General features: G+C 67.4%; 56 protein-coding genes and 1 tRNA gene (2 of these 57 only partly in view). 36 read left to right on the top strand and 21 right to left on the bottom strand.

Going from position 1 to position 56,564, the window contains the following annotated elements; translation table 11 throughout:
• Window positions 1–1,714 carry the 3' portion of a translation elongation factor 4 gene (gene lepA, locus OG921_RS06130; protein ID WP_266111461.1) on the top strand. The gene continues 143 nt to the left of window position 1, outside the view, so the window shows 1,714 of its 1,857 coding nt (coding positions 144–1,857); the start codon falls outside the window, past its left edge; its stop codon occupies window positions 1,712–1,714.
• A gap of 224 nt (window positions 1,715–1,938) precedes the next feature.
• Window positions 1,939–2,871 (top strand): nitronate monooxygenase family protein, encoded by a 933-nt coding sequence (locus OG921_RS06125; RefSeq protein ID WP_266111460.1) that lies wholly within the window; start codon window positions 1,939–1,941, stop codon window positions 2,869–2,871.
• Between the two features lie 27 nt (window positions 2,872–2,898).
• Here OG921_RS06125 and OG921_RS06120 read toward each other — a convergent pair whose 3' ends face one another.
• Window positions 2,899–4,950, bottom strand: coding sequence for a glycoside hydrolase family 15 protein (locus OG921_RS06120; protein WP_266111641.1), 2,052 nt, complete (start codon window positions 4,948–4,950; stop codon window positions 2,899–2,901).
• 79 nt (window positions 4,951–5,029) lie between these two features.
• Between OG921_RS06120 and OG921_RS06115 the strand changes: the two genes are divergently transcribed.
• The 10 genes from OG921_RS06115 to cysC all read left to right on the top strand — a co-directional run bounded on the left by OG921_RS06115 (window position 5,030) and on the right by cysC (window position 14,518).
• Window positions 5,030–5,236, top strand: coding sequence for a hypothetical protein (locus OG921_RS06115; protein WP_266111459.1), 207 nt, complete (start codon window positions 5,030–5,032; stop codon window positions 5,234–5,236).
• Window positions 5,237–5,381: 145 nt separating this feature from the next.
• Entirely contained in the window at window positions 5,382–5,471 is a 90-nt protein-coding gene (locus OG921_RS26605; RefSeq protein ID WP_323182700.1) for an Ms4533A family Cys-rich leader peptide, read from the top strand.
• A 134-nt stretch (window positions 5,472–5,605) separates the two neighbouring features.
• The gene (locus OG921_RS06110; protein WP_266111458.1) at window positions 5,606–6,637 is read left to right on the top strand and encodes a sulfate ABC transporter substrate-binding protein; all 1,032 of its coding nucleotides are present in this window, start codon (window positions 5,606–5,608) and stop codon (window positions 6,635–6,637) included.
• A gap of 122 nt (window positions 6,638–6,759) precedes the next feature.
• Window positions 6,760–7,554 carry a sulfate ABC transporter permease subunit CysT gene (gene cysT / locus OG921_RS06105; protein WP_266111457.1) on the top strand — a complete coding sequence of 265 codons (795 nt, stop codon included), beginning with the start codon at window positions 6,760–6,762 and terminating at the stop codon, window positions 7,552–7,554.
• Window positions 7,551–8,357: a sulfate ABC transporter permease subunit CysW gene (gene cysW, locus OG921_RS06100; RefSeq protein ID WP_266111456.1), complete on the top strand. Its 807-nt coding sequence runs from the start codon at window positions 7,551–7,553 to the stop codon at window positions 8,355–8,357. The genes cysT and cysW overlap by 4 nt, the downstream gene beginning before the upstream one ends.
• Window positions 8,354–9,388, top strand: coding sequence for a sulfate/molybdate ABC transporter ATP-binding protein (locus OG921_RS06095; protein WP_266111455.1), 1,035 nt, complete (start codon window positions 8,354–8,356; stop codon window positions 9,386–9,388). The genes cysW and OG921_RS06095 overlap by 4 nt, the downstream gene beginning before the upstream one ends.
• 2 nt (window positions 9,389–9,390) lie before the next feature.
• Window positions 9,391–10,752, top strand: a complete 1,362-nt coding sequence (locus OG921_RS06090) for a sulfatase (protein ID WP_266111640.1) — start codon at window positions 9,391–9,393, stop codon at window positions 10,750–10,752.
• A gap of 84 nt (window positions 10,753–10,836) precedes the next feature.
• On the top strand, window positions 10,837–11,640 hold the full coding sequence (locus tag OG921_RS06085; RefSeq protein ID WP_266111454.1) for a Stf0 family sulfotransferase: 804 nt from the start codon (window positions 10,837–10,839) through the stop codon (window positions 11,638–11,640).
• Window positions 11,637–12,560, top strand: coding sequence for a sulfate adenylyltransferase subunit CysD (gene cysD / locus OG921_RS06080; protein WP_266111453.1), 924 nt, complete (start codon window positions 11,637–11,639; stop codon window positions 12,558–12,560). Before OG921_RS06085 ends, cysD (OG921_RS06080) begins: the two co-directional genes overlap by 4 nt.
• Window positions 12,560–14,518, top strand: coding sequence for an adenylyl-sulfate kinase (cysC, locus tag OG921_RS06075; RefSeq protein WP_266111452.1), 1,959 nt, complete (start codon window positions 12,560–12,562; stop codon window positions 14,516–14,518). Before cysD (OG921_RS06080) ends, cysC begins: the two co-directional genes overlap by 1 nt.
• A 25-nt stretch (window positions 14,519–14,543) precedes the next feature.
• Here cysC and OG921_RS06070 read toward each other — a convergent pair whose 3' ends face one another.
• The 7 genes from OG921_RS06070 to OG921_RS26675 all read right to left on the bottom strand — a co-directional run bounded on the left by OG921_RS06070 (window position 14,544) and on the right by OG921_RS26675 (window position 21,289).
• Window positions 14,544–15,443, bottom strand: a complete 900-nt coding sequence (locus OG921_RS06070; RefSeq protein WP_266111451.1) for a universal stress protein — start codon at window positions 15,441–15,443, stop codon at window positions 14,544–14,546.
• Window positions 15,444–15,530: 87 nt separating this feature from the next.
• A complete protein-coding gene (locus OG921_RS06065; protein ID WP_266111450.1) occupies window positions 15,531–16,319 on the bottom strand; it encodes a sirohydrochlorin chelatase in 789 nt (262 codons plus the stop codon).
• A gap of 2 nt (window positions 16,320–16,321) precedes the next feature.
• Window positions 16,322–17,650 (bottom strand): sulfate adenylyltransferase subunit 1, encoded by a 1,329-nt coding sequence (locus tag OG921_RS06060; protein WP_266111449.1) that lies wholly within the window; start codon window positions 17,648–17,650, stop codon window positions 16,322–16,324.
• Between the two features lie 2 nt (window positions 17,651–17,652).
• Window positions 17,653–18,573, bottom strand: a complete 921-nt coding sequence (cysD, locus tag OG921_RS06055) for a sulfate adenylyltransferase subunit CysD (RefSeq protein WP_266111448.1) — start codon at window positions 18,571–18,573, stop codon at window positions 17,653–17,655.
• Window positions 18,570–19,307, bottom strand: a complete 738-nt coding sequence (locus tag OG921_RS06050) for a phosphoadenylyl-sulfate reductase (RefSeq protein WP_266111447.1) — start codon at window positions 19,305–19,307, stop codon at window positions 18,570–18,572. Before OG921_RS06050 ends, cysD (OG921_RS06055) begins: the two co-directional genes overlap by 4 nt.
• Complete coding sequence (locus OG921_RS06045; RefSeq protein ID WP_266111446.1) at window positions 19,304–21,064, bottom strand: nitrite/sulfite reductase; 1,761 nt, start codon at window positions 21,062–21,064, stop codon at window positions 19,304–19,306. The genes OG921_RS06050 and OG921_RS06045 overlap by 4 nt, the downstream gene beginning before the upstream one ends.
• A 111-nt stretch (window positions 21,065–21,175) precedes the next feature.
• Window positions 21,176–21,289 carry an Ms4527A family Cys-rich leader peptide gene (locus OG921_RS26675; RefSeq protein WP_353962092.1) on the bottom strand — a complete coding sequence of 38 codons (114 nt, stop codon included), beginning with the start codon at window positions 21,287–21,289 and terminating at the stop codon, window positions 21,176–21,178.
• A gap of 148 nt (window positions 21,290–21,437) precedes the next feature.
• On the opposite strand from OG921_RS26675, the gene hemW reads away from it, so the two are divergent.
• Window positions 21,438–22,682 (top strand): radical SAM family heme chaperone HemW, encoded by a 1,245-nt coding sequence (gene hemW / locus OG921_RS06040; RefSeq protein WP_266111445.1) that lies wholly within the window; start codon window positions 21,438–21,440, stop codon window positions 22,680–22,682.
• A gap of 18 nt (window positions 22,683–22,700) precedes the next feature.
• Here the strand turns inward: hemW and OG921_RS06035 are convergent, their stop codons facing one another.
• Window positions 22,701–23,033 (bottom strand): type II toxin-antitoxin system VapB family antitoxin, encoded by a 333-nt coding sequence (locus tag OG921_RS06035; protein ID WP_266111639.1) that lies wholly within the window; start codon window positions 23,031–23,033, stop codon window positions 22,701–22,703.
• Window positions 23,034–23,239: 206 nt separating this feature from the next.
• On the opposite strand from OG921_RS06035, the gene hrcA reads away from it, so the two are divergent.
• The 3 genes from hrcA to OG921_RS06020 all read left to right on the top strand — a co-directional run bounded on the left by hrcA (window position 23,240) and on the right by OG921_RS06020 (window position 26,368).
• On the top strand, window positions 23,240–24,280 hold the full coding sequence (hrcA, locus tag OG921_RS06030; RefSeq protein ID WP_266111444.1) for a heat-inducible transcriptional repressor HrcA: 1,041 nt from the start codon (window positions 23,240–23,242) through the stop codon (window positions 24,278–24,280).
• Window positions 24,281–24,436: 156 nt separating this feature from the next.
• Window positions 24,437–25,591, top strand: a complete 1,155-nt coding sequence (dnaJ, locus tag OG921_RS06025; protein ID WP_266111443.1) for a molecular chaperone DnaJ — start codon at window positions 24,437–24,439, stop codon at window positions 25,589–25,591.
• Window positions 25,592–25,606: 15 nt separating this feature from the next.
• On the top strand, window positions 25,607–26,368 hold the full coding sequence (locus OG921_RS06020) for a 16S rRNA (uracil(1498)-N(3))-methyltransferase (RefSeq protein WP_266111442.1): 762 nt from the start codon (window positions 25,607–25,609) through the stop codon (window positions 26,366–26,368).
• Window positions 26,369–26,390: 22 nt separating this feature from the next.
• Here the strand turns inward: OG921_RS06020 and OG921_RS06015 are convergent, their stop codons facing one another.
• The gene (locus OG921_RS06015; protein ID WP_266111441.1) at window positions 26,391–26,771 is read right to left on the bottom strand and encodes a hypothetical protein; all 381 of its coding nucleotides are present in this window, start codon (window positions 26,769–26,771) and stop codon (window positions 26,391–26,393) included.
• Window positions 26,772–26,959: 188 nt separating this feature from the next.
• On the opposite strand from OG921_RS06015, the gene OG921_RS06010 reads away from it, so the two are divergent.
• The 5 genes from OG921_RS06010 to era all read left to right on the top strand — a co-directional run bounded on the left by OG921_RS06010 (window position 26,960) and on the right by era (window position 31,319).
• Window positions 26,960–28,030: a PhoH family protein gene (locus OG921_RS06010; protein ID WP_266111638.1), complete on the top strand. Its 1,071-nt coding sequence runs from the start codon at window positions 26,960–26,962 to the stop codon at window positions 28,028–28,030.
• A 63-nt stretch (window positions 28,031–28,093) separates the two neighbouring features.
• A complete protein-coding gene (gene ybeY, locus OG921_RS06005; protein WP_266111440.1) occupies window positions 28,094–28,639 on the top strand; it encodes an rRNA maturation RNase YbeY in 546 nt (181 codons plus the stop codon).
• Window positions 28,636–30,075, top strand: coding sequence for a hemolysin family protein (locus OG921_RS06000; protein WP_266111439.1), 1,440 nt, complete (start codon window positions 28,636–28,638; stop codon window positions 30,073–30,075). The genes ybeY and OG921_RS06000 overlap by 4 nt, the downstream gene beginning before the upstream one ends.
• Window positions 30,068–30,400 carry a cytidine deaminase gene (locus OG921_RS05995; RefSeq protein ID WP_266111438.1) on the top strand — a complete coding sequence of 111 codons (333 nt, stop codon included), beginning with the start codon at window positions 30,068–30,070 and terminating at the stop codon, window positions 30,398–30,400. The genes OG921_RS06000 and OG921_RS05995 overlap by 8 nt, the downstream gene beginning before the upstream one ends.
• Window positions 30,393–31,319, top strand: coding sequence for a GTPase Era (gene era, locus OG921_RS05990; protein WP_266111437.1), 927 nt, complete (start codon window positions 30,393–30,395; stop codon window positions 31,317–31,319). The genes OG921_RS05995 and era overlap by 8 nt, the downstream gene beginning before the upstream one ends.
• A 15-nt stretch (window positions 31,320–31,334) precedes the next feature.
• Here the strand turns inward: era and OG921_RS05985 are convergent, their stop codons facing one another.
• Window positions 31,335–31,961, bottom strand: coding sequence for a TetR/AcrR family transcriptional regulator (locus tag OG921_RS05985; protein ID WP_266111436.1), 627 nt, complete (start codon window positions 31,959–31,961; stop codon window positions 31,335–31,337).
• 154 nt (window positions 31,962–32,115) lie between these two features.
• Here OG921_RS05985 and OG921_RS05980 point away from each other — a divergent pair, with 154 nt between their 5' ends.
• On the top strand, window positions 32,116–33,489 hold the full coding sequence (locus OG921_RS05980; RefSeq protein WP_266111435.1) for a cytochrome P450: 1,374 nt from the start codon (window positions 32,116–32,118) through the stop codon (window positions 33,487–33,489).
• Here OG921_RS05980 and OG921_RS05975 read toward each other — a convergent pair.
• A complete protein-coding gene (locus OG921_RS05975) occupies window positions 33,486–34,070 on the bottom strand; it encodes a TetR/AcrR family transcriptional regulator (RefSeq protein WP_266111434.1) in 585 nt (194 codons plus the stop codon). The two genes, OG921_RS05980 and OG921_RS05975, sit on opposite strands and share 4 nt — an antisense overlap.
• Window positions 34,052–35,482, bottom strand: coding sequence for an amidase (locus OG921_RS05970; protein WP_266111433.1), 1,431 nt, complete (start codon window positions 35,480–35,482; stop codon window positions 34,052–34,054). Before OG921_RS05970 ends, OG921_RS05975 begins: the two co-directional genes overlap by 19 nt.
• Window positions 35,483–35,668: 186 nt before the next feature.
• On the opposite strand from OG921_RS05970, the gene recO reads away from it, so the two are divergent.
• From recO to OG921_RS05940, 6 genes are all read left to right on the top strand, one after another.
• Window positions 35,669–36,412, top strand: coding sequence for a DNA repair protein RecO (gene recO, locus OG921_RS05965; protein WP_266111432.1), 744 nt, complete (start codon window positions 35,669–35,671; stop codon window positions 36,410–36,412).
• Between the two features lie 298 nt (window positions 36,413–36,710).
• Window positions 36,711–37,742, top strand: a complete 1,032-nt coding sequence (locus OG921_RS05960; protein ID WP_266111431.1) for a hypothetical protein — start codon at window positions 36,711–36,713, stop codon at window positions 37,740–37,742.
• Window positions 37,743–37,921: 179 nt separating this feature from the next.
• Window positions 37,922–38,770 (top strand): SMP-30/gluconolactonase/LRE family protein, encoded by an 849-nt coding sequence (locus OG921_RS05955; protein WP_266111430.1) that lies wholly within the window; start codon window positions 37,922–37,924, stop codon window positions 38,768–38,770.
• A gap of 72 nt (window positions 38,771–38,842) precedes the next feature.
• Window positions 38,843–41,488 (top strand): adenylate/guanylate cyclase domain-containing protein, encoded by a 2,646-nt coding sequence (locus OG921_RS05950; protein ID WP_266111429.1) that lies wholly within the window; start codon window positions 38,843–38,845, stop codon window positions 41,486–41,488.
• Between the two features lie 85 nt (window positions 41,489–41,573).
• Window positions 41,574–42,389, top strand: a complete 816-nt coding sequence (locus OG921_RS05945) for an isoprenyl transferase (RefSeq protein ID WP_266111428.1) — start codon at window positions 41,574–41,576, stop codon at window positions 42,387–42,389.
• A 10-nt stretch (window positions 42,390–42,399) separates the two neighbouring features.
• Window positions 42,400–42,807 (top strand): YbjN domain-containing protein, encoded by a 408-nt coding sequence (locus OG921_RS05940; RefSeq protein WP_266111427.1) that lies wholly within the window; start codon window positions 42,400–42,402, stop codon window positions 42,805–42,807.
• Between the two features lie 15 nt (window positions 42,808–42,822).
• Here OG921_RS05940 and OG921_RS05935 read toward each other — a convergent pair whose 3' ends face one another.
• Window positions 42,823–43,434, bottom strand: a complete 612-nt coding sequence (locus OG921_RS05935) for a TetR/AcrR family transcriptional regulator (RefSeq protein ID WP_266111426.1) — start codon at window positions 43,432–43,434, stop codon at window positions 42,823–42,825.
• Between the two features lie 102 nt (window positions 43,435–43,536).
• Between OG921_RS05935 and OG921_RS05930 the strand changes: the two genes are divergently transcribed.
• On the top strand, window positions 43,537–44,514 hold the full coding sequence (locus tag OG921_RS05930; RefSeq protein WP_266111425.1) for a hypothetical protein: 978 nt from the start codon (window positions 43,537–43,539) through the stop codon (window positions 44,512–44,514).
• A 10-nt stretch (window positions 44,515–44,524) separates the two neighbouring features.
• On the opposite strand, the gene OG921_RS05925 is transcribed toward OG921_RS05930, so the two are convergent.
• Together OG921_RS05925 and OG921_RS05920 are read right to left on the bottom strand one after the other, a co-directional pair.
• Window positions 44,525–44,941: a Fur family transcriptional regulator gene (locus tag OG921_RS05925; RefSeq protein ID WP_266111424.1), complete on the bottom strand. Its 417-nt coding sequence runs from the start codon at window positions 44,939–44,941 to the stop codon at window positions 44,525–44,527.
• Entirely contained in the window at window positions 44,925–45,311 is a 387-nt protein-coding gene (locus tag OG921_RS05920; protein ID WP_266111423.1) for a helix-turn-helix transcriptional regulator, read from the bottom strand. The genes OG921_RS05925 and OG921_RS05920 overlap by 17 nt, the downstream gene beginning before the upstream one ends.
• Before the next feature lie 166 nt (window positions 45,312–45,477).
• On the opposite strand from OG921_RS05920, the gene OG921_RS05915 reads away from it, so the two are divergent.
• On the top strand, window positions 45,478–46,869 hold the full coding sequence (locus OG921_RS05915) for a glycine--tRNA ligase (RefSeq protein ID WP_266111422.1): 1,392 nt from the start codon (window positions 45,478–45,480) through the stop codon (window positions 46,867–46,869).
• 1 nt (window position 46,870) lies between these two features.
• On the opposite strand, the gene OG921_RS05910 is transcribed toward OG921_RS05915, so the two are convergent.
• Window positions 46,871–47,344 (bottom strand): nitroreductase family deazaflavin-dependent oxidoreductase, encoded by a 474-nt coding sequence (locus OG921_RS05910; RefSeq protein WP_266111421.1) that lies wholly within the window; start codon window positions 47,342–47,344, stop codon window positions 46,871–46,873.
• Window positions 47,344–49,362, bottom strand: coding sequence for a TPM domain-containing protein (locus tag OG921_RS05905; protein WP_266111420.1), 2,019 nt, complete (start codon window positions 49,360–49,362; stop codon window positions 47,344–47,346). The genes OG921_RS05910 and OG921_RS05905 overlap by 1 nt, the downstream gene beginning before the upstream one ends.
• A gap of 177 nt (window positions 49,363–49,539) precedes the next feature.
• Here OG921_RS05905 and OG921_RS05900 point away from each other — a divergent pair, with 177 nt between their 5' ends.
• The gene (locus OG921_RS05900) at window positions 49,540–50,136 is read left to right on the top strand and encodes a YdcF family protein (protein WP_266111637.1); all 597 of its coding nucleotides are present in this window, start codon (window positions 49,540–49,542) and stop codon (window positions 50,134–50,136) included.
• Window positions 50,133–51,401, top strand: coding sequence for a deoxyguanosinetriphosphate triphosphohydrolase (locus tag OG921_RS05895; protein WP_266111419.1), 1,269 nt, complete (start codon window positions 50,133–50,135; stop codon window positions 51,399–51,401). Before OG921_RS05900 ends, OG921_RS05895 begins: the two co-directional genes overlap by 4 nt.
• A 1-nt stretch (window position 51,402) precedes the next feature.
• On the opposite strand, the gene OG921_RS05890 is transcribed toward OG921_RS05895, so the two are convergent.
• On the bottom strand, window positions 51,403–51,906 hold the full coding sequence (locus tag OG921_RS05890; protein ID WP_266111418.1) for a MarR family winged helix-turn-helix transcriptional regulator: 504 nt from the start codon (window positions 51,904–51,906) through the stop codon (window positions 51,403–51,405).
• Window positions 51,907–51,983: 77 nt separating this feature from the next.
• Here OG921_RS05890 and OG921_RS05885 point away from each other — a divergent pair, with 77 nt between their 5' ends.
• Window positions 51,984–52,328 carry a rhodanese-like domain-containing protein gene (locus OG921_RS05885; protein WP_266111417.1) on the top strand — a complete coding sequence of 115 codons (345 nt, stop codon included), beginning with the start codon at window positions 51,984–51,986 and terminating at the stop codon, window positions 52,326–52,328.
• A 100-nt stretch (window positions 52,329–52,428) separates the two neighbouring features.
• Window positions 52,429–54,330, top strand: coding sequence for a DNA primase (dnaG, locus tag OG921_RS05880; protein WP_266111416.1), 1,902 nt, complete (start codon window positions 52,429–52,431; stop codon window positions 54,328–54,330).
• Between the two features lie 18 nt (window positions 54,331–54,348).
• Here the strand turns inward: dnaG and OG921_RS05875 are convergent, their stop codons facing one another.
• The gene (locus OG921_RS05875; RefSeq protein ID WP_266111415.1) at window positions 54,349–54,594 is read right to left on the bottom strand and encodes a hypothetical protein; all 246 of its coding nucleotides are present in this window, start codon (window positions 54,592–54,594) and stop codon (window positions 54,349–54,351) included.
• Window positions 54,595–54,759: 165 nt separating this feature from the next.
• On the opposite strand from OG921_RS05875, the gene OG921_RS05870 reads away from it, so the two are divergent.
• Window positions 54,760–54,832: transfer RNA gene (locus OG921_RS05870), tRNA-Asn, on the top strand.
• Window positions 54,833–55,226: 394 nt separating this feature from the next.
• Here the strand turns inward: OG921_RS05870 and OG921_RS05865 are convergent.
• Window positions 55,227–56,174 carry a transposase gene (locus OG921_RS05865; protein WP_266111414.1) on the bottom strand — a complete coding sequence of 316 codons (948 nt, stop codon included), beginning with the start codon at window positions 56,172–56,174 and terminating at the stop codon, window positions 55,227–55,229.
• A gap of 347 nt (window positions 56,175–56,521) precedes the next feature.
• Here OG921_RS05865 and OG921_RS05860 point away from each other — a divergent pair, with 347 nt between their 5' ends.
• On the top strand, window positions 56,522–56,564 hold the start of the coding sequence (locus OG921_RS05860; RefSeq protein ID WP_266111413.1) for an IS110 family transposase. Its footprint extends 1,049 nt past the window's final position; only the first 43 of its 1,092 coding nucleotides appear in the window; the start codon lies at window positions 56,522–56,524; its stop codon lies off the right edge, out of view.

Raw genomic sequence — 56,564 nt, 5'->3', positions numbered from 1 at the left:
CGCTCAGTACCTCGACCGGATGGACATCGAGCGTGAGCGCGGCATCACCATCAAGGCCCAGAATGTGCGCCTGCCCTGGACGCCGCGGATCGGTGATGCGGCCGGCGAGGAAATCGTCCTGCACCTGATCGACACGCCCGGCCACGTCGACTTCACCTACGAGGTGTCGCGTGCGCTCGAGGCCTGCGAGGGTGCCGTGCTGCTCGTCGATGCGGCGCAGGGCATCGAGGCGCAGACGTTGGCAAACCTCTATCTCGCGCTCGACAAGGATCTGACGATCATCCCGGTGCTGAACAAGATCGATCTGCCTGCGGCCGATCCGGACCGCTACGCCGCGGAGATCGCACACATCATCGGCTGCGAACCCGCCGACGTGCTCCGCGTCTCGGGCAAGACCGGTGTGGGTGTGCCGGAACTGCTCGACGAGGTGGTCCGCCTCGTACCGCCGCCGCAGGGCGTCGCCGACGGACCGGCGCGCGCGATGATCTTCGACTCGGTGTACGACACGTACCGCGGTGTGGTCACCTACGTGCGAGTGGTGGACGGCCGGATCGTGCCCCGCGAGAAGATTCAGATGATGTCCACCGGGGCCACGCACGAACTGCTCGAGGTCGGCATCGTCTCGCCGGAGCCGAAACCCACGCAGGGCCTCGGGGTCGGCGAGGTGGGCTACCTCATCACCGGTGTGAAGGACGTGCGCCAGTCGAAGGTCGGTGACACCGTCACCAGTGCCCGCAATGGTGCGGTGGAACCGCTGACCGGCTACCGCGAACCGCGCCCGATGGTCTACTCCGGCCTCTATCCGGTGGACGGCTCGGATTACCCGAACTTGCGCGATGCACTGGACAAGCTGCAACTCAACGATGCCGCGTTGACCTATGAGCCGGAGACCTCCGTCGCACTAGGTTTCGGATTCCGCTGTGGGTTCCTCGGTCTCCTGCACATGGAGATCACCAGGGAGCGCCTGCAGCGCGAGTTCGACCTCGATCTCATCTCGACCGCGCCGAACGTGGTTTACCGGGTGGAGATGGAGGACGGCGCCGGGCATGTCGTCACCAACCCGTCGTACTGGCCGGAAGGCAAGATCCGCAACATTTTCGAGCCGGTTGTGAAGTGCACCATCATCTCGCCGAGTGAGTTCATCGGCGCGATCATGGAGCTGTGCCAGTCCCGGCGCGGCGAACTCGGCGGCATGGACTACCTGTCCGAAACCCGGGTGGAACTGCGCTACAGCCTGCCGATGGCCGAGATCATCTTCGACTTCTTCGACATCCTGAAATCGCGGACCCGTGGCTACGCGAGCCTCGATTACGAGGAGTCCGGCGAGCAGGAGTCGGCGCTGGTGAAGGTGGACATCCTGCTGCAGGGCGAGGCGGTGGACGCGTTCAGCGCGATCGTGCACAAGGACGCCGCATTCGCCTACGGCAACAAGATGACCACCAAGCTGCGCGAGCTCATCCCGCGCCAGCAGTTCGAGGTGCCGATCCAGGCCGCGATCGGCGCAAAGATCATTGCGCGCGAGAACATTCGCGCCATCCGCAAGGACGTGCTCGCCAAGTGCTACGGCGGTGACATCAGCCGAAAGCGCAAGCTGCTCGAGAAGCAGAAGGAAGGCAAGAAGCGGATGAAGACGATCGGCCGTGTCGAGGTTCCGCAGGAAGCCTTCGTCGCCGCTCTGTCGTCCGACGCCGCGTCCGACAAGCCGAAGAAGTAGTTGGCGCACTCAGTCCCGCGGTGATCACGAACGTGTGGCCCCTGCATCCGCCGTGATCACGAGCAAATTGCCCCGATTAGCGCCGTTTCGGAGGCCATTTGTTCGTTGTCGCGAGCCCGAACAAATGGCCCCTTCACTGCAGCGGCAGCGGCCATGCGCTCGCGATCACCGAGCGCCGATGGTCATAGAGTCGTGATCACGGCGAATGAAGGGGAGTGGGACGCATGCTCGACACCTGGTTGACCCGTGAGCTCGGATTGCGACTGCCGATCATCGGTGCACCGATGGGCGGCCGGGCCGGCGGAGTGCTCGCCGGTGCGGTGTCCGCGGCGGGCGGCCTGGGCATGCTCGGCGCCGCGGGCTACACGTCACCCGAGTGGATCGCCGCCGAGTCCGCGATCGCGCGTGAGGCCGGTGGTGGACTCTTCGGCATCGGTCTGCAGACGTGGTCGCTCGCCGACAATCCGGCGATGGTGGATGCCGCGATCGAGGCGCGCCCGACGGTGATCGCGCTGTCGTTCGGTGACCCCGACGGTTATGCGCAGCGCATCAAGGAAGCAGGCATTCCGACACTGTCGCAGATTAATTCGGTGCAGGACCTGCGCCTGGCCGAACGGGCCGGGATCGACGTCATCGTCGCGCAGGGCACCGAAGCGGGTGGGCACACCGGGCGGGTCGCCACGCTGCCGCTGCTGCAGGAAATCCTCGACGCGACCGATCGGCCGGTGCTCGCCGCAGGTGGCATTGCGACCGGCCGTGGTCTCGCTGCCGTACTCGCGGCAGGCGCGCAGGGCGCACTGATCGGCACCGCGCTGCTCGCGAGTCCCGAGGCTGTCGGCCCGGCCTACGCGGTGCCCAGGCTGCTCGCCGCGGGCAGCACAGACACGGTCTACACGCCCGTGTTCGATCAGGCGCGCCACCAGCCGTGGCCGCAGCGCTGGTACGGCCGCGCGCTGACCAACGAGTTCACCGAGAAGTTCCACGACGCCGGCGGGGACGAGGGCGCGATCGCCGCCGCCTACGACGGCGCGGACCCGGATATCGGCGTGGTCTACGCGGGACAGGCCGCCGGACTCGTCAACGCTGAGCGCCCGGCGGGGGACATCGTCGCCGAGATTGCCGCTCGCGCAGAGGAATTGCTGCGTCGCTACGGCTGATCGGCGCGGGCCGCTGCGCGCTGAGCCCTAGCTCGGGTTGTGCGCCGGCTGGAACTGCCCGGTGCGCGCCGACTCCTCCGCCCGAATCACGTGCATGACGGCGTTGATCTGGGCCAGGTGGGTGAACGCCTGCGGGAAGTTGCCCAGGTGACGTCCCGACCGGGTGTCGATCTCCTCGGCGTAGAGCTTGAGCGGGCTGGCGAAACCGAGCAGCCGCTCGCACAGGTGCCGCGCGCGTTGCAACTCGCCGATCTCGACCAGCGCCGAGACCAGCCAGAACGAACAGATCGTGAACGTGCCCTCTTCGCCGGACAGGCCGTCGTCGGTGGTCTCGACGCGGTAGCGCAGCACCAGGCCGTCCTCGGTCAGCTCGTCCGCGATCGCAAGCACGGTCGCCCGCACCCGATGGTCGTCGGCGGGTAGGAACCGCAACAACGGCACGAGCAGCAGCGACGCGTCGAGGGTGTCGCCGTTGTAGGTCTGAGTGAACACCCCGCGTGCGTCGACGCCGTGGGCGAGGATGTCCTCCTTGATCTCGTCGGCGATCCCCTGCCAGGTCTGCGCATAGCTCGTAGCACCGTGCAACACAGCGAGTTTCGCGCCGCGGTCGAGTGCCACCCAGCACATCACCTTCGAGGAGGTGAAATGCTGCGGCTCCCCGCGTACCTCCCAGATGCCGCGGTCCGGCTTGCGCCAGTGCTTGACCGCTTCCTCTACCTGGCGTTTCAGTAAGGGCCACAATGACTCCGGCACCTGCTCGCGTGAACGTACGTGCAGGTAAACCGAATCCAGCATGGTGCCCCAGATATCGTGCTGGGCTTGGTTGTACGCGCCATTTCCGATGCGCACCGGCCGCGCTCCGTCGTAGCCGGACAGATGGTCGAGCTCGGATTCCTCGAGGGTCAGTTCGCCACCGAGTCCGTAGAGCACCTGCAGCGGTACCGGCTTGCCGTCGCGCCGCGACACGTCGCTCATGAACGCGAAGAAGTCGTTTGCCTCGCGATCGAGTCCAAGCGTGTAGAGCCCCCACAGCGCGAACGTGGAATCACGCACCCACGCGTAGCGGTAGTCCCAGTTACGCTCGCCGCCAGGGGTTTCCGGCAGTGATGTCGTTGCTGCAGCCATCAGTGCGCCGGTTGGGGCGTAGGTGAGGCCCTTGAGGGTGAGTGCGCTGCGTTGCAGGTAGCCGCGCCATGGGTGGTCGGGGAACTTGCCGATGGTGATCCACTGTCGCCAACACTCGGCGGTCTGCCACATCTTCGCGGCGGCTTCGTCCCAGGTCCGCGGCGGCGGCAGTTCCGACCAGGACAGCGCGACATAGACCTTGTCGCCCTCGGTCATCCGGGTCCTGGCGCGCGCCTCGCGGCCTTCGAGTCCGAGCCGCAGATCGGTGGTGAGTCTGAGCGTGGGGCCGTAGCCGTCGGCGGGATCGCAGGTGGCGGTGGCCTGCTCGTACACCTTGCCGGTGTATTCCCACGTGGCCGGTGCGCGGTGGTAATCGAATGCCGGTTCACAGCTCATTTCGAGTTCGACGACACCGCTCACGCATTTCACCGTGCGCAGCAGAATGTGCTCGGCGTCCCAGTCCCACGGTGTGCGTCGATGTGTCTTGGACCGCTCTTCGTTGTTGTGCCACGACCCGAGCACCAGCGCATCGCGCACCACCAGCCAGCCGGTCTCGGTCTGCCAGGTGGTTTCGACGATCATCCCGCCGGGCAGGTATCGCCGTGCCGCCGGGACGTTCTGTCCGTACGGTCCGATCCGGAAATGGCCCGCGCTGCGGTCGAGCACGGCGCCGAACACGCTCGGCGAGTCGGGCCGTGGCACGCACATCCACTCGACCGACCCATTGCGGGCGATCAGGCAGTTCGTTTCGCAATCGGACAGGAAGGCGTAGTCGTCGATCGGCGGGAACGCGCTGTGCCGCGTCGTGTTGCCGGCAAACGACCCGGTCTGCGACGAGTCGAGTGTGGCGTCGGAGCCGTTGGCACTCGGGTTCGCAATATCTGCAGCCAGCGGTGGGGACACGATGACATCGTCGTCCGCGGGCAGAACCGTCTGATCGTCCAGGGGCGCCATATGAATCATGATCAGCCCGGCATTGCGTTCCGTCCACACGAGCGCGGGTGAGGGCAGCGACGGGAGATAGTCTGACGGCATGGGACGCATCGGCAGTTGGTGGGACGCCATCGAACTGTGGGTGGCGGGATTGCCGTTCGGTCCGCAGTTCGTCCTGCTGGTGCTCGTACTGTTGCCGTCGAGTTTCGTCATCGCCCGTGCGCTCGACGCGTTGCTCAACGCGGTTCTACGGCTGTTCGGACGGCAGTCCGAGGACGCTGCGACGCAGTCGGACGGGCCGCGCTGATGCCGCGCTCGCAAGTCACCATCGCCCTCGTTGTCCTGCTGATTCTCGTCGTCGTGGCATGGCTGCTCACCCGTTGACTATCGGTGTTTTCGGATGCGCGGTGGGAGTTCTGCCTGTGCTGACCTGCTCTGCTACAGTCTGGCGCGTGACTGCTACCGCCGTTTCACTGGTCCGCCACGAGTTGGCGTTGATCGGTGTCGGCACACTCGCGGTCGCCGACATCGCCTGTCGCTGATCGAACGCTCCGATGGCGCAGAGTTCGCGCCCCCGTCGTCCTGAACAGCCTGTTCCTCGGTCCAGCCCACGCCCGCTTCGTTCGCCGGCGTATCTCGCCGGTTTCCATTATCTCGATCAGAAGGGTCTTTACCCATGAAACGTGGTCTTCGTTCCGTCGCTGTCGCCTTCGCGGCCGTGAGTGCGCTCGCGCTCACTGCCTGCGGCGGCGGCTCGAGCGACGTCGCGGGCGGGTCCGACTCGGATTCGGGCAGTGGTGGCGGCACGCTCAACCTCTACGCCTATGCGGTTCCCAAGCCCGGATTCGACAAGGTGATCCCGGCGTTCAACGCCACGGAGGAGGGCAAGGGCGTCAGCTTCCAGCAGTCCTACGGCGCCTCGGGCGATCAGTCCCGCAAGGTGAAGGATGGCGCCGAGGCGGACGTGGTGAACTTCTCGGTCGAGCCCGACATCACCCGGCTCGTCGACGCGGGCCTCGTCGATCCGGACTGGAACACCGGTGCCGACAAGGGCATCCCGTTCGGCTCGGTGGTGACCGTCGTGGTGCGCAAGGGCAACCCGAAGAACATCAAGGACTGGGACGACCTGCTGCAGCCCGGACTCGAGGTCGTCACGCCGAATCCGTTCAGCTCCGGCTCGGCCAAGTGGAACCTGCTCGCACCGTATGCCGCCAAGAGTGACGGCGGTGCGAATCCGCAGGCCGGTCTCGACTACCTGAACCAGCTCGTGGGCGAGCACGTGAAGGTGCAGCCGAAGTCCGGTCGGGAGGCCACCGAAACGTTCCTGCAGGGCACCGGTGACGTGCTGCTCAGCTACGAGAACGAGGCGCTGTTCTCCGAGCGCAACGGTGACCCGGTCGAGCACGTCACGCCGCCGACCACCTTCAAGATCGAGAACCCCTTCGCGGTGATCAACAAGAGCAAGAACCTGGAGAAGGCCAACGCGTTCCGCGACTACCTCTACACCCCGGAAGCACAGAAGCTGTGGGCGGAGGCCGGCTTCCGGCCGGTCGATCCGGATGTCGCCGCCGAGTTCGCCGCGGACTTCCCGGCGCCGCAGAAGCTGTGGACGATCGACGACCTCGGTGGTTGGAAGAAGGTCGACGCCGAACTGTTCGCGAAGGACACTGGCTCGGTCGCGGTTATCTACGACAACGCGACGAAGTAGAACCAACAGGGGACTGATCGACCGTGACAACTACTCAACCGGCGGTCGCCGGGACCGGGGCGAATCTCCCCGTTCCCGGCGCCGCGCCGCAAACGCGGGGGCCCCGCCGGTTCCGATTCCAGGTGACCGGAACCGTCGGGCCGCTCGGCATCGGCGTCGCGATGCTGTGGCTGAGTGTGATCGTGCTGCTGCCGCTCGCGGCGCTCACGGTCGCCGCCTTCGAGGACGGCTGGGCGGGGTTCTGGGACGCCGTGACCGCCCCGGCGGCGCTGGCTTCCCTGCGGATCACCGTCGAGGTCTCCGTGGTTGTTGCGCTGGTCAACGTCGTGATGGGCACCCTGATCGCCTGGGTGCTCGTCCGCGACGATTTCCCTGGCAAGCGGATCGTCAACTCGATGATCGACCTGCCGTTCGCGCTGCCGACGATCGTGGCCAGCATCGTGTTGCTCTCGCTGTACGGCCCGGACAGCCCGTTGCATGTCCACCTCAATGCCACTCAGCCCGGTCTGGTGGTCGCGCTTGCGTTCGTGACGTTGCCGTTCGTCGTGCGCTCCGTGCAGCCGGTGCTGATCGAGGTCGACCGTGAGGTGGAGCAAGCCGCTGCCTCACTTGGTGCGGGTAACTGGACGACCTTTCGCCGAGTCGTCCTGCCCACTCTGGCGCCCGCAATCATCAGCGGCGCCGGGTTGGCCTTCGCGCGTGCAATCGGTGAGTACGGCTCGGTCGTGCTGATCGGCGGCAATATCCCGAAAGTCACCCAGATGTTGTCGCAGCACATCCAGCAGCAGATCGAGATCGACCGGCCGGTGAACGCCGCCGCGGAATCGGTGGCCTTGCTCGCGATCGCGTTCGTCACGCTGCTCGTGCTCCGACTGTTCGCCGAACGCACAATGCGTAAGGAGCAGCGGCAACGATGAATCTGTCCACGCCCTCCCGCCTCACGCTGCGCTTCGTCGCACTGAGTTATTTGGTCGTCCTACTCCTCGTCCCGGTCGTGCTGATTCTGTGGCGGACCTTCGAAAACGGGATAGGGATGTTCATCGACTCGATCAGCACGCCCGCCGCGATCGCGGCGCTGCAGCTTTCGCTGCTGATTGTCGCGATTGTCGTGCCGATCAACGTCGTGTTCGGCATCCTCACCGCGATCGCGCTGGTACGCGGCCGGTTCCCCGGGCGGTCTCTGATGCAGGGCATCGTCGACCTGCCGTTCGCCGTGTCGCCCATCGTCGTCGGTGTCTCGTTGATCCTGCTGTGGGGCTCGAGCGGCTGGTTCGGCGGTGTCGAAAACCTAGGGTTCAAGGTGATCTTCGGGCTGCCCGGCATGGTGCTCGCGACGATCTTCGTGACGCTTCCCTTCGTCGTCCGCGAGGTCGAGCCGGTGCTGCACGAGATCGGCGACGAGCAGGAACAGGCCGCGGCCACTCTCGGCGCGTCGAACTGGCAGACCTTCTGGCGCATCACACTGCCGGCGATCCGCTGGGGCCTCACCTACGGCATCGTCCTGACCGTCGCCCGTTCGCTCGGTGAGTTCGGCGCGGTCATCATGGTGTCGTCGGGATTCCCCGGGGTGTCTCAGACGTTGACCCTGTTGGTGCACTCCCGCTACATCGACGATCACAACACCTACGGCGCCTACTCGGCGGCCACACTGCTGATGTGCATTGCACTGCTGACACTGTTGGCGATGACGCTGCTCGACCGCAAGAGGGAGTCGAAATGATCACCGTGACCGGCGCGAACAAGCACTACGGTGACTTCGCCGCGCTCGATGACGTGACGCTGGAAATTCCGTCCGGCTCGCTCACCGCGCTGCTCGGTCCTTCGGGGTCGGGGAAGTCGACGCTACTGCGCTCGATTGCCGGGCTGGAGTCGCTGGACTCGGGCACCGTGATCATCGCGGGCAAGGATGTCACTCGGATAGCCCCGCAGAAGCGGGATATCGGGTTCGTCTTCCAGCACTATGCCGCCTTCAAGCACATGACGGTGCGTGACAACGTGGCGTTCGGCCTGAAGATCCGTAAGCGCCCCAAGGCCGAGATCGCCAAGCGGGTCGACGAGTTGCTCGGCATCGTCGGACTCGACGGCTTCCAGCACCGCTACCCGGCCCAGCTTTCGGGCGGTCAGCGGCAGCGCATGGCGCTCGCGCGTGCCCTCGCGGTGGATCCGCAGGTGCTGCTGCTGGACGAGCCGTTCGGTGCGCTCGACGCCAAGGTCCGCGCGGACCTGCGCAAGTGGCTCCGTCGGCTGCACGACGAGGTGCACGTCACCACGGTGCTCGTGACCCACGATCAGGAGGAGGCGCTCGACGTCGCCGATCGGATCGCGGTGCTCAACCGCGGCCGCATCGAGCAGGTCGGTCCGCCGGACGAGGTGTACGACACTCCGGCGAACGAGTTCGTCATGTCCTTCCTCGGCGAGGTCGCGAAGCTGAACGGTCAGCTGGTCCGGCCGCACGATATCCGCGTCGGCCGGACGCCCGACCTGGCCGTCGCTCGCGACGAGGGCACTGCGGAAACCGCCGGCGTGACTCGCGCGCAGGTCGAGCGCGTCGTGCGGCTCGGCTTCGAGGTCCGCGTCGATCTGCGCAACGCCGCCACCAATGACCAGTTCTCCGCCCAGATCACCCGCGGTGACGCGGCCGCACTGCATCTTGCCGAGGGCGAGACGGTGTACGCCCGGGCCACCAAGGTGCCCGATCTGCCGGAGCAGTCCGTGAGCGAGCCTGCGGCCGAGCCCGCCGTCGTGGGGTGACCGTGGCAGACGGCGACCGCCCGGCAAACATCCTGCTCGTGCACTGGCACGATCTCGGCAGGTACCTCGGTGCCTACGGTTACGAGTCGGTGTCGAGCCCACGGCTCGATGAGCTTGCATCCCAGGGGATTCTGTTCACCAAGGCGCATGCCACCGCGCCGCTGTGCTCCCCGTCGCGGGGGTCGTTGTTCACCGGTCGCTACCCGCAGAGCAACGGTCTGGTGGGTCTGGCCCATCACGGCTGGGAGTACCGCCCCGAGGTGCGTACGCTTCCTGCGATTCTTTCCGAAAACGGTTGGCATACAGCTCTTTTCGGGATGCAACACGAGACCTCGTTCCCGGCTCGGCTCGGCTTCGACGAGTACGACGTGTCGAACTCGTATTGCGAATACGTCGTCGAGCAAGCCGCCGAGTGGCTGCGGAAGCCGCACGACGAACCATTCCTGTTGACCGCAGGTTTCTTCGAAACCCATCGGCCGTACCCGCGCGACCGCTACGAACCCGCCGACCGCGTCGACCTGCCCGACTACCTGCCCGACACGGCGGAGGTGCGCGAAGACCTCGCCGAGTTCTACGGGTCGATCGCCGTCGCCGATGCGGCCGTCGGCGAGCTGCTCGACACACTCGCCGAAACGGGTCTGGACCGCTCTACCTGGGTGGTGTTCGTCACCGATCATGGCGCGGCATTCCCGCGCGCCAAGTCGACGCTCTACGACGCGGGCACGGGGATCGCGTTGATCGCGCGGCCGCCGACCTCGTCCGGTGTCGCGCCGTTCGTCTACGACGAACTCTTTTCCGGCGTCGACCTGGTGCCGACGCTGCTCGAACTGCTCGGGCTAAACGAGCCCGACGACATCGAGGGCTTCTCGCACGCCGCACAGCTGCTGCAGCACGGCGACGACGCTCTGCCGGTTCGGGAACAGGTGTTCACCAGCAAGACCTACCACGACTCGTTCGACCCGATCCGGGCCGTGCGGACCAAGGACTACAGCTATATCGAGAACTACGCGGCCCGGCCGCTGCTCGACCTGCCGTGGGACATCGCCGATAGTCCCTCCGGCCGCGCGGTGGCCCCTGACGTCACGGCTGCGCGGCCGCCGCGCGAGCTCTACGATCTGCGCACAGATCCGGGGGAGACCGACAATTTGCTGCTTCGGGAGGGGCACGAGAAGATCGCCGACGAACTCGCCCTTCTGCTGCACTCCTGGCGGGAGTACACCCGCGACGTCATCCCGTCGGTGTTCGTGGGGACCAGGATCTCGGAGCGGTACACCGATACCTACGTCAAGGTGCACGGTCTCGATCTCGCCTCCCGCAAGGCGCGCAGTCGCGAACGGGGCATCGAGGACTCCGCAAGCACGTAATCGGTTGGCGCACAATAGTTTTAATCAATAAGATTTCGATCACCCGGGTGCGCGATTCCGATCGGCCGCGTCTATCATCCTTCCATGGCGGATCACCCCGGGAAATACCTGGTTCTCGCATCGCAGCGGAGCGGGAGCACACTTCTGGTCGAGTCGTTGCGCGCAACGGGCGTTGCCGGGGAGCCCGAAGAGTTCTTTCAATATCTGCCCGAGACGAGTCGCGCTCCCCAGCCGCGGCAGTGGTTCGCCGACGTCACCGATCCCACCGTGCTCGAATTGCTGGCACCGCTCGAACCGGGGACACCCGACACCGAATCGAGCGTGGCCTGGCGTGAGCGCATCCTCGACTTGGGGCGGAGTCCGAACGGGGTGTGGGGCGGCAAGCTCATGTGGAACCAGACCCCGCTACTGATCGACCGCGCGGCCGGACTGCCCGACCGCACCGGTACCGACCTGCGCTCGGCGATCCGCGACGTGCTCGGCGACGACGTGTTGTTCCTGCACGTCAGTCGACCGGATGTGGTGCATCAGGCGGTGTCGTTCTGGCGCGCCGTGCAGACGCAGATTTGGCGCGCGCCGAAGGAGCGGACCGCCGGCGTGCAGGCGAGTTACCACGCGGGCGGCATTGCGCATCTGGTCGCCATTCTGCGCGAGCAGGAGCGTGGCTGGCAGCAGTGGTTCGCCGCCGAAGACATCGCTCCGGTCGTGGTGGACTACCGGGACCTGGCCTCGGATACCACCTCGGTGGTCGCCAAGGTGCTTGCGGCGCTGGGGCTCGACCCGTCGCTGGCACCACCCCCGGCCCTGGAACGTCAGGCCGACGTGCGGTCGAATTCGTGGGTCGAGAAATATCTGGGTGAAGCCGAACGGGACGGACTGCCGACATGACCGCAGTGGAGACGATCGACGCGCGCAGAGTCGACGAATTGCGCCTGCTCGAGGCCGAATCGGTGCACATCATTCGCGAGGTGGTGGCCGAACTCGAGCGACCCGTGCTGCTGTTCTCCGCGGGCAAGGACTCGATCGTGCTGCTGCGCCTCGCGGAGAAGGCGTTCCGGCCCGCGCCGGTCCCGTTCCCGGTGCTGCACGTCGACACCGGACACAACTTTCCCGAGGTGATCGAGTTCCGGGATCGGCGGCTCGCCGCGGGCGGACATCGGTTGATCGTTGCGTCCGTGCAGGATTCGATCGACTCGGGTCGGGTACGGGAAGACGGCGCGGCGGGGGGATCGCGCAATCGTCTGCAGACCCGCACGCTGCTCGATGCGCTGGAGGCGGGCCGGTTCGATGCCGCCTTCGGCGGTGCCCGCCGCGACGAGGAGCGCGCTCGTGCGAAGGAGCGCGTGCTCAGCTTCCGCGACGAGTTCGGCCAGTGGGATCCGCGCGCGCAACGCCCGGAACCGTGGTCGTTGTACAACGGTCGTATCCGGCGCGGTGAGCAGGTCCGGGTCTTCCCGCTCAGCAACTGGACCGAGCTCGACATCTGGCGCTATATCGAACTCGAACGACTCGAACTGCCCTCGATCTACTTCGCGCACGAGCGCGAGGTGTTCGAGCGGGACGGGATCCTGCTTGCCACATCGGAATTCACCGATCCCGGGGCGACGGAGGTTCGTTCGGAGTGGGTGCGTTATCGAACCGTCGGCGACTTGACCATTACGGGCGCAGTGCGCTCGCGCGCGACGGAAATCGCTTCGGTTATAGCCGAAATCTCGGCTGCGACGGTCTCCGAACGCGGTGAGACGCGGGCCGATGACCGCACGTCCGCGGCGGCCATGGAAGACCGCAAACGGGAGGGATACTTCTGATGTCCGCACCACTCGAGCAGGGCGTCGATGCCGTCGACAATGGCGAGAGCGCATTGCAGTCGGTCGATCGTGACGCGGACCCCGCGGCTCCGCGGCAGCTGCTCCGGCTCGCCACGGCGGGATCGGTCGACGACGGCAAAAGCACGCTGATCGGTCGGCTGATGCACGACACCGACAGCCTCCCGGTGGATCACCTGGAGTCGGTGACCGGCGAGGACGGCGTCCCGGATCTGGCCGCTCTCTCCGATGGGCTGCGCGCCGAGCGGGAGCAGGGCATCACCATCGATGTCGCGTACCGGTTCTTCTCGACCGCCAACCGCAGCTACATCCTCGCCGACACCCCCGGGCACGAGCGCTACACCCGCAACATGTTCACCGGGGCATCCAACGCGCACGTCGCGATCCTGCTCGTCGACGCGCGCACCGGTGTGCTGCGTCAGACCAGGCGGCATGCGCGGATCGCGTCGTTGCTCGGGGTGACGCACCTTGTTGCGGCAGTGAACAAGATCGACCTGGTCGACTTCGACGAGGGCCGTTTCCGCGAGGTCGAAGCCGACTTGCAAACGCTGGTCCGCCGGCTCGGCGGGGCCGATCTGGTGGTCGTTCCGATTGCGGCCAAGCACGGTGACAACGTGGTGCACCGCTCGGCGCGCACGCCCTGGTATACGGGTCCCGCGTTGCTCGAACATCTGGAATCGATCGATCTCGTTGCGCCGCACGCGCAGGCCCGCGAGCTGCGGTTGCCGGTGCAGTACGTGTCGCGCCCGGACGGCCCCGCGGGCCGGCGCAGCTACACCGGCCGGCTCTCGGCGGGCACACTCGAAGTCGGCGACCCGGTTGTCGTGTTTCCGTCGGGATCGCGCAGCACGGTTATCGCCGTCGACGCGCTCGACGACGCGCGGACGGTTGCCGTTGCACCGCTGTCTGTCGCGGTGCAACTCGCCGACGACATCGACGTGGGCCGCGGTGACGTGTTGGTCAGCGGTGTCGAGGACGCGCACCTCCCCGTGGCAGCGCGCGAGCTGGAGGCCACCGTGTGCTGGTTCGGTGACCAGCCGCTGCGCGCAGGCGATCGCCTTGCGCTCAAGCACACCACGCGGACGGTGCGCGCCACGGTGCAGGCGTTGCACTCCCGGCTCGACCCCGAGACCCTCGACGAGGAGTCCTCGCCGGTGCAGTTGTCGCTCAACGACATCGGAACGGCCACGTTGCGGACGAGTTCGGTGGTCGTCGCGGACGACTATGCGAGTAATCGGGATGCCGGCGCATTCATCCTGATCGACGAGGGATCAAACGATACCGTCGGTGCCGGAATCATTCTGGAGCCACGCGAGGTCAAACCCGGTGCGCAGCAACGCACCGATGTGAAGTGGCACCCCTCGTCGCTGGACCGCACACATCGGTGGCACGCGACCGGGCAAAGCGGCGCCACTGTCTGGTTCACCGGACTGCCCGCATCCGGAAAGTCCACCGTCGCCGTCGCTTTGGAGCGCTCGCTGGTCGAATCGGGCCGAGTCGCCTATCTGCTCGACGGCGACAATGTCCGGCACGGCCTGTCCGACGACCTCGGCTTCTCGCCCGGCGATCGAGCGGAGAACATCCGTCGCGTCGGACATTTGACCCGGTTGTTCGCGGACGCGGGCGCGGTCGCGCTCGCGTCGCTGGTGTCACCGCTCGAGTCCGATCGGGCGATCGCCCGCGAGCTCAATCATGCCGCGAAGTTGCCCTTCATCGAGGTGCATGTCGCGACGCCGCTCGCCGAGTGCGAACGCCGCGACCCGAAGGGTCTCTATGCCCGCGCTCGCGCGGGAGAACTGAAGGGGCTCACCGGAATCGATGCACCGTACGAAGCGCCCACCGCTCCGGACCTCGTCATCGACACCACCGGCGCCGAGATCGACGACCTCGTCGCCCAGGTGCTCGCGGTGCTCGTCGACCGGGGGATCGTCGGCGACTGATCGGCGCCCGATCGGGATCGGGCGGCTACTCGCCGTCCGCCCGATCGCCGTCCCGGCAGATCAGCACCGGGCAGCGGGAATGATGCATGAGGTTCTGCGTGGTCGAGCCGAGTAGCGCGCCCATGATCGGGGTACGACCGTGGCTGCCGACGACAACGAGTTGCGCCTGCGTGGAGTGACGTAGCAACGCACCGCGCGCGCTGCCGCGTTCGATGAAGCGCTCGACATCCACGTCGGGAAACTTCTCACCCCAGCCGGCCAGCGCCTCCGACATCACCGCGGTCTCGCGCTGCTCGTGCGACGACCAGTTCACGAAGCGCCGTGACTCCGCGTATCCGAGCCCGGACTGTTCGGACCAGGCGTGCACGGCGATCACCGGGACGCGGAAGAACGATGCGAACTCGAATGCGTGGGCAACCGCGACGTCGCTGAGTGAACTGCCGTCGACGCCCACAACCACCGGCAGTCCCGTGGTGATCTCCCCGTCCGGATTCTCGCGCCACACCACGACCGGGCACCGCGCGTGGTTGGCCACCCGCACCACGTCGGAGCCGACGAACATGGCACGCATTTCGCTGGTCCCCGCGCTTCCCAGCACGAGCATGCGGGCGCCTTCGGAGATGGTGACCAGCGCGGGCGCGGTCTGCCCGTATTCGAGCCGGCATTCGGTGACGACGCCCGGCGCCGCGGCTCGGGCGACGGCCTCGGCAGCCGCCAACAGCTGCTCGCCCTCGGCGAGTTCGTGCTGCAGTTCCTCGTCCTTCTGCTCGCGCTCCGGGTGCTTCGGCTTCGGTACCAGGTGCGTGAGGTACAGCGGTTCCCCGAATTGCAGAGCCACCGACGCGGCCCAGCGGGCCGCGTCGAGCGCAGTGTCGGATCCGTCGATTCCGGCCACGATGCCGCGCCGGATTTCAGCAGCGCACATTGATGTCCTCCTCGCTCACGTTCCAGTCTGTGCTCTCCGGCACGGACTTCGCCAGCAGTTGGCGAGGAATTACCGACCTGTGACCGGTCAGGCGACGCGGCGGGCGAATACCGAATCGGTCAGTGCGCTGCGATAACGGTGATCGATCACCGTGGCGAGATCGGCATGGGCGGTGAGGGTCGCCGCCAATCGGACGTCCGGTTCCAGGAGCTGTGCGGTCAGGTGCACGCGATCCAACAGCACCCCGGGCGCCAGCATCCACGGCACAACGACCAGGGAACGGGCACCCGCCGCGCGAAGATCACGCAGCGCGTCGCTCACGGTGGGGGAGGCAGCGGTGGCGAAGCAGGTGCGGGCATGTCGCCAGGCCGTGCCGTGCAGGACCCGGCCGGGGATGGTCCGCGTCGCCGCATTGGCCTCCGGTCGGCGCGAACCCACCGCGCACAGCGCGACGCCCACGTCCGGATCGGCGAGTGACACCCCGGCGGCGGCAATCGCTCGGCGCGCCCCGGCGATCAGTTCGTCGTCCGCTCCGAGTATGTCGGCAGTGACCACGTCGAGGAACGGGTGGCGCACCTGCGCCTCGGCGATGATCGCAGGCAGATCGACTCGGGCATGGAACGCGCTGCCCAGCAGCAGCGGCACCACCACGACACGGCCGTAGCCGACTGTTTCCCCGGTCGCTCCGCGGGCTGCGCTCCTGCCGGCGACGGCGTCGATGGCCTGCCCGACCGACGGCGCATTCAGATCCAGGAACGCCAGCCGCACATCCCGCTCGGGATGACGTGCCCGCAACCGGCCCAGCGCTGCCGCGATCGCGCGTGCGGAACGCGGATCACGGCTGCCGTGCGCGACGGCGATCAACGGGACGGACACGATCAGACCTTCTCGCCGACCTCGACCGCGCTGAGCACGTCGCCGACCAGACCGGCCGCCAACGTGTTGCCGCCGGCGGGATCGATCAGCAGGAAGCTGCCGGTGTGCCGGTTCACCGCGTAGTCGTCGGCTGCGATGGGCTCCGCGACGCGGACGGTGATACGTCCGATGTCGTTGAGCTCCAACGACTCCGGCGACGCATCCGAAGCGAGCCGCTGCTCGTCGAACCGATCGACGAGCGCGCCGACGATGGCCTGGGTGGTGCGGGTGCCGTGCTTGAGCAGGAGCCGAGCACCGGGGCGGAGCGGCTTCTCGGCGAGCCAGCACACCGTCGCGTCGAATTCCGCGATCGGCTCGGGGGCATCGTCGGGGGCTGCGATCGTGTCACCGCGGGAGATGTCCACGTCGTCGGCGAGCACCAGCGTGACGCTGCGCCCGACCTGCGCGGTCTCGAGTTCGCCATCCGCGGTGTCGATCCGCTCGACGATGGTGCGCACGCCCGACGGCAGCACGACGACCTCGTCCCCCTGCGAAACCGACCCGGCCGCAACCTGACCGGCGTAGCCGCGGTAGTCGGGGTGCTCGGCGGTGCGCGGGCGGATCACGTACTGCACGGGGAAGCGCAGTCCGATCGAATGACGGCCGGCGCTGTCGGCGTCGACGGGCACCGACTCGAGATGCTCGATCAGACTCGGACCGTCGTAGTACGGCGTGTTGTCCGAACGGCTGGCCACGTTGTCGCCGAACTTCGCCGAGACCGGGATCTCGAGCACGTCGTCCTCGGACCAGCCGAGGGTGCGGGTGAGCTCGCCGAACTCCGCCGAGATCTCGGCGAACACCTCGGCGGGGTTGTCGATCAGGTCGACTTTGTTCACCGCGAGTACCAGTTTCGGCACACCGAGCAGCGCGAGCACCGCCGCGTGGCGACGGGTCTGCTCGATGACACCCTTGCGGGCATCGACGAGCAGGATCACCAGCTGCGCGGTGGACGCACCGGACACCGTGTTGCGGGTGTACTGCACGTGCCCCGGCGTGTCGGCGAGCACGAACGAGCGCTTCGGCGTCGCGAAGTAGCGGTAGGCCACGTCGATGGTGATGCCTTGCTCGCGTTCGGCTCGCAAACCGTCCACCAGCAGTGACAGGTCGGGTGTCGCCAGGCCCTTGTCGACCGAGGCGCGCGTGACCGCATCGATCTGGTCGGCCAGTACCGACTTGGTGTCGTAGAGCAGGCGGCCCACCAGCGTGGATTTGCCGTCGTCGACACTGCCGGCCGTGGCCAGCCGCAGAAGCTGCGTGTCGCTGTGCAGGCTCGGCTCGATTGCTTCACTCATGATCAGAAATAGCCCTCACGCTTACGGTCTTCCATTGCCGCCTCGGACACCCGGTCGTCGCCGCGGGTGGCGCCGCGCTCGGTGAGCCGGGAGGCCGCGACCTCGGCGAGGATCGCTTGGTTGTCGGCGGCATCGGAAAGGATTGCGCCGGTCGTGGATCCGTCGCCGACGGTCCGGTAGCGCACCGAACGGACCTCCAGTGCCTCGTTCTCGGCGGGTCCGCCCCACGAGCCCGGCGTCATCCACATCCCGTCGCGCTGGTACACCGGCCGCTGGTGTGCGTAGTAGATGTTGGCCAGGTCGACGTCCTCGCGAGCGATGTAGCGCCAGATATCGAGTTCGGTCCAGTTGCTCAACGGGAACACCCGCACATGCTCGCCGGGAGCGTGCTTGCCGTTGTAGAGGTTCCACAGCTCCGGGCGCTGCCGCTTCGGGTCCCACTGCCCGAAGGCGTTGCGCAGCGAGAAGATTCGTTCCTTCGCGCGCGACCGCTCCTCGTCGCGGCGCCCGCCGCCGAATACGGCGTCGAAGCGGTGCTCGGCGATGGCGTCGAGCAGGGGCACGGTCTGCAGCGGGTTGCGAATCCCGTCCGTGCGCTCGGTGAGTCGTCCGTCGGCGAGGTAGTCCTCGACGTTGGCCACGTGCAGGCGCAGGCCGTACCGCTCCACGATGCGGTCGCGGAACTCGAGCACCTCGGGCAGGTTGTGTCCGGTGTCGACGTGCAGCAGCGCGAACGGCAGGGGTGCCGGCCAGAACGCCTTCAGCGCGAGGTGCAGCAGGACGGTCGAGTCCTTGCCACCGGAGAACAGGATGACCGGGCGCTCGAACTCGCCGGCGACCTCACGGAAGATGTGGATGGCCTCGGATTCCAACGCGGCGAGCGTGTCGAATTCCGTTCGTGCCCGGGTGATCTGAGCGGTCATGACGAGTGCAACCCACATTCGGTCTTGGCGAACCCGGCCCAGCGGCCGCTTCGCGGATCGGTTCCCGGCTCCGGCTTCCTGGTGCACGGAGCGCAGCCGATGGAGGGGTAGCCCTCCTCGACGAGCGGATTCACCAGGACACCGTGCTTGTTGATGAAGTCCTGCATGTCGTCGTCGGACCACGCGGCGATCGGGTTGATCTTCACCAGACCGAACGCGTCGTCGTAGGAGACCAGCGGCGCGTTGGCGCGGGTGGGGGACTCCACGCGCCGAATACCGGTGACCCAGGCGCGGTAGTTGCTCAGCGTGTTCTGCAGCGGCACCACCTTGCGCAACCGGCAGCATTCGCCGGGATCGCTGGCGAACAGGTTCTTGCCGACGAGGCGGTTCTGCTCCTCGACGGACTGTTCGGGAGTCGCGTTCACGATGTTGACGCCGTACACCGCCTCTACCGCGTCACGGGTGCCGATGGTTTCCGCGAAGTGGTAACCGGTGTCGAGGAACAGCACGTCCACGCCCGGGCGGATCTCAGCGGCGAGGTGCACCAGAACCGCGTCCTGCATGTTCGAGGCAACGATGTAACCGTCGCGTCCCTCCGCATCCGCATGGCGGGGACCGAACGTCTCGTCGGTCCAGCGCAGGAGTTCCTCGGCGCTCGCACCGACCAGATCCGCCGCGCCGCGCTCCGCAATGGTGCGCAGCGCCGCCGTGTCACGGGTGGAGATGACGCTCATCGCAAGTCCGCCTCTTCCGCCCGGACCGCCCACTGGGCGAACCGCTCATTCTCGTTGCGGTGCTTCATGAAGTTGCGCACCACGCGCTCGATGTAGTCACCGAGCTCCTCGGAGGTCACCTTGTGCTGGCGCAGCTTGCGGCCGAAACCGCTGTCGAGGCCGAGGCTGCCGCCGAGGTGGACCTGGAAGCCCTCCACCTGGTTGCCTTCGCCGTCGTCGACGAGCTGGCCCTTGAAGCCGATGTCGGCGATCTGGGACCGGCCGCACGAGTTGGGGCAGCCGTTGATGTTGATCGTGATCGGCACGTCGAGCTCGGCGTTGATATCGGCGAGGCGCTGCTCGAGCTCGGGGGCGAGCACCTGCGAGCGCTTGCGCGTCTCAACGAAGGACAGCTTGCAGAACTCGATACCGCTGCACGCCAGCAGGTTTCGGCGCCAATGCGACGGACGGGCCTGAAGGCCGAGTGGTTCGAGTTCGGCAATGAGCTGCTCGACCTTGTCGTCGGCGACATCGAGCACGATGAGCTTCTGGTACGGGGTGAACCGGATCCGGTCCGCGCCGATCCGCTCGACCGCGTCGGCCACCTGGGTGAGCTTGCTGCCGGAGACCCGGCCGGCGATGGGGGAGAAGCCGACCGCGTTCAGCCCATTTTGCAGCTTCTGTACGCCCACGTGGTCGATCGGGCGGCTCGGCTGCTCGGGTGCGGGACCGTCGATCAGCTTGCGCTTCAGATACTCGTCCTCGAGTACCTGGCGGAACTTCTCGATGCCCCAGTCCTTCACGAGGAACTTCAGGCGGGCCTTGGTGCGCAGCCGGCGGTAGCCGTAGTCGCGGAACAGCGAGACGACCGCTTCCCATACGTCGGGAACCTCGTCCAGCGGCACCCAGGCGCCGACGCGCTGGGCCAGCATCGGGTTGGTCGACAGGCCACCGCCGACCCATAGGTCGAGACCGGGGCCGTGCTCGGGGTGCTCTACGCCGACGAAGGCAACGTCGTTGATCTCGTGCACCACGTCCTGCTGGCCCGAGATCGCGGTCTTGAACTTGCGGGGGAGGTTCGAGTACTCCTTCTTGCCGATGTAGCGGCGCACGATCTCGTCGATCGCAGGAGTGGTGTCGATGATCTCGTCGAGCGACTCACCCGCGAGCGGGGAACCGAGCACGACGCGCGGGCAGTCGCCGCATGCCTCGGTGGTCTGCAGACCGACGGCTTCGAGTCGCTTCCAGATCTCCGGGACATTCTCGATCTCGATCCAGTGATACTGGACGTTCTCCCGGTCGGACAGGTCGGCGGTGTCACGGGCGAACTCGGTGGAGATCTGGCCGAGCGTGCGCAGCTGCTCGACGTTCAGGGCACCACCGTCGCAGCGCACCCGCATCATGAAGTACTCGGCCTCGAGCAGGTCGATGTTCTCGTCGCCGGTGAAGGTGCCGTCGTAGCCCTGCTCGCGCTGGGTGTAGAGGCCCCACCAGCGCATCCGGCCGCGCAGATCGCCCTTGTCGATGCTGTCGAAACCGTTCTTTGCGTAGATGTTCTCGATCCGTGCGCGAACGTTGAGCGGGTTGTCGTCCTTCTTGGCCTGCTCGTTTGCGTTGAGCGGTTCGCGGTAACCGAGGGCCCACTGTCCCTCGGCCCGGCGACGAGTGGGCTTCGCTGTGCGCTGGCGAGCCGCAGGCTGGCGCGCGGCCGTCGGGTCGGTGCGCTGACGCGCTGCGGGCTCACCCGTGGCTGTGCCGGCGTCGGTGCTCGACGTCATTGGATTGCTCCTGAACTAGTGGTGTCACGGCACGGCGAAGCGCAGGGCTGGTGCGCTCGTCGGTAACCGTGGCCGGGCGGAAGGGCCCGAGAAATCTTTGAGAGGCTGGGTCTACCGGGAACAGTCGGGCAGACAACAACAGCTACAGACACGCTTCAGGTCGACATGGCGGCGTGCCACAAGTCGAACTCCAGCACCACAGGTGCGGGCGTCGTGTCGGGTCATGGGGGCCATTCTGCCACGGGAAATGCCTCGTGCCGACCCCAGCCGGGTATTTCCCCCGATTTCTCGGGAAATATGCTGGTCGCTTCGGCGTAATGATTCCGGCAACGACTGGTGTGGGGCGCCCCGCGAAGCGCGGGACAATGAATCGGTGAACAGTCTCCCGACCGTGGCGCCGAGCGCGTCGTTCGAGCTGTCCGACGTGGCGCTGGACGGCGTCGGTCGGCGGCCGTTCGGTATCTACGTGCATGTGCCGTTCTGTGCGACGCGGTGCGGTTACTGCGACTTCAATACCTACACCGCGGGGGAGCTCGGCAGCTCGGCGTCGCCGCAGTCCTGGCTCGAGGGCTTACGTACCGAACTCGACCTCGCCGCCGATGTGCTGGCTCGCAGTCCGGGTGGTGTCCCGCGCACGCAGACCGTGTTCGTCGGCGGTGGTACGCCGTCGCTGCTCGGTGGCGACGGGCTCGCCGCGGTACTCGACGCGGTGCGGGCGAGCTTCGGACTGGCGGACGACGCGGAGGTCACCACAGAGTCGAACCCGGAGTCGACCGGGCCGGAGTTCTTCGAGCACATCCGCGCAGCGGGGTATACCCGGATATCACTCGGAATGCAGTCCGCCGCACCGCATGTGCTCGCGATGCTCGATCGCGTGCACACGCCGGGTCGGCCGGTCGCCGCGGCGCGCGAGGCGCGGGCAGCGGGCTTCGATCACGTCAACCTCGACCTGATCTACGGCACTCCGGGCGAGCGCGCCATCGACCTGGCACGGTCGCTGGACGCGGTGCTCGAGGCCGGGGTCGACCACGTCTCCGCGTACGCCCTGATCGTCGAGGACGGCACCGCGCTGTCGCGGCGGATCCGGCGTGGCGAGGTGGCCGCGCCCGACGACGACGTGCTCGCGGCGCGCTACGAGCAGGTCGATGCCCGGCTGACCGCGGCGGGCCTGCACTGGTACGAGGTGTCGAACTGGGCGGCAGACGCGGGGGATTCAGGCTGGGCGAGCGGAGCGGCGGATTCACGCTGCCGGCACAACCTGGGTTACTGGGATGGCGGGGATTGGTGGGGTGCGGGCCCCGGCGCGCACAGCCATGTGGGCGGGGTGCGGTGGTGGAACGTCAAGCACCCGGCTCGATACGCGCAGACCCTCTCGGCGGGCGTGTTGCCGGTACAGGACAGCGAGACGTTGACGTCGGACGAGACGCATACCGAAGAAGTGATGTTGACCACACGGTTGCGGACCGGATTGCCGGCCGGTGTGCTCGATCCGAGCGAGCGAACCGCCGCGGACGCACTCGTCGCCGACGGTCTGCTCGTGCACGAGCGCGAGCGGTTCGTGCTGACCGATCGCGGCCGACTGCTCGCCGACGCGGTGGTCCGGACCGTGCTCAGCTGAACCGTTCGGTTCGAGTGCTCAGCCGACCTGCGACGTGTCGCCCGGATCGACATCGTCGACGCCGAATTCGAGGACCCGCGCATGCAGGACCGTCCGGTTGCGCAACGCCGCCCGCACAGCCCGGTGCAGGCCGTCCTCCAGGTAGATCACGCCGTGCCAGCGCACCGCATGCGGAAAGAGGTCGCCATAGAAGGTGGAGTCCTCGGACAGCAGTCGATCGAGCGCGAGCACGGTCGTGGTGGTGACGATCTCGTCGAGGCGAACCTGCCGCGGCGGGATTCGCGACCAATCGCGTAGCGAGAGCCCATGGTCGGGATACGGCTTGCCCTCCCGCACGCCTCGAAAAATCATCGTCACCGCCGGCATCGTTTTGGTGGGTCGGACATCCGCTGGGGCGCCCGTTGCACAGTCGTTCCGGCGCACACCCTACGTCTTGCCGGGGATGTGTAGGGTGCGCGGACTAAGCTGGATGTTCACCCCTGGTACGGGTCGTGGTAGTGCGAGGAGCACGGGCGGACCGGGGTGCTGGTCGCCGAACGTGGCAGGAGGTGTGGTCGATGGCGAGTACGGACGAGCGGCGCTTCGAGGTGCTGCGCGCGATCGTTGCCGACTACGTGTCCACCAAGGAGCCGGTGGGCTCCAAGGCGCTCGTGGAGCGGCACAACCTCGGTGTGTCCAGTGCGACGGTGCGCAACGACATGGCCGTGCTCGAGGCCGAGGGCTACATCGCCCAGCCGCACACCAGTTCGGGACGAGTGCCGACCGACAAGGGGTACCGGCAGTTCGTCGACCGGATCGCGGAGGTGAAGCCGCTCTCCACTGCCGAGCGGCGGGCGATTCTCGAGTTTCTCGAAACCGGGGTCGACCTCGACGACGTGCTGCGTCGCGGAGTACGCCTGCTCGCGCAGCTCACCAGGCAGGTCGCGATCGTGCAGTACCCGTCGCTGTCGGCGTCGTCGGTGCGGCATCTCGAGATCGTGCCGTTGACGCCGGCACGATTGCTGTTGGTGGTCATCACCGACACCGGTCGCGTCGACCAGCGCATCGTGGAGCTCGGTGACGTGATCTCGGACGAGGATTTGTCCGGGCTGCGGAACCTGCTCGGTGGCGCGTTGGAGGGCAAGCGGCTCGCCGCCGCGTCGCACGCCGTCGCCGCGCTCGCCGACGATGCGCCGCCGCAGCTTCGCGATGCCGTCATCCGCGCAGCGACGGTGCTGGTGGAGACCCTCGTCGAGCATCCGGAGGATCGGCTGGTCCTCGGCGGCACTGCGAACCTCACCCGCAACGCCGCCGACTTCGAGGCGCTGCCCGGGTTCCCGGGTTCGCTGCGCTCGGTGCTCGAGGCGCTCGAGGAACAGGTGGTCGTGCTGAAGTTGCTCGCCGCCGCGCAGCAGCCCGGCACGGTCACCGTGCGGATCGGGGAGGAAACGCAGGTGGAGGAGATGCGGGGAACCTCGATGGTGACGACCGGCTACGGTCTGAGCACCGTCCTCGGCGGGATGGGCGTACTCGGCCCGACGCGGATGGACTACCCGGGCACAATCGCCTCCGTGGCGACCGTCGCGAAGTACATCGGCGAGGTGCTCGCAGGACGCTAACTGCCGGGCTCGGTGGGATAACGGGTAGCGTTTGCAATGTTGGACAGCGCGGTGTGCCGTGCTGTCGCCACCCGTCGCGGACCGTTGGTCGGCGGCGGGAAGCGCATTGTGGGCGCGGAACCCGACTGGAATACGGAATAGGACGAGAGAACTCAGGTGGCACGCGACTACTACGGACTGCTCGGGATCGGGCGCAACGCATCCGATCAGGAAATCAAGCGGGCGTACCGCAAGCTCGCACGTGAGCTGCATCCCGACGTCAACCCGGACGAGGCCGCGCAGGCGCGATTCAAGGACATTTCGGCGGCCTATGAAGTGCTGTCGGATCCGGAGAAGCGTCGCATCGTCGACATGGGCGGCGATCCGCTCGAGTCCGGCGGCGGGGGCGGCGCAGGCGGCTTCGGTGGCGCCGGTTTCGGTGGGCTCGGCGACGTGTTCGAGGCCTTCTTCGGCGCGGGTGCGACCGGCGGGAGTCGGCGGCCGCGTGGACGCGTCCAGCCCGGCGCCGATTCGCTGCTGCGGACCAGGCTGACACTCGCCGAGTGCGCCACCGGGGTCACCAAGCATCTGACCGTCGACACCGCTGTGCTGTGCGACGTGTGCGTCGGCTCCGGTACGGCCGGAAACTCGAAGCCCAGCCGGTGCGACACCTGTGGCGGTGCCGGCGAAGTGCAGTCGGTGCAGCGCTCGTTCCTCGGCCAGGTGATGACATCGCGGCCGTGCCCGACCTGTCGCGGTGCCGGCGAAGTGATCACCGACCCGTGCCACAAGTGCTCCGGCGACGGCCGCGTTCGCGCTCGCCGCGAGATCGCCGCCAAGGTCCCCGCCGGCGTGGCGAACGGGATGCGCATCCGACTTGCCTCGCAGGGCGAGGTCGGTCCGGGCGGCGGCCCCGCGGGCGATCTGTACGTCGAGGTCGTCGAACAGCCGCACGACACGTTCCTGCGCGATGGCGACGACCTGCACTGCACGATCCGGGTACCGATGGTCGACGCCGCGCTCGGCACCACGGTCGTGGTGGACACCATCATCGACGGACCGACCGAGTTCACGATCGCGCCGGGCTCACAGGCGGGACAGCAGATCGTGCTGCGCGGGCATGGCATGCCCAAGCTGCGTTCGGGCACCCGTGGTGACCTGGTCGCGCATTTCGACGTGGTGGTGCCGACCAAGCTCGATCACAAGCAGGCCGAGCTGCTGCGCGACTACAAGAACCTGCGCGAGCGTGATCGCGCCGAGGTCGTGTCGAGCGGGTCCGAGCACAGCGGCGGGTTGTTCTCGCGGCTGCGCGCCTCGTTCAGCGGTCGCTGACGAGCGGCGGATCTCGTGGCCGCCACGCTGTTCTACCTCGACACGCTGCCGCCGGTCGGTGCCGTCGCGGTCCTCGACGGCAAGGAGGGCCATCACGCCGCGACCGTGCGGCGGATCGGGGTGGGTGAGCGGATCACCTTGTCCGACGGGCACGGTGACGTCGCCGAGACGACTGTCACGGCAGCGTCGCGCGACCGGCTGGATCTGACGGTCCTCGCCCGCTCGCAGGTCGAGCCGCCGACGCCGCGGGTCACGCTGGTCCAGGCGCTACCGAAATCCGACCGTTCGGAACTGGCCGTCGAACTCGCCACCGAGGCCGGGATCGATGCGATCGTGCCCTGGCAGGCGGCGCGATGTGTCGCACGCTGGGATGGCGTCAAGACCCGCAAGGGCGTCGACAAGTGGCGGGCCGCGGCGCTATCGGCCGCTCGGCAGTCGCGGCGGGCGCATATCCCGGAGGTAGCGGATCTGCACGACACCGCGGCAGTATGCGCACTCGTGCGCGATCGCGTAGCCACGGGCGGGCTGGCACTGGCACTACACGAATCCGCCGAGGGATCGCTCGCGCGGCTCGACCTCGCCGAAGTTCCCGACGTGCTGCTCGTGGTCGGGCCCGAGGGTGGCTTGGACGACACCGAGCTGGACAAGCTTGCCGAGGCAGGCGCTCGTGCGGTGCTGCTCGGCCCGAGCGTGCTGCGCACCTCGACAGCCGCGGCGGTGGCCCTCGGCGCGCTCGGCGCACTGACCGAGCGTTGGTGCGCCCGCCCGCTGCACTAGCGATACAGGGTCGGCTCCACGATCAGCTCGAAACCGGGCAGATCGAACCGTAGGGTGCCAGCGACTCTCCCGCGGCGGCGGGCCCGTCGCCGAACCAGCAGTGACCGTTGGGGTTGACCACGAAATCTCCCGCGCGCACCCGCACCGCGCCACGCGCTTCGAGCGCGGTGCCCGGCGGTATCGGGACGAGATCGTGCACCCACGGCGCGAGATAGGGGTGCGCAACGATGGTGTCGCCCTCAGCCTGCACTGGCGGGACCTGGACGGGAGAGAAGGCCGGGGTGAGCGCCGGCGCGGCGCCGGTCCCGTTGGCGGGCTGCGCGTAGTCGGGTGTCAGCGTGTCCGCGGCCGATGTTCCGGCCCCGATCAATGCGAGCACAGCCACGGTGAGCAGCAGTTTCATGACTGCTATGGTCCGGCGCCGTGCTGCGGGCGTGAATGATTGCATTCGGCGCGAGCGCAACGTGCGTCGAAGCCGCTCCCGCAGATATTTCGAATGCACCCCTGTCGGGCGCGGCGCTAGACTTTGAGTGATCGAATCTCCAAGCCAAGGAAGCAGGCCATAGCCAGCGCGTGAGAGCCCAGAACGAGATAGGCGAGCCCCCGAATCGAATCTCGGGTGGGCTGATCGATGATGCGGCTGCGCGCACTGTTCGGTCCACCGTCGAACTTCCCCCGGACACCGTCTTCGCGTTCCTCGGATCGGCGGATGTGAATCTTCGCGAACTCGAGCGACTCCTCGACGCCGATATCCATGTCCGCGGCAACGCCGTCACGCTGACCGGCGAGGCTGCCGACGTCGCCCTTGCCGAACGTGTCATCGAGCAACTCGCCGCCCTCGTCGGACGCGGACAACAGTTGTCGCCGGATGCGGTCCGACACACCGTGTCGATGCTCACCGAGGGGCTGTCGGAATCGCCGGCCGAGGTGCTCAGCCTCGACATCCTGTCCCGGCGCGGCAAGACGATCCGCCCGAAGACGCTGAACCAGAAGCGCTACGTGGACGCCATCGACGCACACACGATCGTCTTCGGCATCGGTCCGGCCGGCACCGGGAAGACCTACCTTGCGATGGCGAAGGCCGTGCAGGCGCTGCAGACCAAACAGGTCACCCGGATTATTCTCACCCGCCCTGCGGTCGAGGCCGGTGAGCGGCTCGGCTTCCTGCCCGGCACGCTGAACGAGAAGATCGACCCCTATCTGCGACCGCTCTACGACGCGCTGCACGACATGATGGATCCAGAGGCGATCCCAAAGTTGTTGCAGGCGGGCGTGATTGAGGTCGCGCCACTGGCATATATGCGTGGCCGGACGCTCAACGATGCTTTCATCATTCTCGACGAGGCGCAGAACACCACCGCCGAACAGATGAAGATGTTCCTCACCCGGCTCGGGTTCGGCTCGAAGATCGTCGTCACCGGTGACGTCACTCAGGTCGACCTGCCCGGTGGCGCGCGGTCCGGTTTGCGCGCCGCGAGCGACATCCTGACCGGTATCGACGACATCCACTTCTCGATATTGACCAGCACCGACGTGGTTCGGCACCGGCTGGTGTCGCACATCGTCGACGCCTACGAACGGTTCGAGTCCGAGATCAACCGGGCCGAACTCGGCAACCGCGCGCAACGCCGTGCCGGTCAGGGCCGCACGGCGCGCCGGTGACATATGCCGGCTGTCACCGCGGTGTGCTGCGGAACACCGCACGCGCACCGATAGGCTGACCGCGTGAGTATCGAGGTCTCGAACGAATCGGGCATCGACGTTTCCGAGGAAGAGCTGATCGGCGTCGCGCGATTCGTGATCGCGCGCATGGACGTTCATCCCGCTGCCGAGTTGTCGATGGTGCTCGTGGATCTCGACACCATGGCGGATCTGCACATGCGCTGGATGGACCTGCCCGGCCCGACCGACGTCATGTCCTTCCCGATGGACGAACTCGAGCCCGGCGGCCGCCCGGACAGTCCCGATCCGGGACCGTCGATGCTCGGCGACATCGTGCTGTGCCCCGAGTTCGCCGCCGGTCAGGCCGAGAAGGCCGGCCACTCCACGGCGCACGAGCTTGCGCTGCTGACTGTGCACGGGGTGTTGCACCTGCTCGGGTACGACCACGCCGAGCCGGAGGAGGAGAAGGAGATGTTCGGCCTGCAGAACCGGCTGCTCGAGGAGTGGTACGAGAGCCTGCGGCAGGCCGAGCGGGCGGCCGCGCTGGCCGAACGAGATCGGCGGCTGCTCGGCAAGGCCGGTTTCGTCGATCGCTCCGACCAAGCGTGACCAGCCCTGCACTGATCGTCCTGGCGGTTGTGCTCGTCGCTGTCGGTGGGGTGATCGCTGCCATCGACTCCGCCCTGAACACCGTGTCGCCGGCGCGCGTGGAGGATCTGGTCCGTGCCGAGCGTCCCGGCGCAGTGCGGTTGGAGCGGCTCCTCGTCGACCGCGCACGTTATGTCAATCTCGTGGTGCTGTTGCGCATCACAGCCGAGATCACCGCGACGGTCCTGCTGGCTGCGGCCCTGCTCGACATGCTGTCGGACCAATGGGCGCTGACGGTCAGCGCGGTGACCATGGTCTTGATCGACTACATCGTGATCGGGATCGGGCCGCGCACGCTGGGACGCCAGCACGCATATGCGATCGCGCTGGTCGCCGCGTGGCCCGTGTACGCCCTCGGCAGGCTGTTGGGACCGTTGACTCGCCTGCTCATCCTGATCGGCAACGCGCTCACGCCCGGTCGCGGATTCCGCAACGGCCCGTTCGCGTCCGAGATCGAGCTGCGCGAACTCGTCGACATGGCGCAGGAACGCGGTGTCGTCGCCGACGACGAACGCCGAATGATCCAGTCCGTATTCGAGCTCGGGGACACCCCGGCGCGGGCGGTGATGGTGCCGCGCACCGAAATGGTGTGGATCGAAGCGAACAAGACCGCCGAACAGGCGGCGTCGCTCGCCATGCGCAGTGGCAACTCGCGCATCCCGGTGATCGGCGAGAACGTCGACGACGTGCTCGGCGTGGTGTATCTGAAAGACCTTGTGCTGCAAAGTTACGGCTACGACAACGGGCGCGGCGTCGAGGTATCCGACGTGATGCGACCGGCGGTATTCGTGCCGGACTCCAAACCGCTCGACAGTCTGCTCGGCGAAATGCAGCGCGACCGAAACCATATGGCGCTGCTCGTCGACGAGTACGGCGGGATCGCAGGCCTGGTCACCATCGAGGACATTCTCGAGGAGATCGTCGGCGAGATAGCCGACGAGTACGACACCGATGAGACGCCGCCGGTGGAAGAACTGGGCGACGGCGAGTTTCGGGTGTCGGCGCGATTGTCGATCGAGGACGTCGCCGAACTCTTCGACACCGAGATCGAGGAGGAGGACGTCGAAACGGTCGGCGGTCTGCTCGCCCATGCACTCGGCCGTGTCCCGCTGCCCGGTGCCGAGGTGGTCAGCCACGGATTGCTGCTGCATGGCGAAGGTGGCGCGGACAGCAAGGGCAGGGTCCGAGTGCACACGGTGCGGGTGAGCCGATTCTCCGAACCGGACGCCGAGCAGGACGGTGCCGACTCCGAGTCGCGGATCTCCCGATTCGGCGATGCCGAGGAGGGCAGCACCGATAAGCGCGACAACGATAAGCGCGACAGGGACAAGCGCGACAAGGACAAGCGGGACAAGGGAAAACGCGAAAAAGAGAAGGACGACGCTCGACGTGACTGAACTCGATGCCGAAGACAACAAGCTGGTGGTGCTGGCACGCGGGGCAATGGCGCGCAGCGAATCCGACCAAGGGGCGGCCGTGCGGGACACCGACGGACGCACCTACGCCGCGGGGGTGGTCGCGTTGTCGTCGCTGCGACTGAGCGCTTTGCAGGCCGCGGTCGCCGCGGCGCTGTCGAGCGGCGCGGAAGGGTTCGAAGCGGCAGTGTTGTTCGGCGGCAGCGCCGACGACGACGGGGTCACCGCGCTGCGCGAGGTGTCCGCCGGCGCACGTGTCGTCGTGACCGGACGTGACGGAACGTTATTGGAGGTACACGATGGCTGAGCACGAAGGCGCCGAGGCGCAGTTCCATTCCGGCTTCGTCTGTTTCGTCGGACGGCCGAACACGGGCAAGTCGACGCTCACCAACGCCCTGGTTGGCAGCAAGATCGCCATCACCTCGTCGCGGCCACAGACCACGCGTCACACGATCCGCGGCATCGTCCATCGGCCGCATGCCCAGCTGATCCTCGTCGACACCCCCGGGCTGCACCGGCCGCGGACGCTGCTCGGTCAGCGGCTCAACGACCTTGTGCGCGATACCTATTCCGAGGTCGATGTGATCGCGCAATGCTTCCCGGCCGACGAACGCGTCGGGCCGGGGGACCGGTGGATTCTCGAACAGATTCGAAACGTCGCACCGAAGACCACGTTCCTCGGTGTGGTGACGAAGATCGACAAGGTCGGCAAGCAGCGGGTGGCCGAGCAACTGCTCGCAATCTCGCAGATGCTCGGTGCGAACGCCGACGTCGTGCCGGTGTCCGCAACACCGGACAAATCCGAGAATCTCGATACTCTCGTCGATGTCCTTGCCTCGAAAATGCCCGAGGGGCCGGCGTTCTACCCGGACGGCGAGCTGACCGACGAGCCCGAGGAAACGTTGATGGCCGAGCTCATTCGCGAGGCCGCACTCGAAGGTGTGCGCGACGAACTGCCGCACTCGCTCGCGGTGGTCATCGAGGAGGTGCTGCCGCGCGAGGGGCGCGACGACATGCTCGACGTGCACGCCCTGCTCTACGTGGAGCGGCAAAGCCAGAAGGCCATCGTGATCGGCAAGGGTGGTGCGCGGCTACGCGAGGTGGGTACCAACGCGCGCGCGCAGATCGAGCGTCTGCTCGGTATGCGGATCTATCTCCATCTGCACGTCAAGGTGGCCAAGGACTGGCAGCGCGATCCGAAACAGTTGGGGCGGTTGGGATTCTGATCGGTTGTCGTACGCTCAGCGATCGGGGTCGAGCAGGGCAATGGCCGAGCGCACCGCCTCGTCGGTGATGCCGCCAACGGATTCGCCCTTCTCCAGCGTGTAGGCGGTCAGTTCGCGCAGGCCGCCGAGCAGCATGATGGCGCGTTGTCGGGATAGCGGGCCGATACCGGCGGCACGGAATATGTCGCTGTCGCTGAGCGCCTGCACCATCACGACGAACGACTCCATCGCCGCCCAGTGCAGATCCCGGGCCGACGCGCCGAGCGCGGGGACGTCCCTGATCCAGCTCAGTGTCAGCGTCGGGGTCGCCGCGGTGTGATCGATCCAGGCCTGTACCGCCTGGCGAACTTGCGTGCGCCACGGTGCGTCCGGATCGACCGCGTCGCCGATCTGCTCGATCGTCGTGGCATTGGCGTCGGCGAGCAGCGCGATCAGGCAGGACTGCCGGTCGGGAAAGTACTCGTAGAACGTGCGCCGCGAGGTCCTGGCACCGCGCACGATGTCGGCGACGGTGGTGTTGGCGTAGCCCTTGTCCGCGATCGACGCGGACAAGGCGTCGAGCAGCCGTCGGCGGAACTTCGCCGCACCGTCGGTGCCGTCGTCCTCGACCGCTGCACGCGCGGTATTCGCCGGTGCCACCACCCTCCTTCCGATCGCTGGCCAGCATCCTATGCGGCGCGGTGATCGGCACCGCCGGTTTCGCCCGGCCGGGCGCCGCGCGCGCATCCTCTTGTGCCGGGTCGGTACGTGTGCGTACCGTGGTCGGTATCACATTCCTCGGGGAGGGGAGACTCGGATGGCTGTGGCGACGACCGATCCGGTGCGGCTACCGCCCGCGCTGCCGGTACCACGGTATTTACAGGCAATCCCGTTCGTGCTCGCACGCGGCAAGACGATCGCCTGGCTGCGCAATCGGTACGGCACCGAGTTCATGCTGGACGTGCCCGCGTTGGGAAAGACGATGGTCGTGAGCGACCCGGTGGTCGTCAAGGACATGTTCACCACGAACTCCGACCTGATCGGGCGAGCCGGCGCGCTGGGGCTCGTGCTCGGCCCCGGCTCCACGTTCAGTCTGGAGGGCGACGCGCACCGCGCCCGCCGCAAACTGCTGGTCCCGCCGTTCCACGGCAAGCGGATGGCCGCCTACGAGGACATCGTCGAGCAGGAGACGATCCGTGAGATCGCGTCCTGGGCCGGCGGCGTGGAGTTCGCAACCCTCGAATCGTTCATGCGGATCACGCTCAACGCGATCCTGCGGGCCGTGTTCGGCGCGGCGGGCGATGCGTTCGCCGAACTTCGGGAGTTGTTGCCGCGCTTCGTTATGCTCGGATCGCGAATGGCGGTGATGCCGCCGATCGTGCGTCGCGACTACGGCTCGTGGAGCCCGTGGGGGCGCATGCTGCGCTATCGGCGACGCTACGACGAGATCATCGCGGAGCTGATCGCGGACGCGCTCGCGGATCCGGCGTTCGAGGACCGTCAGGATGTGCTGTCGCTGATGCTGCGGGCGCGCTACGAGGATGGGTCGCGTATTTCGGACGACCATGTCGCCGATGAACTGCTCACCCTGCTCGCCGCGGGCCACGAGACCACCGCGACCACCCTCGGCTGGGCGGTGGAGCGCTTGCGCCGGCACCCGGCGTTGCTGGCGCGGCTTACCGAGGAAGTGGATGCGGGTGAGTCCGCGCTGCGGCAGGCGACAATTTACGAGGTGCAGCGCACCCGCCCGGTGATCGATGGCGCACCGCGGCGTACCAAGGAGCGGCTGCGCCTGGGGGACTGGGTTCTGCCGGCGGGATACTCGGTGTTCGTCAGCATCCAGCTCTCGCAGGCCTCGGAGCAGAACTTCCCCAACGCCGCCACTTTCGATCCGGACCGGTTCATCGGATCCAACCCGGACAACCACACCTGGATCCCGTTCGGTGGCGGCGTGCGGCGCTGCATCGGCGCGGCATTCGCGAACATGGAAATGGACGTGGTGTTGCGGACGCTGTTGCGCGAGTATGACTTCGAACCGACCGCCGAGCCCGACGAGCCGGTTCATTCGCGCGGGATCGCGAACGCCCCCGGGCGCGGCGGGCTGGCGGTGCTGCGCCGACGCGGGACGGCGGCGCAGCGCGTAGTCCGAGCCGGCGAGGTGGCGGACATCGCCGCGCACCGACGCGGTTAGTTCGGTGCCACCGATCCGAGTGGGCTGCTGTGGAGCAGTCGCAGGATCGTCGCCGAGATGTGCGCTTCTGCCGAACCTGTTGCGAGCCGTCGCAATTGCAGCCCGGTGACCGTGGCGACGATCGTCGGGGCAAGCGCCACCGCGTCGGAGATGCCGAGTGATTCCAGGATCCGCACGGTGAGCAGGTCGTAGGCGGCGAAACAGTCGGCCGCCGCGGGACGCAACTCCTCGTCGCGCCCGGCCTGGATGTACAGCTCGAACGGTGCGATCCGTTCCGCCGAGAATGCGAGATCTTTCGCGACCCGTTCGACGATGGCGGCAGCGTCGGAGACGGAGAGGTCTTCGGTTCGATAGGACTCGGCGAGTTCGGTGAGTCGCGCCGTCTCGTCCCGGACGAACCCCAGCAGCGCGTCGCGCAGCAGCGCGTTCTGTGTCGGGAAGTGGTAGGTGATCGAGCCGAGGGACACGCCCGCGGTGGCGGCGATACGTCGATTCGACACCGCCGCAACGCCATCGGTGCCGACAATGAGCAGGGTGGCGGCAAGAATGCGATCGCGGACGCTCAGTTCGTCGCCCACCATGGCTCCGGTCTCGTCTTGTCCCAGCGCAGTTCTTGTTCGAGTTGGGCGGCCACCGAGAGGAGCAGCGGTTCCGAGTTCGCGTTGCCCATCAGCTGTACGCCGACCGGCAGGCCCGCGTCGGTGAATCCGGCGGGGACGTCGACACTGGGCCAGCCGAGCACGTTCCATGGCCAGGTGTACGGGCACGCCGCGGTGATCACTTTGTCAGTGCCCCAACCACTTTGGCCGTCCAATGCCTCGACCGGGGGCGGCGGAGTAGCGGTGGTCGGCGCGAGCACCATGTCGAAGTCGCGGAAGATCGCACCGGTGTGGCGCTGTAGATACGGTTCGAGCCGCCGCGCGGCCTGCAGCGGGCCGCGATGCATCAACCTGCCGGTGCGCGCGTTCGCGCGGGTTCGCGGATCGATCACCGCTGGGTCGGGCACCTTGGCCATCCAGTCGTGTAGTCCGGCAGTGGCGCGCGGCAGGAACGACGCACCGAGCAGTGGGTGATAGGGAACCTCGGCGATCTGCACGGTGTGGCCGAGCGAGCCCAGCGTGGCCGCGATGCGCTCGACACCGGCGCGGACCTCCGGATCCAGTCGAGTCGGGGTGGGAATGAACGGAATTCGCACCGACAATGCGATCCGCAGCCGGCCGGGATCGCGGCCGACGGCGTCGAACGCGTCGATCGGTTCGGGCCGGTGCCGATCACCGTCATGGCTGCCCGCGGCGACATCGAGCAGCCAGGCGGCGTCCGCGACGGTCCGGGCCAGCGTGCCGTTGACGGTGATGCCGTAGAAGGCCTCGGCCACGGGCCAAGTGGAGATGCGCCCGCGCTGCGGCTTGATCCCGACCAGGTTCGTCCACGCGGCGGGGATACGTATCGACCCGGCACCGTCGGAGCCGAGCGCCGCCGGCACCAGGCCCGCGGCGACCGCCGCAGCGCTGCCGCCCGACGATCCGCCCGGGGTGCGCTCCCCGTTCCAGGGGTTGCGGGTGTAGCCGAATGCGCGGCCGTCGGTGAACGGCCACTGGCCGAGTTCGCAGGAGTTGGTTTTGCCGACGATCACCGCACCGGCCTCGCGCAGGCGGCGGACCACCTCGCCGTCGGTGTCGATGGCGGGGAACTCACCGGCGCAACCGAAAGCAGTCGGCGTGCCCGCCACGTCGGTGTCGTCCTTGACCGCGATCGGGACGCCGAGCAGCGGCGGGCGGTCCCCGGTGGCGGGCCCGGCAAGGCGGCGATCGGCGTCGGCGGCCTCGGCGAGAGCGTCGTCGCGGCGGACGACCCGGAAGGCATTGAGTGTGGCCTGGCTCGCGTCGATGCGGTCGAGCGCATCCGACACCGCCCCGGCCGAGGTGAGGGTGCCGTTGCGCAGCGCGGCGGCGAACTCGCGCAGGCCGAGATCTTGCGGGGACGTCTCGGTCATCACTCTCCTGTTCGTTCGAACGAACGGTACCGCGGGCGGTGCGCGCCTGGCCGGGATTGTCGGCACCGCGTGGGAAACTCGACCCACGCTGTTCGACTGAACGGAACCGTTCAGTCGATCAGATCGACTGAACGGTTCCGTTCAGTCGACTGAGGGCGGGTGTGTCGTGGCGGGAGGAGGTGGACGATGCGGTTGTACCGGGACAACGCGGTGGTGCTGCGCCAGCACAAGCTCGGCGAGGCCGATCGGATCGTCACCCTGCTCACCCGGCAGCACGGGCTCGTCCGCGCGGTGGCCAAGGGGGTGCGGCGCACCCGGTCCAAGTTCGGCGCGCGGCTCGAGCCGTTCGCGCATATCGATGTGCAGCTGTACCCGGGCCGCAATCTCGACATCGTCACCCAGGTGCACACCCTCGATGCCTTCGCCGGGGACATCGTGACCGACTACGGCCGCTACACCACGGCCTGCGCGGTGCTCGAGACCGCGGAGCGACTCGCCGGCGAGGAGCACGCGCCCGCGTTGCGGCTGCACCAGCTCACGGTGGGTGCGCTGCGGGCCGTCGGGGAACAAGTCCGTCCGTGCGAGCTGATCCTCGACGCATTCCTGTTGCGGGCCATGGGTTATGCGGGGTGGGCGCCGGCGCTCACCGAATGCGCCCGCTGCGGCGAACCCGGTCCGCACCGAGCGTTCCATGTGGCCGCCGGAGGATCGGTGTGCCTGCACTGCCGTCCGCCGGGTGCGGCCACTCCTTCGTCGGGAGTGCTGGACCTGATGGATGCGCTCCTGCGCGGCGACTGGGCCTTCACCGAGACCACCTCGGACGCTTTGCGCAGGCAGGCGAGCGGCTTGGTGGCGGCGCATCTGCAGTGGCATCTCGAACGGCAGTTGCGCACGCTGCCGCTGATCGAGCGTGTGCCCAGTTCGGGGTAGGTATTGCCCAGCCGCGTGCTGGCGGCACTGCTTCGACCCGCTCTATTCCGTAAAAAGATCACGGAGCAGTAACGGTGTGGTCAATCCCGCCATACCGGACACCCTCCCGGCAGTACAAATGAATCGGCGCATTGGGTAACGGGCCATCTTGGATGACCAATGACTGAGGGCCGCTTCCAGCGCCGAGAGCCTGACCGTGTTCACGCGAACCGCAGGCCTGAGACATCGGTTGATGCAGCGGCATCGAGGCCAGTTACATCAGCGATACATGTTGTACTGCTTGATTATTCGCTTGGGCGTGGAATCGGAGCGCAGCGAAGTCCGCCAAGCACAGCAAGAGGGGTTATCGATGGTCCATCATGGTTTTCGGTCGAGCGTCGCGGTTCTCGCGACGGTATCGGCAGCAGTCCTCGCGTTCAGCATCCCCGCGCTGGCGCAGTCCGACAACAGCAGCGCAGATCTTTCCGCAGGCGGTTCGAGCGAGTGCAACTTTTTGAACGGTTTGAACGGCTCGTCGAACGGTTCGAACGGTTCGAACGGCTCGATCGATTCGAACGGTTTGTTTGGTTGCGGGAGGGTTTGCGACGACGGTATTACGAACCTCGCTTACAACGCGCTGCCCTTCGGCGCAGTCAACTGCGCCTTCGCCAGCTATGGCTTCGAGGCGCAACGGATCAACGAGATGGGCGACGCGGTAGGGCTCGCGGGCACCGCGAAAAAACTCGTGTCGATGGACGTCTTGTTCGCGAGCTGGGCATGTGAGACGAACCCTGACTGGCAAAACGGGTGCGTGACGACCCTGGGGACCACATTCGACGTACCGATCACGGCGAAGATCTACGCGGAGAACGACCTGACCAAGGTTCTGGCTGAAGTGATCCAGACCAAATCTATCCCGTATCGGCCTTCGGCGGACGACACGAAGTGCACGGGCACCAATGCGGGCAAGTTCTTCAATCCCGACGGCCCGCCGGGGTTGACCGGCTCGCTGCCGGACGGTGGCAGATGCCAAAACTACCTCGGCACGATGCTCACGTTCACTTTCCCCGCCGGGATCACACTTCCCGATCGGGTCGTCTGGACGGTCGCATTCAACACCACGCATTCCGGCTACGCCCCGATCGGCGAAAGCCCAGCCTGCTACACAGCCCCCCAACATTGCGGGTACGACTCGCTCAATGTCGGAGCAATGGACTTCCCCAACGCGCCCTACGCCGGAACCGACCTCGCGCCGGACCAAACGGCCTACTTCGCTATCGGGGCGGATCCGCTCAAAGTAGATGACACCGGAACGTTCCGCCCGCTGGGCGCGATCACGACCACCAGGTAGGGAACACTCGCGAACGGTGTTCCGGCGGTTCATGAGTGGGCTTCCGCTGCCGGATCGGTCACGGAAGGTGATCGCAACCGCGTTCAAGACGAGATTGCATCGCATCGCCCAGTTGCGTACGTTGCCGCTGATCGAGCGTGTGCCGGCCCGGGGTAGGTATCGCCCGCTAGCATCCAACGATGACCACGGTCGACGCTATTGAGCCGGTGCCCTTTGTCGATGGGATCGTTTACGGCGAAGGGCCCCGATGGCACAACGACCGCCTCTGGTTCAGCGACGGACCGGCAGGCCGGGTGTGCTCGGTGGGTGAAACGGGTGACCTCATCGTGGAGGCCGAGATCGAGCACGCCTCCGGGCTGGGCTGGCTGCCCGACGGAACGCTGGTGGTGTCCGCCCTCTTCGCGCCGACTATCCACCATGTCGACGCGCAAGGGCAGGTGGCCGCGACCTACGACCTCGGCGACCTCGCCTGGTCGACCAACGACCTGTTCGTCGCCCCTGACGGTCGTGGCTACGTCGACCTCTATCAGGTGAGCGCGACGGGGATGGCAGGCGCGATCGGCCTCGTCGACCCAGCCGGAACCGCGCGGATCGTGGCAACCGGCCTCGCCGTCCCGAACGGCCTCGCTCTCCTTCCCGACGGGTCGACCCTCGTGGTCAGCGAGACGAATGGGTCGCGGATTCTCGCGTTTTCGATCGAAGCCGACGGAAGCCTTGGCGCCCCAAGCGTGTTCGCCGACCTCGGCGAACATCGCCATCCCGACGGCCTTTGCGTCGACGTCGAGGGCGGGGTGTGGGTCGGCTGTTACGACACCGGCGAGTTCCTCAGGGTTGTCGCGGGCGGCATCGTCACGCACCGCGTCGCGATCGACCACGGCTGGGCTGTCGCACCCGCCCTCGGCGGACCCGACGGGCGCACGCTGTACATGGTGGTCGACGAAACCACCCACGAGGGACTCATGAAGGGCGAGTCCAAGGGGTGGATTATGCAAGCGCGGGTCGAGGTGCCGGGCGCGGGATCGCCCTGAGAGGGGCGATCGGACCGGATCCGCCGATGCACAAGGTAGCAGCGGCTCTGGTTGTTGTGAGATTCTGCTGGGGTGTCCGCTGATGCAGCGGCTGCTCCTGCGGGGGCGGTGACGTTTCTCTTCACCGACGTCGAGGGGTCGACGCGTCGGTGGGAGACCGACGCCGATGGCATGCGGGTCGCTCTCGCCGCGCACGACAAGGTGCTGCGCGCGGCGATCGAGAAGCACGGGGGCCGGCAGTTCAAGCACACGGGCGATGGTGTGTGCGCGGCATTCTCCTCACCGAAGTCCGCCGTCGATGCCGCAGTCGCGGCGCAACGGGCGCTGGAGTTGCCGGTGCGGATGGGCATGGCGACCGGTGAGGCCGAATTGCGGGACGGGGACTATTTCGGAGCGGTGCTCAACCGGTCTGCGCGGGTGATGGCCGCCGGGCACGGCGGGCAGATTCTGGCGGCCGACTCGACAGCGGCTCTGCTGAGCGGGGTTGATCTGCTCGATCTGGGACCGCGACGGTTGCGTGACGTGTCCGCGCCGGTGGAAGTGTTCCAGGTCCGAGCGCCCGGACTGCGGACGGAATTTCCCGCATTGCGCGGAGTCGACGCGAATCCCGGAAACCTGCGACCGGCAATTACGAATCTGATCGGCCGCGATTCCGAGGTCTCCGATCTGCGAGCGGCGCTGCGTTCGCATCGGTTGGTGACGTTGGCGGGCGTCGGTGGAGTTGGCAAGACCCGGCTTGCGCTCGAGGTCGCGACGCAGGTAGCCGACGAATTTGTCGACGGGGTATGGGTTTTCGAGTTGGCCACGGTCGCCGATCCTGTTGTGGTACCGGATGCGGTGGCGGCGGTATTGGGAATCACCCAGCAGCCGGGCAGGAGCGTCGGTGAGTCGGTCGCGTCGGCTTTGGCGGGCCGGTCGCGGCTGTTGGTGTTCGACAACTGTGAGCACGTCATCGACAGCGTCGCGGATCTGGTCGCGGCGATTCTTGCGGCTTCGGCCACCGTGCAGGTGCTGGCCACCAGTCGTGAGGGAATCGGTGTCGCCGACGAGCTTCTGTGGCGGGTGCCGTCACTGGACGTTGTCGCGGCAGTGAAACTGTTTGTCGAACGCGCTCAGCGAGTTTCGGGCACGCCGGCCGACGAGGCGACCGTGGCGGATATTTGTCGTCGCCTCGACGGGATCCCGCTGGCGATCGAGTTGGCGGCCTCGCGGATGGCGTCGATGACGGCGGTCGAGGTGCGTGACCGTCTTGACGACCGATTCAAACTGCTGGTGGGATCGCGACGCGGATTGGCCCGTCACCAGACACTGCGTCACGCGGTGGCATGGTCGTACGACTTACTCGACGACGATGAAAAGTTCTTGTTGACACGGTGTTCGGTGTTCGCCGGTGGATTCGACCTGCAAAGTGCTTGCGCCGTTGTGGGACCCGAAGGCGTTGATGACTACGCCATCCTCGAGCTGCTGGACGCGCTGGTGCGCAAGTCACTGCTCGTCGCCGACCGGCCGACCGGGCGGACTCGGTTTTCGATGCTCGAGACGATCCGCCAGTTCGCCGAGGAGCAACTCGTCGCCGGCGGCGAAGCGATCGACGTTCGTACCGCCCACGCCCGTCACTTCGCCGGTCGCGAAACCGAGATCTTGGCGCTGTGGGACGGTCCGAAGCAGCGCGCGGCCTACACGTGGTTCGCCACGGAGTTCGCAAATCTCCGTGCCGCGTTCCGGTGGGCCGCCGACCACGGGGACCTCGACGTCGGCGCCGCAATCGCCACGTGCGCGGGATTCCTTGGCCTTCTGGTTGAGAAGTACGAGCCGCTCGCCTGGGCCGAAGAACTCATCGAACCAGCCCGGGCACTCGACCACCCCCGGCTCGGAGGCCTGTACGTGATCGCGTCGCAATGCTGGATGGCCGGACGGGTCGATGACGCTGTCCGCCTGTGCGATGAAGGCCGGGACGTCGTCGACGGCAGCCACACCGCGCTGCCGCAGGGCCTGGAAGGCATCTTCGGAAATGTGTACCTCGTGGTCGGCCAACCGGAGCGCACGGTCGAGTTGTGCCGCGCTCTTCTTGCTTCCGATCGCGACACCAGCGCAGTCGCCGAGGCCGGCTTCAGCCTGGCATCGATGCTGGCCGGCCACCCCGACGAAGCGTTGGCCGCGGCAGACGGGTTGGTCGATGCCGCCGAGTCCAGCCATAACCCGTTCGTGCTGTCATTCGTGCTTTTCACTTGCGGGCTCATCTACCGCGAGGCTGATCCCCTTCGTGCACTGGACGCCTTGCGCCGGGGTATGACGATTGCTCGAGACAGCGGTAATAGTTTCAACGAGACCCACCTGGCGTCCAACCTGGCCCGGCACGAAGCCGAACACGGTGATCCACCTGCCGCGCTTGGTCATGTCTCGCTGGCCATCCGCAACTACCACAACTCGGGCAGCACCACGATGGTCCGCATCGCGCTGGGGGTCCTTGCCACCACCCTGGATCGGCTCGGACGCCACGAGGCGGCGGCAACCATAGGCGCCTTTGCGCAAAGTCCGTTCACCGCACTGTCCCTGCCCGAGATCAACACCGCGAACGCCCATCTCCGCGAGGTCCTCGGTGGCCGGACCTACGAAGCACTCGCTCACCAGGGTGAAACGATGACTACAGCGGCCATGGTCACCTATGCACTCGACCAAATCGACCAAGCAAGCGCAGCACTGAGCACCGCCCCATAGACACCCCCGCGACAGTCGCCGACCGGTGCCCTACAGGCCGGCCCTCGTCACGCCGCTACCCGCGCGTCGTTCGCGGTGAGGCAGGATGGAGGTCGTGATTCGACGCCGCGAGCAGCAGACTCTGCCTGACCGCTCCCGCCCGATCCGGCCGCCGAGCCCGCACCCCTCGGGGGCCACCCCGCCTGCGCTGCCCGCCGAATTCGTGCCCCAGCACGTCGCGCTGGTGATGGACGGCAACGGGCGGTGGGCCCAGGACCGTGGCCTGCCGCGGACCGCGGGGCACGAGCGCGGCGAGGCCGTGCTGATGGACACCGTGGAGGGCTGCATCGAGATCGGCGTGAAGTGGCTGTCGGCTTATGCGTTCTCCACCGAGAACTGGCGGCGTAGCCCCGAAGAAGTGCGCTTCCTGATGGGCTTCAACCGCGACGTGATCCGGCGCCGCCGCGACGAGATGCACGAGATGGGCGTCCGGGTTCGCTGGGCCGGCCGCCGGCCGCGGTTGTGGCGCAGCGTCATCAAGGAGCTCGAGGTCGCCGAGGAACTGACGCAACACAACGCCACGATGACGCTGACGATGTGCGTCAACTACGGTGGGCGCGCCGAGATCGCCGATGCCGCAAGGGAGATCGCCCGCCGTGCGGCAGCAGGGGAGATCGATCCGGAGCGTGTCACCGAAGCGACCGTCGGACGCTACCTCGACGAGCCGGACATGCCCGACGTCGATCTGTTCCTGCGGCCGTCGGGGGAATTGCGCACCTCGAACTTCCTGCTCTGGCAGTCCGCGTACGCGGAATTCGTGTTCCAGGACAAGCTGTTTCCCGATTTCGACCGCCGCGACCTGTGGGCCGCCTGCCTGGAGTACGCCAGGCGGGACCGCCGGTTCGGCGGCGTGAAGGAGTGAGCCACACCGTATGAGTGCCATCCCGACCAGCGCGGACGAATTGCAGACCAGAGCCGCCACGGCGCTGGCCCGGTTCGTCGACATCCGGCACAACGACGACGGGTCGCTCGGCTTCGAGTACGGCGGTGCGCTGTGTTCGCTTCGGGCCGTGTCGCTTTCACCGGGGCTCGACGTGCTGTCGCTGACCGGCGTGTTGGCGTGGGACCGGCCGCGTCGCCCGGAACTGACGGAGCGGGTGGCCGAGCGCAACGGCGCGCTGCAGTTTGGCACCATTACCGTGATCGAACACGAGGAACTCGCGGACGTGGTCCTGCGCTATACCTTTCCCGCTCGGGGGCTCGATGACGATGCGCTTGCGACGATGCTGCTGCTCGTGCTCGCCGGCGCCGAAGACGGCAGGCAGGGTTTGCTGCCTTGACCCGCGTGCGGAGTTTCAGCCGTGCGGGGTGAGTGCGCCGGATCGAAACAGCGTCGCGACGCCCACGGCGATTGCCTCCGGATCGAGGTCGTCGAGGATGAGGTGCTGCAGCAGCACCCCCGGCAGTAGGCCGAAGAGTGCGCTGGCGATCGCATCGAGGTCGGCATCGTCGGGCAACCATCCGGCAGCCTGCATCTGCTGGGCGTATTCGCGCCACATGTCCCGAATCCCGCGAATGGCATTGCCGACGAATGCGCCGGCGGTGGGATCGACCAGCGCCAGTGTCCAGGCCTGCGGGGCGAGGCGCAGTCGGCTTTCTGGGCCGTGCTGGGATTTGATCCACTGGGCCAGCGTCGCGATCAACTCGGCCGGGGTCGGCAGGGGATCGCGGCGGATCGCCTCGGCCATCACCGCCCTGATATCGGCGGACGCCGTCGAGGCGAGGGCAGCGATCAGGTCGTCCTTGCTCTTGAAGTAGCGGTACACCGCGCCCGCCGAGAGGTCCGCTTCGGCGAACACATCCTGCATCGACGTGTTGTAGAAACCCTTGCGCGCGAAGCACCGGGTCGCGGCGTCGAGAATCTGCTGGCGGCGCCGTTCCAGGTGTTCTTCGCTGACTCGAGGCATTCCTCAAACTAAAACGAACATCCGTTCTTGACAAGTGACGGAGCCGATGCGACGGTGGAGTGAATATAAGAGAACGAGCATTCGTTTTAGAGGAGAGCCGCCATGACTGTCACCACTCGCGCCGTGGCCATCGGGCTCGGTGCGGCGCTGCTGCAAGCGCTGATGCTCATTGCCTTCGCCTGGCCCGCCGCCAACATCGCGCCGCGCGACCTGCCGCTGGTGGTCACGGGTCCGCAGGCGGCGATCGTGGCCGAACAACTGAACGCGCATAGTCCGGGCGCGTTCGAGATCGACACCGTCGCCGATGCGAACGCGGCCCGCGCTGCCCTCGCGGATCGCGATGCCTACGGTGTGATCGTCACCGGCGGCGGCGCACCACAGGTCCTCGTCGCCTCCGCCGCATCGCCGGCGGTGGCTCAGCAGCTCGGCCAGATCGCCGCACAGCTGTCCGGCACGCCGAGTGCAGCGGTCGAGGATGTGGTCGCCGCCGATGTCGACGATCCCCGTGGTACCGGCTTCGGTGCGATGGTGCTGCCACTGGTGATGGCGGGAATCGCGGCGGGTGCGGTGCTCACGCTGCTGATCCCGAGCGCCGCGGCGCGTGCCACCGGCACGGTCGTGTTCGCCGTTGCCGCGGGTCTGCTGAGCATGGTGATCGTGCAGGGCTGGCTGTCGCTGCTGCCCGGCACCTACCTCGAGCTGGCTGCGGTCGCCGGATTGGCGTGCTTTGCGGTCACGGGCTTCGTGACCGGGCTCGCGACGGTCGTCGGTCGTGCCGGAATCGGCATCGCAGCATTGACCATGCTGCTGCTCGGAAATCCGTTCTCCGCCGCGACGTCGGCACCGGAACTGCTGCCGCAGCCGTGGGGCGCGATCGGCCAACTGTTGCCACCGGGTGCCGCGGCGTCACTGTTCCGGTCGGTGGCCTTCTTCGACGGTGCCGGCGCGGTCGGCCCGCTGGTGGTCTTGCTGGTCTGGTCCGCCGTTGTGGTGGCGCTGTTCGGGATCGGCATCGTCAGGCAACGCCGCGTCGTCGACGCGCCGCCGGCCACCGCGCCGGCTGTCGCGATGGCGGACTGATTCCTAGGCGCTAGCCTGCCGCGGCGCAGTCGCGGCAGGTGCCGAAGATCTCCACGGTGTGACTCACGTTGGCGAAGCCGTGCGAGTCGGCGACCGTCTCGGCCCACCTTTCGACGGTGGGCCCCTCGACCTCGACGGTGTATCCGCAGTCACGGCACACGAGGTGATGATGATGTCCGGACGAGCAGCGTCGGTACACCGACTCGCCGGTGTCGGTACGCAACACGTCGATCGTGCCCGCCTCGGCCAGCGTCTGCAGGGTGCGGTAGACAGTGGTCAGCCCGATGTTGTCGCCGCGGCGGCGCAACTCGTCGTGCAAATCCTGCGCGGAGCGGAACTCGTCGATCTCGTCGAGCAGGGCGGAGATGGCACTGCGCTGCCGGGTGCTGCGCACGCCGATCGCCGCGGTCTCAGAGCGCGGTGGCATCGGTCATTCCCTCCTGGGCGTGCGCGAGCGCGTCGAGCACGATCCGCGCGAGGTGATCGTCGACGAGCTCGTAGAGCACCTCGCGTCCGGTCCGCTCGCCACGGACCACACCGGCCGACTTGAGCACACGCAGGTGCTGACTGATCAGCGGCTGCGGTACGCCGAGCGCGCCCACGAGTTCGTGCACGCACCGGCCGGACTGCAACAGCTGCAGCACGATCGCAATGCGGACCGGCGCGGCGAGGGCGCGCAGCAGCTCACCCGCTGCATCCAGGGTCGCCTTCGGGACCGGCGCGGCAGCGCCGAGTGCGTCGAATGGACCTGCGGTGGACCGCGCGAGGGAGACGTGGGCGGCATCCGTGCTGGGCACCCGAACCTCCTTATTGCAAATCACTTCCATTTTGATATGCACGTTCATGCATGTCAAACGACGCCGCGCAGGGCACCGCGCCAGGGCGCGAATCGGTCCTGGCACGCCCCCGATAGGCTTGGCGGGACCCACCCCGCCCATTCACGCCAGATTGCGAGCCCCCGAAGTGGCACCCAAGTCCAAGGTCGACACCGTCGCGAACCTCGCCAAGCGCCGAGGATTGGTCTACCCCTGCGGTGAGATCTACGGCGGTACCAAGTCGGCATGGGACTACGGCCCGCTCGGTGTGGAACTCAAGGACAACATCAAGAAGCAGTGGTGGCGCGCCATGGTCACCGGCCGCGACGACGTCGTCGGTCTCGACTCGTCGGTAATTCTGCCCCGCGAGGTGTGGGTCGCCTCCGGGCACGTGGGCGTCTTCAACGATCCGCTCGTGGAGTGCCTGAACTGCCACAAGCGGCACCGGCAGGACCACCTGCAGGAGGCGTACGCGGAGAAGAAGGGCATCGACAACCCCGACGACGTCGCGATGGACGTCGTCGCCTGTCCCGATTGCGGCACCGTTGGTCGGTGGACCGAGCCGCGCGACTTCAACATGATGCTCAAGACCCACCTCGGTCCGATCGAAACCGAAGAGGGCCTGCACTATCTGCGCCCGGAGACGGCCCAGGGCATCTTCGTCAACTTCGCCAACGTGATGACCACCGCCCGCAAGAAGCCGCCGTTCGGTATCGGCCAGATCGGCAAAAGCTTCCGCAACGAGATCACGCCGGGCAACTTCATCTTCCGCACCCGCGAGTTCGAGCAGATGGAGATGGAGTTCTTTGTCAAACCCGGCGAAGACGAGCAGTGGCACCAGTACTGGATCGACACCCGCCTGGCCTGGTACACCGACCTCGGCATCGACCCGGAGAACCTGCGCCTGTTCGAACACCCGCTGGACAAGCTGTCGCACTACTCCAAGCGGACCGTCGACATCGAATACCGCTTCGGGTTCCAGGGCAGCGAATGGGGTGAGCTCGAAGGCGTCGCCAACCGCACCGATTTCGACCTGTCCACGCACGCCAAGCATTCCGGTGCCGAGCTCAGCTACTTCGACCAGAACACCGGTGAGCGCTACACCCCGTATGTCATCGAGCCCGCGGCCGGCCTGACCCGCTCGCTGATGGCGTTCCTGGTCGACGCCTACGCCGAGGACGAGGCGCCGAACGCGAAGGGCGGCATCGACAAGCGGACGGTGCTGCGCCTGGACCGCCGGCTCGCGCCGGTGAAGGCCGCGGTGTTGCCGCTGTCGCGCAACGCCGACCTCACGCCCAAGGCGAAGGACCTGGCGGCCGCGCTGCGGCGGAACTGGAATGTCGATTTCGACGACGCGGGGGCGATCGGCCGGCGGTACCGCAGGCAGGACGAGATCGGCACGCCGTTCTGCATCACGGTCGATTTCGACACCCTCGAGGATCAGGCGGTGACGGTCCGCGAGCGCGATTCCATGGCGCAGGAGCGCATTTCGCTCGATCGGGTGGAGGGTTACCTCGCGCAGCACCTGATCGGCTCGTGACTCAGCGCTGGTAGCGCAACACGAAGATCCGGAACTCCCGGTCGCCGGCGAGGTCGGCTTCCATCCGGTACCCGGGCCAATAGGCAACGGCACGTTCCCACGCCTGCTCGCGTGCACTGCCGGAGAGCAGTTCCGGAATTGCCTGGTAGTCGGTTCCGTTGCGGCGCACCGCAACCGAATCGGCGGCGAGCAGGTTCGCCGACCAGCCGGGGTGCTTGGCGCGGCCGAAGTTGGACCCGATCACCAGATCGCCCTCGGGTTCCGGCACGCACAGCAGCGACGTGGTGCGCGGGAGACCGGATTTGCGGCCGAGGACGGTGAGCTGAACCGACGGCACCCGCGCCAGGTCCAGGACGCCCCACCGCGATCGGGTCAACCGGCGGACGGTTTGTTCGAGCCAGATGATTGCCGGCGAGAAACGCATCAGCCACCGTCGCGCGGCAAGATAACGGGCGAAGCGGGGGAGGAGGCCCATCAGAATCGCCCCCCGCCGCCGATGCGTCGCGAACTACCTGCGCCGCCGAATGATCCGGGGCTGCCCATCCGCGCGTGGCCGCCACTGCCGTACCGCCTGCCGGGGCTGCCGCCGGCGAACCCGCCGCGCAGAATGCTGTCGATCAGGACGCCGCCGAGCACCGCGCCGACGTCGGGTCCGCCACCGACCGGCTGTCTGCTGCTTTCCCAGTGCTCGACGTCGGCCTGCGCAGACAGCAGCGCGCGGGATCCGAGTTCGGTTGCGGCCCGCGCATGTTCGAGCGCCTCCTCGGGCTCCGTGGCGGCCAGGCGGCGAGCCTCGTCGAGGCGGCGCTGTCCCTCGGCGAGGCGAGTTCGCGCCTGGGCGTTGACCGCGCCGCGTCGGGTCGAGATGAAATCGGTGGCCGCAGCGATCTGCGACGCTGCGGCGCCGACGGTCTGGTCGAGTTGGCGCTGCACCCGCGCCGCAGCCCGGGCGCGGTCCTGCGCAGTCGCGATCGCCCGGTCGAGTTCGACATCGGCGCGCAGCAGCTGCGAGTACACCCCGAGCGGGTTGCCCTCGCAACTTGTTTCGGCCCTGGCCAGCGCCGACTCCGCGCTCACCCGGCTCTGCGCGAGCCCGGTGTCGCCGTTCGTTTCGCCGGTGGCAAGTGCTTTGGCGGTCGCGATTTCCGCACGCACCTCGTCGATCAACGCCGGGAGCGCGGCGATCGCACCGCGAATGCTCTGCGCGGCATTGTCGACGGCGTCGAGGAGTTCCCCCGCGTGCGCGACGGCGGCCTCCGCCGCGCGGATCGCACCGACCGCCGCCCCCTGCTTGCCCGGCGGCAGCGCGATGGCGGTGCGCCCGTCGGCGACGGAGCGTTCGGCGAAATCGCACTGATCGCGCGCCATCGCGGTGTTGCCCAGGACGGGTTCGAGCACACTGGCCGGGAACTGCGTGGCCAACTCGGCCAGTTCGCTTTCCGAGGCGGGGATGCGGACAGTCACCTCGACGATCCGCTGGGTGAGCGCGTCGAGCCGCGCGGGGGCGTCGATGAGCAGGTCGCGCATCCCGTCGAATTCCGCCACCCGCTCGTCGAGTTCGCGATCGGCACGCGCACAATTGTTGATCAGTTCGACGAGGAGGTCACGCTGCTGTTCGAGCGGATCGGGTATCGCATCGTCGAGCTGCTGACGGATCGTAAAGGCATGGGCCAGTGCAGTTTTCGCGTTCGTGAGTGCGGTGTCGAACACCCGCACGGCGTCGTCGCCGAATTCGCCGCGGGCGAGTTCGAGTTCCTCGGAACTGGTGCGCACGGCGTTGTCCATCTCGACCAGCACCTCCCGGGACCGCTCGTGCAGCATCGGGATGGGTAGCGCGGCCAGTGCATCGGTGTCGAGCGGGTCAACGGTGCGCGCGGCCGTCGCGTCGGCCTCGGCAGTCGCTTTTCTGCGCCGCCGCAGGAAAACGACCACCCCGCCGGCCGCCACGACGACGACGCCAAGTGCGACAAGGACGCCGGCCACGGGCACCCCGCCCCCGGAGGCCGAGTGCAGCGCGTCGGATATCCCCGTGGCGGTCGCGATGCTCGCGCCGGCCCAGTCTTCCTCGCGCAGGGCGGGTTCGATTGCGTTGGTGCGCAGATCGGACCACTCGGACTCGGATACTGCCGACATGGCCTTCGGTGCGGACAGGTAGTACGAGCCGTCGACGGTCGCGACGGCGAGCAGCACGTCGCTGTTGCCCAGTGAACTGTCCTGCGCGGTTTGTTCGGCCCATTGCTGTTCGCCGAGTCCGTCGAAGTCGGCCACGAAGGCCACCCACAGCCGGACGTGATCGCTATCGTAGAGCGCGTCGATTGCGTCCTGAACTTCCGCGTGCTGATCGTCATTGAGTGCTTCGACGTCGTCGCTGATCTGCGCCGGGAGCCGGTACGGTGCCTCAGCGACAGCGATCGGTGCCAGGCCGAGCAGTGCGACTCCCAACAGAATAGCGATCACTATCTGTCGCACAGCGATGCGGGCGGCGTGAGGCATCACACGAATCTATAAGGGTGTCGAGCACGCCGGGACACGCCGGTCACGGGTGCCGCCCACTCGGGCTGGCAGACTTGGGGGGTGACGTACGCACCGGAGCGCGATCGCGAGCGCTACCACCCCGAGCCGAACAGGCGCGGGGTGGGTTCGTCGATCCTGCGCTGGCTGGGTCGACTGATGCTCGGTGCCGTCCTGGTCGCGCTGTTGATCGTCGGCGGCACGGCGGTACGGGTATGGCAGGTGGCCCGCATCGACGACCACTCGACGGCCGACGCCATCGTGGTGCTCGGCGCCGCGCAGTACTCGGGCACCCCGTCGTCGGTCTTCGAGGCCCGGCTCGAGCAGGCCGCGAGCCTGTACCGCGAAGGTGTGGCGCCGACCGTCATTACGGTCGGCGGAAAACAGATCGGCGATGAATACACCGAGGCCGCATCGGGCAAGAACTACCTCACCGACGAGGGCATCCCTGCCGACGACATCATCGCCGTCGAACAGGGAGCGGACACACTGGGCAGCATCGAGGCGGTGCACGACGAGATGGCCGCACGCAACCTGTCCTCCGCCGTCCTCGTCAGCGATCCGTGGCATTCGCTGCGGACCCGCACCATGGCTCGCGACGCCGGGATCGAGGCCTGGACGGCGCCGACCCGGCAGGGGCCGGCGGTATTCACCCGGGAGTCGCAACTGCACGGCATCGCACGCGAGACAGCGGCGCTGTTGTGGTACCAGATCACGCATTCCTCCGCCGACTTCTCCTACACGGCGGGGCAGTGACCGCGACACCTCCGGACGCCGCGTCGGGCTACGACGAGCACGCGCTGCAGCGCACGGTCGTCGAGACCCGCAAGACCGCAGGACTGCCGCACACCAAGCCGGCGCATCGCTCCGATTTTTCCCGCGACCGCGCGCGCGTGCTGCATTCGGCCGCGTTGCGCAGATTGGCGGACAAGACCCAGGTGATGGGGCCGCGCGACGGTGACACGCCGCGCACCCGGTTGACCCATTCGCTCGAGGTCGCGCAGATCGGACGCAGCATCGCCGACGGGCTCGGCTGCGACCCCGACCTCGTCGACCTCGCCGGGTTGGCGCACGACATCGGGCACCCGCCCTACGGACACAACGGGGAGAAGGCGCTCGACGATTTCGCCGACGCCCACGGCGGCTTCGAGGGCAACGCGCAGAACCTTCGCATCCTCACCCGGCTCGAACCGAAGATCCTCGATGCGGACGGCTGCAGCGTCGGCCTGAATCTGACCAGGGCCGCACTCGACGCGACGATCAAGTACCCCTGGCCACGTCCACCGACGGGTGGGAAGTTCGGTGCCTACTCCGACGACCTCGACACCCTCGCCTGGGTCCGCGACAGTGCGCCCGAACGGCGCCAATGCCTCGAGTCGCAGGTGATGGACTGGGCCGATGACGTCGCCTACTCGGTGCACGACGTCGAGGACGGCGTGATCGCGGGTCGTATCGACCTGCGCGCCCTTGGCGATCCGGCCGAGCAGTCCGCCCTCGCCGAAATGGGCGCGCGCGAGCACCGCGGACTGACCAGCGACGACTTGATCGACGCCGCCCGTCGACTATCCGTGCTGCCGGTGGTCACGGGGGTGCCTACCTATGACGGCACGGTCGCCGCCTCGGTCGCGCTCAAACGGCTGACCAGCGAACTCGTCGGCAGATTCGCCACCGCGGCGATCACCGGCACCATCGACTCGGCCGGCTCGGCGCCGCTGTCCCGATTCGCTGCCGATCTGGTGGTGCCGCCGGTCGTTCGCGCCGAGGTCGCGCTGCTGAAAACCGTCGCGCTGCGTTATGTCATGTCCGATGAGGGCCACAAGAACCGGCAGTGGGAGCAGCGGGAGCGGATTACCGCGGTGGCGAAGGCGCTGCTCGCCGCCGCGCCGCTCGGCCTCGATCCGTGGCTGCTGCCGGCGTGGACGGAGGCGGCCGACGACAACGCGCGGGTTCGGGTGGTGATGGACCAGATCGCCTCCTACACCGAGAGCCGGCTCGAGCAGGTCGCTGCCGCACGGGCCTGAGCTACGGCTGGTCGCCGCCGAGCGTGCGCAACATCTGCATGAGCGACGGCGTCAGTCGCGCAAGGTCGTCCGCATCGATGAGGTCCGCGAGCATTCGATCGACCTCGGTGATCGCATCTCGGCCCACCCGGAGTAGGCGCGCGCCCTCCTCGGTGACGAACAGTTGTGCCGTACGGCCCCGCCCGGAATCGGTCGTCCTGGCAACGGCGCCGCGATCTTCGAGTTTCGTCAGGGTCGACTGCATGCTCTGTGGCGTCACCGATGCGCGACGCGCCAGCTCGCTGTAGGAGATCCCGGCGTCGCGGGACAGGTGGCCCAGTGCCGACATGTGCCGCATCGAAATCCCCTCCGCCTTCAGCGAGGCCTCGACATGCTCGCGGATTCGTCGGCCCACGGTCATCACGAGGAATGCCGCACTCGGTGGCGGGGCCCCGGCGGGACTGACGCCGCCGCTCGTACCGGCCTTCCGGCTCGCTTTCGTGTCTTTTCCCACGTCCTCGTCCACCAGATTGACAACCCCTCTCCGTCAGTTTCAGACTAACTGAAACTAATCGTCGACTCGACGGACGAAAGAGACTCGGGATGAAAGTCCGGCACTACCTGCATCAGGCTCCGTCGGTCACCGCTGGGGAGGCGATTCGCCTGGCCCGTGAGGGCGCATTGATCATCGATGTGCGCCGACAGTTCGAGTGGAACCGCAACCACATCCCCGGGTCGCTTCATGTCCCCCTCGAAGAACTGTCGCGGCGATGCGAGGACCTGCCCGAGGATCGTCTGTTGATCACCTTCTGCACCGGGGGTCTGCGATCGTATGGCGCCGCGAACATGCTCATCGATTACGGCTTCGATGCCAAGAACATGTCGAAGGGGCTGGTCGACTGGCGCGCTGCCGGGGGTGCGCTGGAGGGCTCCGCGCACACCACGTGATCTACGCCCGGTGCGCAGACGCCGGTGGGCCGCGCCGTCGCGAGGTCGGCGTTCGCGTGCCCGCACGGGCGACCCCGCCGGCGGCGCTAGACTCGCTGCCGTGGCCGGCCGAATTCCCGATCGAGACATCGCGGCCATTCGCGAACGCACCAACATCGAAGACATCGTCGGCGAGTACGTCTCGCTGCGCCGGGCCGGCGCCGATTCCATGAAGGGGCTTTGCCCCTTTCACGACGAGAAGTCACCGTCGTTTCACGTCCGGCCCAACCACGGACACTTCCATTGCTTCGGGTGCGGCGAGGGCGGCGACGTCTACAGCTTCCTGCAGAAGATCGACCACATCAGCTTCGTCGAGGCCGTCGAGCAACTCGCCGATCGGCTCGGATACCAGATCTCCTACGAGGGCGGCGGCACCTCGGTGCAGCGCGACCGCGGCACCCGCGGTCGGCTCGTCGCCGCGAACGCAGCGGCGCAGGAGTACTACGCGGCGCAATTGCGCGAACCCGAGGCGGAAACCGCGCGCCGGTACCTGACCGAACGCAACTTCGATTCGGCCGCAGCCGCGCAGTTCGGCTGCGGTTACGCCCCCGCGGGCTGGGATACGCTGACAAAACACCTGTTGCGCAAGGGGTTCGAGTTCAAGGAACTCGAGGCCGCGGGCTTGGCCAAACAAGGCAAACGCGGTCCGATCGACCGCTTCCATCGCCGACTGCTGTGGCCCATCCGCAATCTCGCCGGTGACGTGATCGGCTTCGGCGCGCGCAAACTGTTCGACGACGACACCATGCCCGGCAAGTACGTCAACACGCCGGAAACCATGCTGTACAAGAAGTCCGGCGTGCTGTTCGGTCTCGACCTGGCCAAGCGGGACATCGCGAAAGGTCATCAGGCGGTAGTCGTCGAGGGTTACACCGATGTGATGGCGATGCATCTCGCGGGTGTGAAGACCGCGGTCGCGTCCTGCGGGACCGCGTTCGGCGAGGAGCACATGTCGGTGCTTCGGCGGCTGCTGATGGACGACAACTTCTGGCGTGGTGAGATCATCTACACCTTCGACGGTGACGCGGCCGGTCAGGCAGCGGCGCTGAAAGCCTTTGCCGGAGACCAGAAGCTGGCCGGGCAGACCTATATCGCGGTGGCCGCCGACGGGCAGGACCCGTGCGAACTGCGCCAGAACTCGGGCGATGCCGCCCTGCGTGATCTCGTGGCGCGTCGCGTGCCGCTGTTCGAGTTCGTGATCAAGGGCCTGCTTGCCGAGTACGACCTGGACACCGCGGAGGGGCAGGTCGAATCGCTGCGACGGGCGGTGCCGGTCGTGGCGCAGATCAAGGACGACGCGTTGCGCAAGGCCTATGCGACGCGCCTGGCCGGTTGGGTCGGCTGGGACGACATCCCGCAGGTGATCCGTCGGGTGGGGGAGGAAGCGCGCCGCGGCGGTGTCGCCGCCGACCGGCCGACGCGCCGGCGCTCGTCGCCCACGCCTGCGACACGTCCCAATCCCGGTGATCCGACGCTCAAGCCGCAGCGCAATGCGCTCACGGCGGCCTTGCAGTACCCGGCGATCGCGGGCACGGTCTTCGACTCCCTGCCCCCGGAATCGTTCACCCACCCGGCGTATTCGGCGGTGCGACAGGCGATCGCGGCCGCGGGCGGCACCTCCGCCGGGCTCGGCGGTGCCGACTGGGTGAGCAGCGTTGCGGACCAGACCGCCGATCTCACGCTGCGCTCGCTCGTGCACGAACTCTCGGTCGACCCGCTGCCGATCGCGTCCGAGGGGACCGTGCCGCGCTACATCACCGGCGTGCTGGCGCGGTTGCAGGAAGTGTGGGTGGGCCGACAGGTGGCCGAGCTCAAGTCCAAGCTGCAGCGGATCTCACCGGCCGACGAACCCGACGAGTACCACAACCTGTTCGGGGATCTGGTCGCGCTCGAGCAGTACCGGCGCAGCTTGCTCGAGCAGGCGCTGGGCAACAACAGCGACGACGACTTCGCGGTCGGCTGATCCCGAAGCTACTGAGACTCAGCCGCGCAGCTGCTCGTACGGAACGAAGACCGTGGTGCGCTCGTCGATCGGCTCCATCGGCTCCAGCTTCGGCTGCGTGCTCAGCGTGTCCGAGAGCTTCTGCCGACCGGCACTGACGATCTTCTTGGTGACCGGACTGCCCGCGACAGAACGCGCGGTGGCGCTGATCTGCTCGTAGCGGCGCCGGCCTGCCTTCGCGCCGAGCACATAGCCGGCAGCAACACCGATCAGCAACCGCAACATGAACGAGCTCCTCCCGACGACGACCGTCTCCATCCTGCCTGACCCGTCGTCGTCGTGTCGATTTGCCTGGCCCGATGACGTCGCCGGGCGGCGATTTGGGGGAGGTTCAGACGATGCGCTAAAGTCTGTCTCCGGCCCGATCGCTCGCGGAAGGGTCGAGAACGGTCCCCTGTAGCTCAATTGGCAGAGCATTCGACTGTTAATCGAACGGTTGCTGGTTCGAGTCCAGCCGGGGGAGCAAAACGCCCTCTGACCTGCGCAAACGCGGGTCAGGGGGCGCTTCTTTGGTCGATTCACGGTTTCTGGTTCGAGGCCGGCGGGGGAGTGAATGCCCTGTGAGCTGGCCCGACTCCGCAGAGGGTGTCGATTCGGGGCTGAAGCGTGCCGAAGGTCAGAACGGGCGGCCGGCCCCTGCTCGGGGCCGGCTTTCCCTTGTTGCGAGCCCGCGATCCGCCCAGGCTCCTTCACTAGGCCTGCCGAGAACTAGACGGCGCCTCTCTGTGTCAAGCCGGACCCCGCAGCGCCGGGTTTATGGTGGAGATTGGCGGGTCCGGGAAGTGACTTGATCCGAAGTGCCGGTGTGCGGGGTGTCAGCCGGTCGCGCAGGACGTGAGAGCCGCCCCCGAGTGTCCTCACGGGCCTGCCGCCGGCGTGGCGGCCGAGTCGCGGAGAAGCTGCCGGTAGACGATGTCGGAGAGCCGTCTCTTCAGGCAGCGCAAGGCTTCCTTGTGACTCTTTCCGGTGGCGCGTTTGCGTTGGTAGTACTCGCGGCCAGGCGTGGCTCGACCGATTTGGGTGATGGCCATGGTGTGCAGGCAACAGTTCAGTTGCCGGTCTCCTGCGCGGGAGAGCCGGTGGCGGACGACGTCGCCGGAGGACGCTTCGATGGGTGCGGTTCCGGTGTAGCTGGCGAACGCGGCGGCGGAGCGGAACCGGTGGATCGAGCCGACGCGGGCGAGGATCTTGCCGGCGGTGAGCGTCCCGATCCCGCACAACTGGGTCAGTGAGCTCCCGGACTCGGCGACCGCGGTCTCGATGTCGCTGGCGGCCTTGGCGATCCGTCGATCCAGTTGCCGCACCTCGGCAACCAGATCGACTGCGAGGCTGCGCAGGGTTTTGCCGGTGACGTCGCGGGGACGGACCCTTCGCAGCATGTCGGCGGCGTGGTCGGCGGTCAGGCCGCGGGGTGCGCCGGCGGGGATCAGGTGGGTGAGTACGACGTGGAGCCGGTTGACGGTTTGGGTGCGAGTCTTGACCAGATCATCGCGGTGCTCGACGACGGCGCGCAGCGCGGTGACCGTGGCATCGATGTGGGCGGTGCTCAGCGCGTGTGCGGTCAAGGCGGCGATCCCGACCGACACTGCGTCGGCGTCGTCGTTCTTGCGGCCGTGTCCGGTGGAGAGCAGCCGCACCCGCGCGGCCAACTTCGCGGGGACATCGACCACGTCCACACAGTCCGGCACACGGATGGTGGCCAAGGTCCGCAGCGACGCGTCGACCGCGGCTGCGGTCCACGATGCCTTGTGCGGATCAACGGAGATCATCACCTGACTTCTGGAATCCTCGAGCACTTGCGCCATTACCCACTCCTCGACTCGGTTCGATTCGGTAGCGAGGAGGGCACACCAACTTTCGGCTTTGCAGGCCTCTCTTCAGCCACTCTCGCCGGGCGGCACCGACCGGCACGCAGGCCGTCTAGGAGCCAACCCCACAGCGGGGCGGCAGGTATGGGGCGAGCGATCGATCCGGTCGGCGCCTAGGAGATCATGGCTGCAGACCGCGATCCCCTGTAGGAAATTGAACAAGTTGGTATGGGTGACCGCTGGCCGTGAGTCGGGGGTTGCGGGCCGGGGCCTCGCTCACAACATTCGTGGGTTACCGGGCAGGGCCGCCTGCCCGGTCTTTCCGACATTTGTGGGAGGCCCCGGTGTTTACAGAGCGTACGAGCGTTGGGCTCGACGTGCACGCAC

Origin of the sequence: Aldersonia sp. NBC_00410 (genome assembly GCF_026342035.1) — a bacterium.
Lineage (GTDB): Bacteria > Actinomycetota > Actinomycetes > Mycobacteriales > Mycobacteriaceae > Aldersonia.
The sequence above is the reverse complement of the archived record's forward strand: the minus strand, read 5'-3'. Positions and strand labels throughout refer to the sequence as shown.

Bases quoted from the DNA above. Each gene is read 5' to 3' on its own strand.
- OG921_RS06125 (WP_266111460.1), top strand. From the start codon at position 1,939: ATGCTCGACACCTGGTTGACCCGTGAGCTCGGATTGCGACTGCCGATC.
- OG921_RS06120 (WP_266111641.1), bottom strand. From the start codon at position 4,950: ATGGCGCCCCTGGACGATCAGACGGTTCTGCCCGCGGACGACGATGTC.
- OG921_RS06115 (WP_266111459.1), top strand. From the start codon at position 5,030: ATGGGACGCATCGGCAGTTGGTGGGACGCCATCGAACTGTGGGTGGCG.
- OG921_RS06110 (WP_266111458.1), top strand. From the start codon at position 5,606: ATGAAACGTGGTCTTCGTTCCGTCGCTGTCGCCTTCGCGGCCGTGAGT.
- cysW (WP_266111456.1), top strand. From the start codon at position 7,551: ATGAATCTGTCCACGCCCTCCCGCCTCACGCTGCGCTTCGTCGCACTG.
- OG921_RS06095 (WP_266111455.1), top strand. From the start codon at position 8,354: ATGATCACCGTGACCGGCGCGAACAAGCACTACGGTGACTTCGCCGCG.
- OG921_RS06085 (WP_266111454.1), top strand. From the start codon at position 10,837: ATGGCGGATCACCCCGGGAAATACCTGGTTCTCGCATCGCAGCGGAGC.
- cysD (WP_266111453.1), top strand. From the start codon at position 11,637: ATGACCGCAGTGGAGACGATCGACGCGCGCAGAGTCGACGAATTGCGC.
- cysC (WP_266111452.1), top strand. From the start codon at position 12,560: ATGTCCGCACCACTCGAGCAGGGCGTCGATGCCGTCGACAATGGCGAG.
- OG921_RS06070 (WP_266111451.1), bottom strand. From the start codon at position 15,443: ATGTGCGCTGCTGAAATCCGGCGCGGCATCGTGGCCGGAATCGACGGA.
- OG921_RS06060 (WP_266111449.1), bottom strand. From the start codon at position 17,650: ATGAGTGAAGCAATCGAGCCGAGCCTGCACAGCGACACGCAGCTTCTG.
- cysD (WP_266111448.1), bottom strand. From the start codon at position 18,573: ATGACCGCTCAGATCACCCGGGCACGAACGGAATTCGACACGCTCGCC.
- OG921_RS06050 (WP_266111447.1), bottom strand. From the start codon at position 19,307: ATGAGCGTCATCTCCACCCGTGACACGGCGGCGCTGCGCACCATTGCG.
- OG921_RS06045 (WP_266111446.1), bottom strand. From the start codon at position 21,064: ATGACGTCGAGCACCGACGCCGGCACAGCCACGGGTGAGCCCGCAGCG.
- OG921_RS26675 (WP_353962092.1), bottom strand. From the start codon at position 21,289: ATGACCCGACACGACGCCCGCACCTGTGGTGCTGGAGTTCGACTTGTG.
- OG921_RS06035 (WP_266111639.1), bottom strand. From the start codon at position 23,033: ATGATTTTTCGAGGCGTGCGGGAGGGCAAGCCGTATCCCGACCATGGG.
- hrcA (WP_266111444.1), top strand. From the start codon at position 23,240: ATGGCGAGTACGGACGAGCGGCGCTTCGAGGTGCTGCGCGCGATCGTT.
- OG921_RS06015 (WP_266111441.1), bottom strand. From the start codon at position 26,771: ATGAAACTGCTGCTCACCGTGGCTGTGCTCGCATTGATCGGGGCCGGA.
- era (WP_266111437.1), top strand. From the start codon at position 30,393: ATGGCTGAGCACGAAGGCGCCGAGGCGCAGTTCCATTCCGGCTTCGTC.
- OG921_RS05980 (WP_266111435.1), top strand. From the start codon at position 32,116: ATGGCTGTGGCGACGACCGATCCGGTGCGGCTACCGCCCGCGCTGCCG.
- OG921_RS05975 (WP_266111434.1), bottom strand. From the start codon at position 34,070: ATGGTGGGCGACGAACTGAGCGTCCGCGATCGCATTCTTGCCGCCACC.
- OG921_RS05970 (WP_266111433.1), bottom strand. From the start codon at position 35,482: ATGACCGAGACGTCCCCGCAAGATCTCGGCCTGCGCGAGTTCGCCGCC.
- recO (WP_266111432.1), top strand. From the start codon at position 35,669: ATGCGGTTGTACCGGGACAACGCGGTGGTGCTGCGCCAGCACAAGCTC.
- OG921_RS05955 (WP_266111430.1), top strand. From the start codon at position 37,922: ATGACCACGGTCGACGCTATTGAGCCGGTGCCCTTTGTCGATGGGATC.
- OG921_RS05945 (WP_266111428.1), top strand. From the start codon at position 41,574: ATGGAGGTCGTGATTCGACGCCGCGAGCAGCAGACTCTGCCTGACCGC.
- OG921_RS05940 (WP_266111427.1), top strand. From the start codon at position 42,400: ATGAGTGCCATCCCGACCAGCGCGGACGAATTGCAGACCAGAGCCGCC.
- OG921_RS05935 (WP_266111426.1), bottom strand. From the start codon at position 43,434: ATGCCTCGAGTCAGCGAAGAACACCTGGAACGGCGCCGCCAGCAGATT.
- OG921_RS05930 (WP_266111425.1), top strand. From the start codon at position 43,537: ATGACTGTCACCACTCGCGCCGTGGCCATCGGGCTCGGTGCGGCGCTG.
- OG921_RS05925 (WP_266111424.1), bottom strand. From the start codon at position 44,941: ATGCCACCGCGCTCTGAGACCGCGGCGATCGGCGTGCGCAGCACCCGG.
- OG921_RS05910 (WP_266111421.1), bottom strand. From the start codon at position 47,344: ATGGGCCTCCTCCCCCGCTTCGCCCGTTATCTTGCCGCGCGACGGTGG.
- OG921_RS05905 (WP_266111420.1), bottom strand. From the start codon at position 49,362: ATGCCTCACGCCGCCCGCATCGCTGTGCGACAGATAGTGATCGCTATT.
- OG921_RS05900 (WP_266111637.1), top strand. From the start codon at position 49,540: ATGCTCGGTGCCGTCCTGGTCGCGCTGTTGATCGTCGGCGGCACGGCG.
- OG921_RS05885 (WP_266111417.1), top strand. From the start codon at position 51,984: ATGAAAGTCCGGCACTACCTGCATCAGGCTCCGTCGGTCACCGCTGGG.
- OG921_RS05875 (WP_266111415.1), bottom strand. From the start codon at position 54,594: ATGTTGCGGTTGCTGATCGGTGTTGCTGCCGGCTATGTGCTCGGCGCG.
- OG921_RS05865 (WP_266111414.1), bottom strand. From the start codon at position 56,174: ATGGCGCAAGTGCTCGAGGATTCCAGAAGTCAGGTGATGATCTCCGTT.